The organism is Nonomuraea sp. WAC 01424 (assembly GCF_003947315.1).
GTDB lineage: Bacteria > Actinomycetota > Actinomycetes > Streptosporangiales > Streptosporangiaceae > Nonomuraea > Nonomuraea spiralis.
In genome coordinates this window covers 57,672-115,342 of the sequence record NZ_QHHZ01000020.1, presented here as the reverse complement: position 1 = coordinate 115,342, position 57,671 = coordinate 57,672, and the positions used below count along the sequence as shown (strand labels likewise).

General features: G+C 72.2%; 39 protein-coding genes (2 of these 39 cut by a window edge). 24 read left to right on the top strand and 15 right to left on the bottom strand.

Translation table 11 applies throughout. The annotated features are described in order from the left end of the window. The 9 genes from DMB42_RS43025 to DMB42_RS42985 all read left to right on the top strand — a co-directional run. Window positions 1–9,743, top strand: partial view of an SDR family NAD(P)-dependent oxidoreductase gene (locus DMB42_RS43025; protein WP_125645260.1) — the end only. 10,264 nt of this gene lie to the left of the window's left edge; the window shows 9,743 of its 20,007 coding nt (coding positions 10,265–20,007); its start codon lies off the left edge, out of view; it ends in the stop codon at window positions 9,741–9,743. 10 nt (window positions 9,744–9,753) lie between these two features. After that, on the top strand, window positions 9,754–10,662 hold the full coding sequence (locus tag DMB42_RS43020; protein ID WP_221762610.1) for an LnmK family bifunctional acyltransferase/decarboxylase: 909 nt from the start codon (window positions 9,754–9,756) through the stop codon (window positions 10,660–10,662). After that, window positions 10,649–10,885, top strand: a complete 237-nt coding sequence (locus DMB42_RS43015) for a phosphopantetheine-binding protein (protein ID WP_125645256.1) — start codon at window positions 10,649–10,651, stop codon at window positions 10,883–10,885. Before DMB42_RS43020 ends, DMB42_RS43015 begins: the two co-directional genes overlap by 14 nt. Further along, window positions 10,882–12,099 carry a hydroxymethylglutaryl-CoA synthase family protein gene (locus DMB42_RS43010; protein ID WP_125645254.1) on the top strand — a complete coding sequence of 406 codons (1,218 nt, stop codon included), beginning with the start codon at window positions 10,882–10,884 and terminating at the stop codon, window positions 12,097–12,099. The genes DMB42_RS43015 and DMB42_RS43010 overlap by 4 nt, the downstream gene beginning before the upstream one ends. Beyond that, the gene (locus tag DMB42_RS43005; protein ID WP_221762609.1) at window positions 12,096–12,335 is read left to right on the top strand and encodes a phosphopantetheine-binding protein; all 240 of its coding nucleotides are present in this window, start codon (window positions 12,096–12,098) and stop codon (window positions 12,333–12,335) included. Before DMB42_RS43010 ends, DMB42_RS43005 begins: the two co-directional genes overlap by 4 nt. Continuing rightward, window positions 12,332–13,585 carry a beta-ketoacyl synthase N-terminal-like domain-containing protein gene (locus DMB42_RS43000; protein ID WP_125645250.1) on the top strand — a complete coding sequence of 418 codons (1,254 nt, stop codon included), beginning with the start codon at window positions 12,332–12,334 and terminating at the stop codon, window positions 13,583–13,585. The genes DMB42_RS43005 and DMB42_RS43000 overlap by 4 nt, the downstream gene beginning before the upstream one ends. Before the next feature lie 67 nt (window positions 13,586–13,652). Further along, window positions 13,653–14,051, top strand: a complete 399-nt coding sequence (locus DMB42_RS42995; RefSeq protein WP_125645248.1) for a DUF3224 domain-containing protein — start codon at window positions 13,653–13,655, stop codon at window positions 14,049–14,051. Between the two features lie 107 nt (window positions 14,052–14,158). Next, window positions 14,159–15,223, top strand: coding sequence for an NAD(P)/FAD-dependent oxidoreductase (locus tag DMB42_RS42990; RefSeq protein ID WP_125645246.1), 1,065 nt, complete (start codon window positions 14,159–14,161; stop codon window positions 15,221–15,223). A 5-nt stretch (window positions 15,224–15,228) separates the two neighbouring features. Beyond that, the gene (locus DMB42_RS42985) at window positions 15,229–15,768 is read left to right on the top strand and encodes a DUF1697 domain-containing protein (RefSeq protein WP_125645244.1); all 540 of its coding nucleotides are present in this window, start codon (window positions 15,229–15,231) and stop codon (window positions 15,766–15,768) included. Here the strand turns inward: DMB42_RS42985 and DMB42_RS42980 are convergent. Continuing rightward, the gene (locus DMB42_RS42980) at window positions 15,765–17,075 is read right to left on the bottom strand and encodes a class I adenylate-forming enzyme family protein (RefSeq protein ID WP_125645242.1); all 1,311 of its coding nucleotides are present in this window, start codon (window positions 17,073–17,075) and stop codon (window positions 15,765–15,767) included. The genes DMB42_RS42985 and DMB42_RS42980 overlap by 4 nt on opposite strands. A gap of 138 nt (window positions 17,076–17,213) precedes the next feature. Between DMB42_RS42980 and DMB42_RS42975 the strand changes: the two genes are divergently transcribed. From DMB42_RS42975 to DMB42_RS42940, 8 genes are all read left to right on the top strand, one after another. Beyond that, a complete protein-coding gene (locus DMB42_RS42975; protein ID WP_185845164.1) occupies window positions 17,214–18,722 on the top strand; it encodes an MFS transporter in 1,509 nt (502 codons plus the stop codon). Between the two features lie 120 nt (window positions 18,723–18,842). Further along, entirely contained in the window at window positions 18,843–20,036 is a 1,194-nt protein-coding gene (locus DMB42_RS42970; protein ID WP_125645238.1) for a cytochrome P450, read from the top strand. Beyond that, window positions 20,033–21,406 (top strand): acyl-CoA carboxylase subunit beta, encoded by a 1,374-nt coding sequence (locus DMB42_RS42965; RefSeq protein ID WP_125645236.1) that lies wholly within the window; start codon window positions 20,033–20,035, stop codon window positions 21,404–21,406. The genes DMB42_RS42970 and DMB42_RS42965 overlap by 4 nt, the downstream gene beginning before the upstream one ends. A gap of 78 nt (window positions 21,407–21,484) precedes the next feature. Further along, complete coding sequence (locus DMB42_RS42960) at window positions 21,485–22,387, top strand: DUF6039 family protein (RefSeq protein WP_125645234.1); 903 nt, start codon at window positions 21,485–21,487, stop codon at window positions 22,385–22,387. Further along, window positions 22,384–24,120 (top strand): amino acid adenylation domain-containing protein, encoded by a 1,737-nt coding sequence (locus DMB42_RS42955; protein ID WP_125645232.1) that lies wholly within the window; start codon window positions 22,384–22,386, stop codon window positions 24,118–24,120. The genes DMB42_RS42960 and DMB42_RS42955 overlap by 4 nt, the downstream gene beginning before the upstream one ends. A 3-nt stretch (window positions 24,121–24,123) precedes the next feature. Next, a complete protein-coding gene (locus tag DMB42_RS42950; protein WP_185845163.1) occupies window positions 24,124–25,071 on the top strand; it encodes a chlorinating enzyme in 948 nt (315 codons plus the stop codon). 150 nt (window positions 25,072–25,221) lie between these two features. After that, entirely contained in the window at window positions 25,222–26,412 is a 1,191-nt protein-coding gene (locus tag DMB42_RS42945) for an alpha/beta fold hydrolase (protein ID WP_125645230.1), read from the top strand. Between the two features lie 207 nt (window positions 26,413–26,619). Further along, complete coding sequence (locus DMB42_RS42940; RefSeq protein WP_221762608.1) at window positions 26,620–27,210, top strand: Crp/Fnr family transcriptional regulator; 591 nt, start codon at window positions 26,620–26,622, stop codon at window positions 27,208–27,210. Window positions 27,211–27,284: 74 nt separating this feature from the next. On the opposite strand, the gene DMB42_RS42935 is transcribed toward DMB42_RS42940, so the two are convergent. From DMB42_RS42935 to DMB42_RS42905, 7 genes are all read right to left on the bottom strand, one after another. Next, window positions 27,285–28,001 (bottom strand): PIG-L deacetylase family protein, encoded by a 717-nt coding sequence (locus DMB42_RS42935; protein WP_125645226.1) that lies wholly within the window; start codon window positions 27,999–28,001, stop codon window positions 27,285–27,287. A gap of 29 nt (window positions 28,002–28,030) precedes the next feature. Beyond that, window positions 28,031–28,747: a DUF899 family protein gene (locus tag DMB42_RS42930; RefSeq protein ID WP_125645224.1), complete on the bottom strand. Its 717-nt coding sequence runs from the start codon at window positions 28,745–28,747 to the stop codon at window positions 28,031–28,033. Window positions 28,748–28,801: 54 nt separating this feature from the next. Next, complete coding sequence (gene rph, locus DMB42_RS42925; protein ID WP_125645223.1) at window positions 28,802–31,414, bottom strand: rifamycin-inactivating phosphotransferase; 2,613 nt, start codon at window positions 31,412–31,414, stop codon at window positions 28,802–28,804. A 155-nt stretch (window positions 31,415–31,569) separates the two neighbouring features. Continuing rightward, window positions 31,570–32,478, bottom strand: a complete 909-nt coding sequence (locus tag DMB42_RS42920) for an SAM-dependent methyltransferase (protein WP_125645221.1) — start codon at window positions 32,476–32,478, stop codon at window positions 31,570–31,572. 204 nt (window positions 32,479–32,682) lie between these two features. Next, window positions 32,683–33,342 carry a cysteine hydrolase family protein gene (locus tag DMB42_RS42915; RefSeq protein WP_260478284.1) on the bottom strand — a complete coding sequence of 220 codons (660 nt, stop codon included), beginning with the start codon at window positions 33,340–33,342 and terminating at the stop codon, window positions 32,683–32,685. Next, window positions 33,339–34,409: an isocitrate/isopropylmalate family dehydrogenase gene (locus DMB42_RS42910; RefSeq protein WP_185845162.1), complete on the bottom strand. Its 1,071-nt coding sequence runs from the start codon at window positions 34,407–34,409 to the stop codon at window positions 33,339–33,341. Before DMB42_RS42910 ends, DMB42_RS42915 begins: the two co-directional genes overlap by 4 nt. A 53-nt stretch (window positions 34,410–34,462) precedes the next feature. After that, window positions 34,463–34,996, bottom strand: coding sequence for an EF-hand domain-containing protein (locus DMB42_RS42905; protein WP_125645217.1), 534 nt, complete (start codon window positions 34,994–34,996; stop codon window positions 34,463–34,465). A 726-nt stretch (window positions 34,997–35,722) separates the two neighbouring features. Here DMB42_RS42905 and DMB42_RS42900 point away from each other — a divergent pair. Beyond that, on the top strand, window positions 35,723–36,415 hold the full coding sequence (locus DMB42_RS42900) for an aspartate/glutamate racemase family protein (RefSeq protein ID WP_125645215.1): 693 nt from the start codon (window positions 35,723–35,725) through the stop codon (window positions 36,413–36,415). Between the two features lie 148 nt (window positions 36,416–36,563). Here the strand turns inward: DMB42_RS42900 and DMB42_RS42895 are convergent, their stop codons facing one another. The 6 genes from DMB42_RS42895 to DMB42_RS42870 all read right to left on the bottom strand — a co-directional run bounded on the left by DMB42_RS42895 (window position 36,564) and on the right by DMB42_RS42870 (window position 43,970). Further along, entirely contained in the window at window positions 36,564–38,606 is a 2,043-nt protein-coding gene (locus tag DMB42_RS42895) for an ATP-binding protein (RefSeq protein WP_185845161.1), read from the bottom strand. Between the two features lie 249 nt (window positions 38,607–38,855). Beyond that, entirely contained in the window at window positions 38,856–40,235 is a 1,380-nt protein-coding gene (gene murF / locus DMB42_RS42890; RefSeq protein WP_125645211.1) for a UDP-N-acetylmuramoyl-tripeptide--D-alanyl-D-alanine ligase, read from the bottom strand. A 37-nt stretch (window positions 40,236–40,272) separates the two neighbouring features. Next, window positions 40,273–41,229: a D-alanine--D-alanine ligase family protein gene (locus DMB42_RS42885; RefSeq protein ID WP_125645209.1), complete on the bottom strand. Its 957-nt coding sequence runs from the start codon at window positions 41,227–41,229 to the stop codon at window positions 40,273–40,275. 125 nt (window positions 41,230–41,354) lie between these two features. After that, complete coding sequence (locus DMB42_RS42880) at window positions 41,355–41,861, bottom strand: hypothetical protein (protein ID WP_125645208.1); 507 nt, start codon at window positions 41,859–41,861, stop codon at window positions 41,355–41,357. Further along, a complete protein-coding gene (locus tag DMB42_RS42875) occupies window positions 41,858–43,288 on the bottom strand; it encodes a HAMP domain-containing sensor histidine kinase (RefSeq protein ID WP_125645206.1) in 1,431 nt (476 codons plus the stop codon). The genes DMB42_RS42880 and DMB42_RS42875 overlap by 4 nt, the downstream gene beginning before the upstream one ends. Before the next feature lie 7 nt (window positions 43,289–43,295). After that, window positions 43,296–43,970, bottom strand: coding sequence for a response regulator transcription factor (locus tag DMB42_RS42870; RefSeq protein WP_185845168.1), 675 nt, complete (start codon window positions 43,968–43,970; stop codon window positions 43,296–43,298). Between the two features lie 186 nt (window positions 43,971–44,156). Here DMB42_RS42870 and vanY-N point away from each other — a divergent pair, with 186 nt between their 5' ends. The 3 genes from vanY-N to DMB42_RS42855 all read left to right on the top strand — a co-directional run bounded on the left by vanY-N (window position 44,157) and on the right by DMB42_RS42855 (window position 46,582). Beyond that, window positions 44,157–44,729, top strand: a complete 573-nt coding sequence (gene vanY-N / locus DMB42_RS42865; protein WP_125645202.1) for a D,D-peptidase/D,D-carboxypeptidase VanY-N — start codon at window positions 44,157–44,159, stop codon at window positions 44,727–44,729. Window positions 44,730–44,806: 77 nt separating this feature from the next. After that, window positions 44,807–45,901, top strand: a complete 1,095-nt coding sequence (locus DMB42_RS42860; protein WP_125645377.1) for a prephenate dehydrogenase — start codon at window positions 44,807–44,809, stop codon at window positions 45,899–45,901. A 27-nt stretch (window positions 45,902–45,928) separates the two neighbouring features. Then, complete coding sequence (locus tag DMB42_RS42855) at window positions 45,929–46,582, top strand: response regulator transcription factor (protein ID WP_125645200.1); 654 nt, start codon at window positions 45,929–45,931, stop codon at window positions 46,580–46,582. A 102-nt stretch (window positions 46,583–46,684) separates the two neighbouring features. Here the strand turns inward: DMB42_RS42855 and DMB42_RS42850 are convergent, their stop codons facing one another. Continuing rightward, window positions 46,685–47,890: a cell wall metabolism sensor histidine kinase WalK gene (locus DMB42_RS42850; RefSeq protein WP_221762607.1), complete on the bottom strand. Its 1,206-nt coding sequence runs from the start codon at window positions 47,888–47,890 to the stop codon at window positions 46,685–46,687. Between the two features lie 206 nt (window positions 47,891–48,096). On the opposite strand from DMB42_RS42850, the gene DMB42_RS42845 reads away from it, so the two are divergent. The 3 genes in view from DMB42_RS42845 to DMB42_RS42835 are tightly spaced (each overlapping or abutting the next) and all read left to right on the top strand, a layout consistent with a single transcriptional unit that may run on beyond the window. Further along, window positions 48,097–50,040, top strand: coding sequence for an ABC transporter ATP-binding protein (locus DMB42_RS42845; RefSeq protein ID WP_125645197.1), 1,944 nt, complete (start codon window positions 48,097–48,099; stop codon window positions 50,038–50,040). Next, window positions 50,037–56,231, top strand: coding sequence for a non-ribosomal peptide synthetase (locus tag DMB42_RS42840; protein WP_125645195.1), 6,195 nt, complete (start codon window positions 50,037–50,039; stop codon window positions 56,229–56,231). The genes DMB42_RS42845 and DMB42_RS42840 overlap by 4 nt, the downstream gene beginning before the upstream one ends. Further along, window positions 56,228–57,671 carry the 5' end (the start) of a non-ribosomal peptide synthetase gene (locus DMB42_RS42835; protein WP_125645193.1) on the top strand. 3,008 nt of this gene lie beyond the right edge of the window, so 1,444 of the gene's 4,452 nt are visible here — the first part of the coding sequence; its start codon is at window positions 56,228–56,230; its stop codon lies beyond the right edge, outside the window. Before DMB42_RS42840 ends, DMB42_RS42835 begins: the two co-directional genes overlap by 4 nt.

The window sequence follows — 57,671 nt, the reverse complement described above, 5'->3', positions numbered from 1 at the left end:
ACGACGTCGTGCTGGCCACGAACGTGCTGCACGCCACCGCCGACGTCGGCCGGACGCTGCGCAACGCCGCGGCGCTGCTGCGTCCCGGCGGGCGGCTGCTGGTCAACGAGGTGACGCGGGCGGCCGACTTCCTGACCCTCACGTTCGGGCTGACGCCGGGCTGGTGGCGCTTCGCCGACGAGGAGCGGCGCCTCCCGCACAGCCCGCTGCTCGGTGCGGTCCAGTGGCAGCAGGCGTTCAGGGACGCCGGGCTCACCCCCGCCCGTACGCTGGGCATCCCCGGCACGCCCGTCGCCGAGCTCGACCAGTGCGTCCTGGTGGGCGAGACGGCCTCCGCCGGCGGCGCCCGCGACTACGTCAAGCGGGTGTTCGCCGAGGTGCTCAAGTACGGCACCGCCGACCTGGACGAACGCGCCACGTTCGAGACCTTCGGCATCGACTCGCTGGTGAGCCAGAACGTCATCCACCGCTTCGAGCAGGACCTCGGCCCGCTGCCGTCGACCCTCCTCTTCGAGAACCTGACGATCGAGGAACTGGGCGCGTACCTGGAGAACGAGCACGGCGACCGCCTGCGCGCGGCCCTCGGGCACGAGCCCGCGCGGGAGGAGCCCGCACGGGTCGCGCCGCGGCGCGAACCCGCCTCGCAGGCCCTCGACATCGCCGTGGTCGCGGTGACCGGCCGCTACCCGGCCTCCCCCGACCTGGACGCCTTCTGGCGCAACCTCGCGAACGGCACGAACTGCATCACCGAGGCCGACCGCTTCGACCTGGACGCCCTGTACGACCCCAAACGCGGACGCAAGCAGCGCACCTACAGCAAGTGGGGCGGCTTCATCGAGGGGGTGGAGGAGTTCGACGCGCCGTTCTTCGGCATCCTGCCGCGCGACGCCGAGATCACCGACCCGCAGGAACGCCTGTTCCTGGAGACCGCCTGGACCCTGCTCGAAGACGCCGGCTACCTGAGCGAGCACACCAGGCAGCCGCGCACCGGCGTCTTCGTCGGCACCATGTACGGCTCCTACGGCCGGATGGCGGCCGCCGAGGGCTGGCCGCACGGCCGGTACGCCGGTGCGCACTCGGCGTACTGGTCGATCGCCAACCGGGTGTCGTACTTCTTCGACCTGCGCGGGCCGAGCCTGGCCGTCGACTCGGCCTGCTCGTCCTCGCTGACCGCGGTCCAGCTCGCCTGCGAGAGCCTGCGGCGCGGCGAATGCTCGCAGGCCATCGCGGGCGGTGTGAACCTGATCCTGCATCCCGCCCACTTCGTCGCGCTCTGCTCGCTGAACATGCTCGCCGCCGACGGCGCCTGCAAGGTGTTCGACGAGGCGGCGGACGGGTTCGTACCGGGTGAGGGCGTCGGGGCGGTGCTGCTCAAGCCCCTGGCCGACGCCGAGGCGGACAGCGACCGGATCTACGGCGTCATCAAGGGAGCCTTCGCCAACGCCGGGGGGAAGACCGCGGGCTACACCGTCCCGAACCCGGGCGCGCAGGCCGACCTGGTGTCGGAGGCCGTACGGCGGGCCGGCCTGGACCCGCGGACCGTCTCCTACGTCGAGGCGCACGGCACGGGCACCGCACTCGGCGACCCCATCGAGATCGCCAGCCTGACCCGAGCATTCGGTCCCGCCCCTGGCTCCGGACCTGGGGACGGGGTGGAGCGGCTGGTCGGGTCCGTCAAGGCCAACATCGGGCACCTGGAGGGCGCGGCGGGCATCGCCGGTCTGACGAAGGTGCTGCTGCAGTTCCAGCACGGGCAGGTGGCCCCCTGCGCGAACCTGGACACCCCCAACTCGAAGATCGACTTCGCCGCGTCGCCCTTCCGGCCGCCGGAGCGGCTGACCGACTGGCGGCGTCCGGTCCTGGGCGACGAGACGTTCCCGCGCCGGGCGGGGGTCAGCTCGTTCGGCGCGGGTGGGGCGAACGTGCACGTCGTCCTGGAGGAGTACGTGCCCTCCGCCGGGCCGCCGCCGGAGCCCGCCGACGAGGGGGAGCACGTGATCCTGCTCTCGGCGCGTACCCGCGACCAGCTCCGTACGATGGCGGGCCGGGTCGCCGACCTCGCGGCGAGCGGCCGGGCCGGGCTGGCGGACCTCGCCTACACCACCCAGGTCGGACGAGCCGAGCTCCCCGAACGCCTGGCCGTCCACGCCACCACCCTGAACGACCTCACCACCACCCTTCGCACCTTCGCCACCAACGGCAACGCCGAGAACGCCCTCACCACCCTTCCCAAGCCCCCCTCGGAGGACGGAGTTCACGGCGTACGACGGGCGGCCACGCCTGACGCGGGCCCGGCGGCGGACGGCGTACGAGAGCCTGCGCCGGATGGCGTGCGGGAGCTTGCGGTGAGGTGGGTCGCGGGCGACCGGGTGGACTGGGCGACCAGATGGCCAGCCCCCCACCCGCGCCGCGTCACCCTGCCCCCTTACCCCTTCGACCGCCGCCGCTACTGGCTCCCCTCCGACCAGCCACCCCCAACCACCACGCCGTCCTCGGTGGCGGCCCCGGGTGCCGGGCCGGTGGCCGAGGTTGTCGCCGGGCCGGGTGCGGTGCCGGATCCTCTGAGTGAGTCGCCGGGCCGGGAAGACGCGGATGCGCGGTGCACCTACCTGCGTCCCGCCTGGACGCCGGCCCCCCTCCCCGAGGGAACACGGGAGCCGGACGCCCTCCTGGTGATCACCGAGGACGACCGGCTGGCCGAGGCGCTGGGAGGCGTCCGGGTCCGGCCCGGCGACGCGCTCCCCGCCGACGTCCGAGCCGGGGATGGGGAGAAGGGCAGCGGGTCGGCCGGGCGTGTCGCTCGGCCGGAGGCCGGGCGGGCGCGCGTTCCCGACGCGATCGTGATCGCGCCGTCGGACCCGTTCCCCGGGACGGCCGCGTTCGAGGTGTTGCTCGGGACGGCCACGGCCGTTCTGCGTGAAGGGGGGCCGTTGCGGGTGGTGGTGTCGGCCCCGACCGGCGAACCGCACCACACTGCCCTGGCCGCCGCGCTGCGAACGCTGGCCCTGGAGCACACCGGGTTCAGCGGCGTGTGCGTCACCGGGGCCGATCCGGCGCAGGTCGCGGCCGAGCTGCGGGCCCCCGCCGCCGGGACCGCACCCGAGCAGCGGGTCTCCGAGGTCGCCTACCGCGACGGCACCCGCCTGCTGAAGGGCATGGAGCCGTACGAGCCGCCCCCGGCCGGGCTGGACGTCCGGCAGGACGGCACGTACCTGATCACGGGGGGCGCGGGCGCCATCGGGCTGGCCTTCGCCCGCTTCCTCGCCGCGCGCGGCGTGGCGCGGCTGGTCCTGACGGGACGCTCCGACCCGGGCGACGACATCGCCCGCCGGATCGCCGGGCTGCCCGCCGTGTACGCGCGCGCCGACGTCTGCTCGGCCGACGACCTGCGCGACCTGCTCGACCGGTACGGCCCCTTCCACGGCGTCATCCTCGCCGCCGGAATCCACCGGGACGCCCGGGCCGTACGCAAACGTCCGGAGGACACGCGGGCCGTCCTGAGCCCCAAGATCCTCGGCACCGTCCTGCTCGACGAGGCCCTGCGCGGGCAGCCGCTGGACTTCCTGGCGCTGTTCTCGTCCGTGGCGGCCGAGACCGGCAACATCGGGCAGATCGACTACGCCTACGCCAACGCCTTCCTCAACCGGTTCGCCGAGCGGCGCGAGCGGCTCGGGCACGGCCGGACGCTCGCCGTCGGCTGGCCGCTGTGGGAGGAGGGCGGCATGACGGTGGACGACGCCACCCGCCGCCTGTTCGAACGCCGGTGGGGCAGCGTCCCGTTGGGCACCGCCGCCGGTGTCACCGCCTTCACCAGAGGGCTGGCCGGATCAGAGACGAGCTTCGCGGTGGTCGAAGGCCCCGCCGAACGCTCCCAGCCGCCCGCGACCCCCGAATCCGAGGTTATGGAGATGAGCGAGCCCGTGTCCGCGCCGGAGACGACCGGATCCGGCGACGGCGACGATCTGATCGAGGCGGTCCGGGCGGAGCTGCGCCGGGCGGCGGCCGGATTCCTGCTGGTGGGCGAGGAGCACGTGGACCTCGACGCCGAGCTGATGGACATGGGGTTCGACTCCATCTCCATGGCCGAGCTGGTGGACCAGGTCAACGAGCGGTACAAGCTGGACCTGCTGCCGACCGTGCTCTTCGAGGCCACCGACCTGGCCACCTTCTGCGACCACCTGCTCGCCGAGCACCCGTCCGAGATCGCCGCCGCCCACACCCCACCCGCCCCCGCCGAGAAGCCCGTACAGCCTGAGAAGCCCGTGGAGAGGGCCGCAGAGCGGGCCGCCCAGCCGCACCCGGCGCCGGAGACCGTGGCCCCCCTCCCACGGCCCGGCGCCGGGGCCTCCCCACCGGCCCGCGACGGCGTCGCCGTCGTCGGCATGGCCGGCGTCCTGCCCGGCTCCGCCGACCTGGACGACTTCTGGCACCACCTGGCCGAAGGGCACGACCTGACCCGCCTGGTCCCCGAGGACCGGCGCGAGCTGCGCGACGACCCCGAGACGGCGAACGTCCGCGCCGGGTTCCTCGACGACGTGCGCTCCTTCGACGCCGCGCTGTTCGGCATCTCGCCCAAGGAGGCGGCGATGATGGACCCGCAGCAGCGGCTGTTCCTGCAGACCGTCTGGCGGGCCGTCGAGGACGCCGGTTACCGTCCCTCCGACCTGGCCGGCACCCGTACGGGCCTGTTCGCGGGCGTGTCCGCGTGCGACTACGACGACCTGCTGCGCGAGCACGGCGTACCGGTGGAGGCGCACACGGCCAGCGGCGTGGCCGACTGCATCCTGGCCAACCGCGTCTCGCACCTGCTGGACCTGCGCGGCCCGAGCGAGGCGGTCGACACCGCCTGCTCCAGCTCCCTCGTCGCCCTGCACCACGCGGTACGCGCCATCGAGGACGGCGAATGCGAGGCGGCCATCGCCGGCGGCGTCAACCTGACGCTGAGCCCGGGGCTCTACATCGCGTTCGCGAAGTCCGGCATGATCAGCCAGGACGGCGTCTGCAAGACCTTCGACGAGCGCGCCGACGGCTACGGCCGGGGCGAGGGTTGCGGAGCCGTACTGCTCAAGCCGCTGAAGGCGGCGCTGGAGGACGGCGACCAGATCCTCGCCGTGGTCAGGGGCAGCGCGGTCAACCACGGGGGCCGGGCCAGCTCGCTCACCGCGCCCAACCCCGAGGCGCAGGCCCGCGTCCTGTACGACGCCTACCGCAAGGCGGACGTCGATCCGGCCCGCGTGACCTACATCGAGGCGCACGGCACCGGCACCAGGCTCGGCGACCCGATCGAGGTCGAGGGCATGAAGAAGGCGTTCGCCCGCCTGTACGCCGACCGGGGACGGCCCGCACCGGACGCCCCGCACGTCGCCCTCGCCTCCGTGAAGGCCAACATCGGCCACCTGGAGGCGGCGGCCGGCATCGCGGGGCTGCTCAAGGTGCTGCTCTGCATGCGCCACGGCGCGTTGCCGCCGACGATCAACTACGAGCGCCCCAACCCGTACGTGCGGCTGGAGGGGACGCCGTTCGCCGTCAACACGCGGCTCACGCCGTGGGACGCGGCGGACCGGGTGGCGGGGGTCAGCTCGTTCGGTTTCGGGGGCACGAACGCGCACGTCGTGCTGGAGGCGTACCGGCAGGACAACCCGGCGGAGACGGCGGGGGAGCCGCGGTTGCTGGTCCTGTCGGCATCCGGCCGGGAGGCCCTGGAGGAGTACGCGGCGAGCCTCGCCCGGCACCTCCGGGCACATCCGGAGATCGGCCTCGACCGCGTCGCCTGGACGCTCCAGATCGGACGCCGCCACCTGCCCGAACGGCTCGCCGTGGTCGTACGGGACCGTGAGCAGGCGATCCGCGCGCTGAGCGGCGAGCCGGACGGGACCGTGCACAGGGGCACCGCCCGCAAGGACGCCCCCGCGCCGTGGGGGACCGCGCCGGAGGACGTCGCGCAGGCGTGGGTGTCCGGCAGCGAGGTGGACTGGCCACGGCTGTGGCAGGGCCCGCGCCCGGTACGGGTCTCCCTGCCCGGCCCGCCCTTCGCCCGCGTCGAGCACTGGTTCACAGCCCCCGCCCGGCCCGCCGCTCAGGACGGCGGGGCCGTCCACCGGACCAGCGACGGGAGGGTACGCCTGCGCGCCACCAAGAACGGCAGCACACCGGCCGCCCCCGCCCCCGCCTCCGCCGACCGGACGAAGGCCCCGAAGGCAGCCGAAGCGTCGCCCGCACCCTCCGGAACCTCCGCCGGGGTGGAGGAGATGTTGCGCGAACGGCTCTCCACGATCCTGGACGCCGACCCCGCAGGCGTGGACGTGGACACCCCCTTCGAGGAACTGGGACTCGACTCCATCTTCCGGATGGAACTGGTCAAGGCGATCAACACCGCCTTCTCCCTCGACCTCCAGGCAGCCGAACTGTACGAGTACGACACCGTGGACCGCCTGTCCCGCGCGGTGGAAGCCGCCATCAAAGCCCCCAAGGCCGAGCCCGAGCCCGAGCCCGATCAGGGTCAGGATCAGGATCACGATCGCGTGCGGAACGAGACCCCGGACGGGCTGGAGGAGCAGCTCACAGGGCTGATCGGCTCGATCGCCGACCGCCCGCTCACCCCCGCCCGCAGCTTCGCCGACAACGGCCTCACCTCCTTCGAGATGCTGCGCGTGGTGAGCGTCCTGGAGAAGCAGGTCGGCGCACTGAAGAAGACCCTGCTGTTCGACCACCCCACGCTCCCGGAGCTGGCCGCTCACCTGCGCGACGAGCACGGCGCCGAGTCCGTACGGATCCCGGAGGAACCGGACGGACCGGCCCCGCACGAGCCGCAGGCGCTGGACGGCGAGCCGGCCGTGGTCCTGAAGCGGGACCTGCACCGGCATCCGGACCTGCGCGAGCTGGTCGCCGACATCGACCGCCGCCACGCCAAGGAAGGCGGCCTGGCCGGGCGCGACATCGCGCCGCTGGCCTTCGTCGGCTCGGCCAGGAAGGGATACCTGCACGTCTCCGAGCACGGCGGCAACCTGCTGGCCTGGAGCTACGCGGGCTCCGAGGAGTACTTCCACGAGCTGGTCGAGGAGTACACCCGGTACGCGAGGGCGCACCGCCTGCGGCCGAACTTCCTGTCCCTCCTCCCGGTGCGCGAGGTGGCGGGGGAGCCGTTCAGCGCGACGCCGTTCGGGGCCGTGCAGCGGCTCGACGACCTGGGCTCCTTCACCCTGAAGGGCGGGCGGATGGAACGCCTGCGCTACATGGTGCGGCGCTTCGGCAAGGCGGGCGAGTGCCGGACGGTCGAGTACCGTTCGGGCGACGACCCCGCGATGGACCGCAGGCTGGCCGGGCTGGTGGACGAGTGGTCCGGCCGCAAGCAGATGGTCAACCCGTACGTGTCGGTGGTCCGGCGGGAGATCGAGGAGGGCCGCCTGGACCGCAGGCACCGCGTCTTCGTCACCTACGTGGACGACGAGGTGGCCAACGCCGTCGTCATCACGAAGATCCCGTCGGAGAACGGCTACCTGCTGGACGTCGAGTTCTACCCGAAGGGCATGCCGCTCGGCGGGCTGGAGTTCGCGATCGTGCGCGTCGTCGAGCAGTTGGTGGACGAGGGCTGCACGATGTTCAGCTTCGGCGCGAGCTTCGGGGTGGAGACCGAGGAGTCGGCCAACGCCGCCCCGGACGTGCGGCAGGCGCTGGACGAGCTGCGTTCCGCGGGCATCTTCGGCGAGGGGAACTTCCAGTTCAAGAACAAGTTCCGGCCGGTGAACGTGCCCATCTACCTGTGCCAGCCGGAAGGACGGGACCGCACCCCGGTCTCCGACATCATCCTCATGATCGCCGACCCGGACCTCAGACCCCCCGCCGACCAGCCTCCCGCCGACGAGTCCACCGCCGACCAGGCTCCCGCTGACCAGCCCGCCCACCGGGTCACCACCGACCTGATCACCGACTCCTGGGCCGAGCTGGACGCCCCCTGGATCGCCGACCGGCTGCGGCGGCTGACCGACCGGTCGGCCGCCCAGCCCGACGCCGAGATCGACGGCCTGCCGTTCCCCCACGTGGTCCCGACGGGCTCCGGCCGTTCGGCCGAGGCGCTGCTGTGCCGCTCGTGGCCCGGCCGCCGGGGACGGGTGCCCCACAACGGCCTGTTCCCCACCTGGTACCTGAACCTGACCGACAACGGGTTCAAACCGGTCGAGATCCCCGGCGGCCCGGACATGGACGTCGACGCGCTCCGGGCCGAACTGGAAGGGGACGAACCGGTGTCGTTCGTCTGCGTGGAGGTGAGCAACAACGCGGCCGGCGGCGCGCCCACCTCCCTGGCGAACCTGCGCGCGGTCAAGGAGGTCGCGGCGGCGTACGGCGTGCCGCTGGTGATCGACGGCGCCCGCGTGGTGGACAACGCGGTCGCGATCGCGGACGGCCGGGACGTGTGGGAGGTCGTCCGCGAGATCCTGGAACCGGCCGACAGCGCGACGATCAGCCTGTCCAAGAACTTCGGGGTGCCGTTCGGCGGCCTGCTCGCCACCCGCGACGAGGCCCTGCGCCAACGGGTCGCCGAGCGGCTGGAGACGTGGGGCAGGGACGTCGGCCTGGCCAACCGCCGGATCATCGCGGCCGCGCTGGACGACCGCGAGACGGTGGTCGAGCAGGTACGCGCCCGCGCGGAGGCGGTGGCGGCGCTCCGGCAGGGCCTGGCGGAGTCGGGCGTGCCGCTGGAGGGCCCGGCCGGCGGCCACTGCGTGTTGCTCAAGGACGCCGACCACGTACGGATCTCCCGCGAGACGGGCATCAGGGGTGCTCCGCACTTCGGCCGCGAGGACGTGGTACGGCTGGCGGTCCCGGTCGGCCTCAGCGTCGAGGAGGCCAAGGACGCCGCCGCCCGCCTGGGCGCCCTCCTCGGCGACGACACCCCCGCATCGACCACCCGGACGAAGACGGCCAACCATCGGAAGACCGCGGACAACCCCAACCTGGCGATCCTGCGCGAGCACAACCCCGACGTCGAGCACGAGATCATCACCACCAGGGACGGCGACGTCGAGCTGTTCAGCGCGGGTTCGGGACCGCCGCTGCTGCTCATGCACCCGTTCAACATCGGCGCAGGTGTCTACGCCCGGCAGTTCGAGGGCCTGGCACACCGCTACCGGGTGACGACCGTGCACCATCCGGGTGTGGGCGCGACCACGGCCGCCGCCGACCTGTCCCTCGACGGCCTGGCCAGGCTCTGCCACGACGTGGCGGGCGGCCCGGCGCACGTGGCCGGGGCGGCGTTCGGCGGCCTGGTGGCCCTGGCGTACGCGCTGGCCCATCCGGACGACACCGAGTCGCTGATCCTGATCGGCGGCTCCTGCCGCATCGGCAACCGCGTCGGCGACATCGACAAGCTGGAGGTGGTGGCCACCCAGGACTTCGACCGGGTCATCGAGGGCAGCGGCTCGAAGCGGCTGCGCAAGCGGCGGGCCGCCCTGATGCGGCTGCTGCTGCGCGCGGAGAGCATGGCCCCGCAGGTCGGCCTGCGCTACCTGGACGTGTTCGCCGAGCGTCCCGATCTCGGCGATCGGCTGGCGGAGATCCGGGCGCGCACCCTGATCGTCCAGGGCCGGTACGACACCGTCATCCCGGCCAAGACCGCGCACCTGCTGCACGCCCTGATCCCCGACTCCCGTTACGAGGAGGTCCCCGACGCAGGCCACTTCCCGCAGCTCACCAGCCCCGACGAGGTCAACCGGCTCATCTGCGAGTTCCATGATGAACAGAATTGACGAAAGCACCGTGACCAGGACCGAGCTGGTCAAACCCGGCATGTGCGGGCCCAACTCGCTGTTCATGGGCGAGGTCGGCGACTGGACCTGGGACACGGTCAGCGCGCTGTGCGGCACGAACGCCTTCGACGCGCGCAACGCGGCCGGCGATCCCACGTACCTGTCGTTCTACTACTTCCACGTCCGGGGCAGCCGGGACCTGCACGTGAACGCGCTGACGTTCGGCGACGAGCTGGAGGTCACCTCCAGGCTGTTCGGCTTCGGCAGCGAGTCCGTGCTGGCCCTGCACCGGATCGGCCGCGACGGCGGCCGGGCGGGCGAGCTCGACCCGGACCGTTTCTACGCCTTCGACGACCCCGGCTGCATCTACGTGGAGACCTTCAACCGGTGGATCTCCAGGAGCGCCCCGGGCAGCAACGAGGGCCTGGTCAAGTCGTCGCCGGTGGACTTCAGGCACGAGCATCTGCCGGAGTTGCCCGGCGCGTACTCACCGAGGCGGGTCTACGGCCACGCGCGGAGCACCGGCACCTTCCTGGCCCGCAAGCCGGACGATCCGATCACGTTCACCGCCGACTACCCGGTGGAGCCGTCCAGGGACCTCAACGGCGTGGGCCTGCTCTACTTCGCCTCCTACTTCTCGATCGCCGACTGGGTGCTGCTGCGCTTCTGGCGGCACCGGGGGTTCAGCGTCGCCGACTTCCTCGGCCGCGTCGTGCTCGACCAGCGGCTCTGCTACCTGGGCAACGCGAACGCCGACTCGGTGCTGCGCGTGAGCCTGGAGTGCTGGCCGGCGCCGGAGAACGAGAACGAGAACGAGAACGAGGAGATCGTCAACCTCGTCATGGAGGACCGGGGCCGCACGATCGCGGTCAGCACCCTGCGCGTGCTGAGGAGGGGAGAGACCGATGGCGACACGTGAGCACGTCGAAGGCGTCGTGCACAAGGCGATCGACGAGATCCTGCCCGGCGTCGAGATCGACGGCCGGGCGCACCTGAAGGACCTGGGCGCGGACTCCGTGGACCGGGTCGAGATCATCATGGCCGTGCTCGACCGGCTCGGCGTCCGCGAGCCGCTGTCCTCCTTCGGCGGCGTGCCCAGCGTCGACGCCCTGGTCGACTTCCTGTGGGAGCGTGTGAGGTGAACGTCGGAATCGAGGCACTCAACGTCTACTGCGGCCTGGCCCAGATCCCGGTGCCGGTGCTGTTCGAAGGGCGCGGGCTCGACGCCGAGCGCCTGGGCAACCTGATGATGACGAACCGTTCGGTCGGCCTGCCGTTCGAGGACCCGGTGACGAACGCCGTCAACGCCGCCCGGCCGATCGCCGGCGACGACCGCATCGAGATCCTGATCACCTCCACCGAGTCCGGCCTGGACTACAGCAAGTCGGTGGCCTCCTACGTGCACGAATACCTCGGCCTGCCCAGGAGCTGCCGGGTGGTGGAGGTCAAGCAGGCGTGCTACGCGGCGTCGGCCGCCGTCCAGCTCGCCGCCGCGTACGTCGCCTCGGGGGTGTCGCCCGGCGCGAAGGCGCTGGTGATCGCGACGGACGTGGCGCTGGTGGACGAACGGGCCGCCTACGCCGAGCCGGCGATGGGCGCCGGGGCCGCCGCCGTGCTGATCGGCGACCGGCCGCGTGTCCTGGACCTCGACCTGGGGGCGTTCGGCAACCACAGCTACGAGACGATGGACTCGGCGCGGCCGGGGCCGACGTTCGACGTCGCCGACTCCGACCGCTCGCTGTTCGCCTACCTCGACTGCCTCACGAGCTGCCTGGCCGGCTACCGGTCCAGGGTCGAGGACGCCGACTTCGCCACCACCTTCGACCACCTGGCCATGCACACCCCGTTCGCCGGGATGGTCAAGGCCGCGCACCGCAAGCTGATGCGCGAGTCGGGCGGCGGCACGGCCTCGGTCGAGCAGGACTTCGAACGGCGGGTGCTGCCGTCGCTGGCCTACCCGCGACAGGTGGGCAACCTGTGCTCAGGCTCGGTCTACCTGGCGCTGGCCAGCCTGATCGACAACGCCGCCCTGGACGGCCCGGCCCGGGTCGGCCTCTACTCCTACGGCTCGGGCTGCTCCTCGGAGTTCTTCAGCGGCCTGGTGGACGAGGAGTCGGCGCGCACGCTGGCCGCGATGCGGATCGGCGAGCACCTGGACGGCCGCTGCGAACTCGGCTTCGACGAGTACGCCGCACTGCTGCCGGACACCCTCACCTGCCTCGTGCCGGAGCGGGACCGGCAGGTCGACGTGGGCGCGTACGAGCACCTGCTCGGCCGGGCCCGCGTCGACCGCGATCTCCTGGTGAACACCGGGACCAAGGACTACCACCGAACCTACGAATGGCTGGCACGATGACCGACACGGAGATTTTCGAGACCGTCAAGCAGAACGTCCTGAAGGTGCTGCCGGACCTGCGGCCCGGCGACGTGACGACCGAGGGCACCTTGACCGACCTGGGAGCCAACAGCGTCGACCGGGCCGACGTGGTCACCATGAGCATGGAGGACCTCGGGCTGACCGTGCCGGTGTCGGAGTTCCAGGAGGTGCACGACATCCGGTCCCTGGTGAACCTGCTGGCGAGGCATGCATGAAGGTCGTCGTCACCGGCATGGGCATCGTCTGCTCGATCGCCTCCACCGTGCCGTCGTTCACCAGGGCGCTGCGTGCGGGCCGGTGCGGGATCGGGCAGGTGGCCGACCCCGGCGACGGCGGCCCGAGGCTGGCCGCCCCGGTCAGGGGCTTCCGCTTCAAGGAGGCGGTGGCGGCGCGCCGGCGCCTGCCCGAGGAGACCGTGCGCACCGCGCTGCGCGCCGCCGGCCGCTCGCCCCAGCCGCTCCAGATGGACCTGGTCGCCGCCATGCAGGCGTACGAGCAGGCGGGGCTGCACGAGGCGCGGGCCGACCCGGAGCGGATGGGCCTGGTCGTGGCCGGGCACAACCTCAGCTCCGGCTACGCCCACGACCTGCACCCCAAGTACGAGGACAACCCCGCCCACCTGCCGGCCAGGTTCGCCCTGCACTTCATGGACACCGACCGCGTGGGCACGCTGAGCCAGGTGTTCGGCATCAGGGGCGAGGGCTACACCGTGGGCGGCGCCTCGGCCAGCGGGAACGTGGGCATCATCAACGCCAGCCGACTGGTGGAGGCGGGCGCCGTGGACGTCTGCCTGGTGGTGGGCGCCATGACCGACCTGTCGCCGATGGAGAAGCGCGGCCTGGCCACGCTGGGCGCGGTCGCGGGCGTCGAGGAGCCGCGGCGGGCCAGGTGCCGGCCGTTCGACGAGGACCACGAGGGGTTCGTGCCCGGCCAGGGCGCCGGCTGCGTCGTGCTGGAGAGTGCGCGCTCGGCCGCCGCCCGCGGCGCGCGGGCCCTGGCCGAGCTGTGCGGCTACGACCTGAAGCTGGACGCCAACAGCCTGCCCGACCCGCGCGAGGAGGGCGAGGCCAAGGTGATGGTCAACGCCATGGCCAACGCGGGCGTGGGGCCGCGCGACATCGACTATGTCAACGCCCACGCCACGGCCACCCCGAGCGGCGACGTCGCCGAACTGGCCGCGCTGCGCAGGGCGCTGGGCGACAGCTTCGGCCGGCCGTGGGTCAACTCCACCAAGGGCCTGGTCGGCCACTGCATGTGCGCGGCCGGCGTGGTGGAGGCGATCGCCACCGTGGTGCAGATGCGCCGCGGGTTCGTCCATCCCAACCTCAACCTGCGCCATCCGATCAACCAGGACTGCCGGCTGGCGCCCGGCAGGCTCCGCGCCGCCGACATCCGCTACGCGCTGTCCAACAGCTTCGGGTTCGGCGGGTTCAACACATGCATAGTCCTCGGGCGCGAGCGTTGAGCTCAGACCGACGCATAGCACTCAAGGTCAGGGGTAGCGAAAAAGATGACAAAAAAAGGGAGCTGACATGACCACCCAAGGTAAGGGCTCGTACCAGATCACCGGATGGGACGAGAAGCCCTACGAGGAGAAGAAGGGCCAGCCCAAGCTCAGTCAGGCCCACGTCACCAACGCCTGGAGCGGCGACATCGAAGGCGAGGGACGGGCCGAGTACCTGATGGCCTACGCCAGCGACACCGAGGCCAGCTTCGTCGGCCTGCAGAAGGTCGTCGGGAGCGTACGCGGCAAGAAGGGCTCCTTCGTGCTGCAGGCGAACGGCACCTTCGACGGCGGCGTGGCCAAGGCCGACTGGTTCGTCGTGCCGAACTCCGGCACCGATGAGCTGAAGGGGCTGACCGGCAAGGGCGGGTACGTCTCCAAGACCGACGGCTCGGCGGAGGTCACCCTGAACTTCACCCTCGGGTAGACGCCGCACGCGACGAGTACGCGGGGCCGGGCGCCCCGCGTACTCGCATGTCAGGATCTGCTCAGTGTTGAGCAGACCGGCCCGCGGCCGCGCGGAACGATGGCCGCATGGACACTGAAGTGATCGTCGTCGGTGGCGGCCAGAGCGGGCTCGTCGCGGGCTACTACCTGAAGCAGGCCGGCATCCCCTTCGTCATCCTCGACGAGGAACCCCGCCTCGGCGAGGCGTGGCGGCAGCGCTGGGACTCCCTGGAGCTGTTCACGATCGCCGAGTACTGTGCCCTGCCCGGCCTGCGCTTCCCCGGCGGGAAGAACCGCTTCCCGACCAAGGAGGAGATGGCCGACTACGTCGAGGCGTACGGCGAGGAGTTCGAGCTGCCGGTCAGGCTCGGCACCCGCGTCACCTCCCTGGAGCCGATCGAGGGCGGCTACCGGCTGGAGACCACGAAGGGCACGTACGAGGCGCCCCAGGTGATCATCGCGACCGGCGCCTACCGGGTGCCGAAGCTGCCCGGGCTCGCGGACGGGCTGGACCCCGAGGTCTTCCAGGTGCACACCGGCCGCTACCGCAACCCGTCCCAGGTGCCGCCGGGCGGGACGGTCGTCGTGGTCGGCGCTGCCAACTCCGGCGCGCAGATCGCCCCCGAGCTGGCCCACGGCCGCCGTGTGCTGCTGTCGCAGGGCTCGCCGCTGCCGCACTTCGGCCGCCGCTTCCTGGGCAAGGGCCTGCACTGGTGGGGCGACAAGTTCGGGCTGATCGCCAAGCCGCTGATGGGCGAGCGCGACCGCCTGCACAAGAAGACGATCCTGGTCGGGCCGAGCCTGAAGAAGCTGGCCAAGCGGCACGGCTTCGAGCTGGTGGGCCGTACGGTCGGGGCCGAGGGCCGGACGATGCGCTTCGAGGACGGCCGCTCGGCCGACGTCGACGCCGTGGTCTGGGCGACCGGCTTCCGCTACGACTACTCCTGGGTGCACGCGCCCGTCGCGGACGACGGCGGCGGCATCGTGCAGGACCGCGGCGTGACCGCCGCCCCCGGCCTCTACGTCCTCGGCATGCAGTGCCAGCATTCCTACGGTTCGGCGCTCATCTGGTGGGTAAAGGACGACGCGGCCTATCTGGTCGAGTGCATCAGGCAGTTCCGTCCCCAGGCGGTGGCGAGCAGGAGGGGTTGAGCGACATGTCCAGGCAGGTGGCGCTGCTGCGCGGCGTGAACGTCGGCGGCCGGAACATGGTGAGCATGGCCGAGCTCCGCGAGCTGCTGAAGGGCCTCGGCTTCGAGGACGTCAGGACACACCTGCAGAGCGGCAACGTCGTCTACACCAGCGGGAAGAGCCCCGGCGAGGCGGCCGCCGAGATCGAGGCCGCGCTCGCCCGCGACCTGGGCGTCCAGGTGCCCGTCCTGGCCAGGACGGGCGCCGAGCTGGGCGCGATACTCAAGGCCGACCCGCTCGGCGACGTCGCCCACGACGGCGCCTTCTACCTGGTCACGTTCCTGTCCGGCGAGCCGGACGGCAAGCCGATCAAGGCGCTCGACCCCGAGGTCTTCAAACCGGACGTCTTCCGGCACGTGGGCAAGGAGATCTACGTGTGGTGCCCCAACGGGGTGCGCAACACCAAGTTGTCGTACTCCTTCTGGGAGAAGAAGCTCGGGGTCACCGCCACCGCGCGCAACTGGAAGACCGTCACCAAACTCCACGAACTGGCCGCCGAAGGCTAACCCGCCAGCAGGCGCTTGAGTGTCTTGCCGATCGGGCCGCGCGGCAGCGCGTCGGTGACGACGTACCGCGTGGGCCGTTCGGCCGGGTCCAGCCGGTCGGCGGCGAAGGCGCGCAGGTCGTCCTCGGCCACGGGGGAGCGCAGCACGACGGCCGCGGTGACACCCTCCGGCCCCCCGTACGCGGCGGCCTCGACCACCTCCGGATGCCGGTGCAGCGCGTGCTCGACCCGCAGCGAGGAGATCCGCCGCCCGCCGGAGACGATGACGTCGGCGGCGCGGTCGAGCAGGCGCAGCCGGCCCTCCGCGTCCAGCTCGCCCAGGTCGCCCATGTGGGTCCAGCCGTCGCGGAAGGTGCGCTCGTTCGCGGCGGCGTCGGTCAGGTAGCGGCGGGGCGGGGCGGCCGAGCGCAGGCAGATCTCGCCCGCCTCGGTGATCCGTACGTCGGTGCCCGCGCTCGGCCGGCCCAGCAGCCCCTCATCAGCCTCGGTGGGCGGCGTCTCCACCGGGCGGTGCACGAACGCGGGAGCCGACTCGGTCGAGCCGTAGCCGATGACGATCCGTACGCCCGGCAGGGCCTCCATGAGCCGGGCCACCGTGGCCATCGGCACCGGCGCCGAGCCCAGCATGAGCGCCCGCAGGCCGGACAGGTCGTACCGCTCGTGCCACCCGTACGCCACCATCCGCGTCGCGGTGGACGGCGGGACGATCGCCATCGGCACCCGCAGCTTCTCCAGCATGCGGGCCACGTTCTCGGGCCCGAGATCGGTCAGCACGTGCGTGGTGGCCGGGGCGGTCATCGCCGTCATCAGCGCGCTGTGCCCGGCGTTCGTGCCCAGCGGGACGGCCGCCAGCACCCCGGACACGCCGGTGAACAGCTTCCCGCGGCCCTCGTGGCCGTAGGTGAGGTTCGCGGCGGGGACCGCCACGGCCTTGGGGCGGCCGGTCGTGCCCGAGGTGTAGAGGATCTCGGCCACGTCGTCGTCCCGCGCGGCCGGCTGGTCGCCGACCGGGCCGGGCAGCACCTGGGTCGCCTCGCACTCGGCCAGGCGGGCGCGTACCTCGGCCTCCGGCAGCGCGGGCGGCAGGCCGAGCACGGTGCCGCCGGCCAGGTGCACGGCCAGGGCGGCCACGGCGTGCTCGATCCAGTCGTCGTGCCGCAGCGCCGTCCTGGCCGGGGCCAGCCGGGCGGCCAGCTCCTCCGACCGGGCGGTCCAGTCCGCCACGCGCAGCTCGCGCTCGCCGTCCACGACGAGCGCCACGTGATCGCCCGAGCGGCCGCTGACCAGTTCTGCCGGGTTCGTCGTCATGCGGCCGATGGTAGGAAGCCGCGCGCTTCCCGGATGCTCAGTGTTGAGCAGACCCGCGGGTCGCTTTCGTGTGGGCTGGAGTCGGCATGGGTCCGCGAAGCAGTGGGACGGCTGCCAAGAACAAAGGGAGGCGATGACATGAACCAAACCGGTGACGTGAACCGAACCGGTTCGAGTACGCGCGGCCAGCTGTTCGCCACCATCGGCGCACTCCTGGCCCTGGCCCTGGCCTCGATCGACGTCTCGGTCGTCGGGGCGGCGATGCCCCGGATCGCCGCCGATCTGCACGGCCTGTCGCTGTACGCGTGGGTGGGGGTCTCCTACGCGGTCGCGGCCGCCGTCGTGGTGCCGATCGCCGGCAAGCTCGGCGACATGTTCGGCCGCAAACCGGTGTTGCTCGTCGGCCTGGCGGGCTTCCTGGTCGCGTCGTGGTTGTGCGGCGCGGCCCAGACGATGCCCCAGCTCGTCGGCGCGCGGGGGCTGGCCGGGCTGTTCGGCGGCGTGCTGATGGCCAACGTCTTCACGCTGCTCGCCGACGTCTACACGCCCGAGCGCCGTACGCAGATGCAGGGTGTCTTCTTCGGCTTCTCCGGCCTCAGCATGGTGATCGGGCCGCCGCTCGGCGGGCTCATCACCGACAACTGGAGCTGGCGCTGGGTCTTCTACGTCAACGTGCCGATCGGCCTGCTCGCGATCGCCGCCGTGCTGATCGGCGTCCCGTTCGTGCGCAGCGGCGCGAGCTGGCGCGACATCGACTTCGCCGGCGTCGTCACGCTCGTGGCCGGGCTCGTCCCGATCCTGATCGGGCTCACGCTCACCGGTGACGGGCACGCCTGGACCTCGCCCGAGGTGCTCGCGCTGCTGGTCGGCGGCGCCGTGCTGCTCGTCGTGTTCTACTTCGTGGAGACGCGGACGGCCAAGAACCCGCTGGTGCCGTTCGCGTTGTTCCGGAGCAACCAGGTCTCCGTCATGGCCGTGGTGGCCTTCTTCTCCGCGTTCGCCATGATGGGCACGGCCTTCTACGTGCCGCTGCTCTACCAGGGCGTGCTCGGCGTGAGCGCGACCCACTCCGGCACGCTGCTGATCCCGATGATGCTCGGCCTGATGCTCATGGCCCCGATCGCCGGCAAGGCCATGACGGCCATGCCGCGCTACCGGATCCTCGGCGTGTTCGCCATGGCCGCCATCGTCGCCGGGCTGCTGATCCTGTCGTCCGTCGGGCCGGACAGCGGCCAGGGCCTGCCGATCGTCGCCATGGTGCTCATCGGCGTCGGCATCGGCATCTCCTTCCCGATGGCCACCGCCGTCGTGCAGAGCGCGATCCCGATGGAGCAGGTGGGCGTCGGCACCAGCCAGATCCAGTTCTGGCGCATGATCGCGGGACCGGTCTCGCTGGCGATCCTCGGCTCGATCATGTCGGGCCGCCTCGGGGCCGCCGGTCAGGGCGGCGAGGGCGTGTCCCCGCAGGCGCTCGCCGACGCGCTGGGCGACCTGTTCCTCGCCTGCGCCGTCGCGGTGGGCATCGGCCTGGTGGCCAGCCTGTTCCTGAAGGAGGTCCCGCTGCGCGACATGTCCATGGGCAAGTCGAAGGCGGGCAAGGCCGACCAGCAGGGCGCGCGGAACCAGGGGCGTACCGCAAGGGCGTGACCCCGTTCCACGGGTGGCGGGGCCGTACGCGGCCCCGCCATCGCCGTGCCCGCCCTACCCCTCGCCGCGCCTGCTCACAGTTGAGCAGACGTGCGCGGGCGCGCGGGCGAGGCTGCTGGCATGGACTCCTACCCCATCCCCAGGACGTGCCCGCTGGATCCGCCGTCCGAGTACCGGGAGCTGCAGGCGGGGCGGCCCATCACGCGCGTGCGGCTGGACTTCGACCGGAGCGAGGTCTGGCTGGTGACGCGGTACGAGGACGCCCGCGCCGTGCTCGGCGACGCCCGGTTCAGCTCCGACTTCGCCACCCCCGGCTTCCCGGCCCGGCTCACCTCGCAACCTCCCGGGCCGGGCACCTTCATCAGGATGGACCCGCCCGACCACTCGCGGCTGCGCCGCCTGCTGCTGCCGGAGTTCAACCGCCGGCGGGTCGAGGCGCTGCGCCCGGCCATCCGGCGCATCGCCGGGACGCTCGTCGAGGACATGGCCGCCCAGGGGCCGCCGGCGGACCTGGTCGAGGCGCTGGCCCTGCCGCTGCCGTCGCAGGTCATCACCGAGCTGCTCGGGGTGCCGTACGAGGACCGCGACTACTTCCACGAGACCACCAAGGTCATCGGCGACCGCAACGTGGAACCCGAGCAGCGCATGAAGGTCCGCCAGGACCTGCGCGACTACCTGGAACGGCTGGTGGCCGAGCGCGAACGGCAGCCCGCGGACGACCTGCTCAGCCGTCTCGGCGCGCACCGGGAGGCGGCCAAGGTCACCCGCGAGGAGGTCGTCGGCATCGCGACGCTGCTGATGGTGGCCGGCTACGAGACCATCGCCAACCAGATCGGCGTCGGCACCGTGGCGCTGCTGGAGAACCCCGACCGCCTGGCCGAGCTGCGCGAACGGCCCGAGGCGCTGCCCGCCGCCATCGAGGAGGTCATCCGCCACCAGACCGTCATCGACTACGGCGCCCGCCGCGCCGCCACCGCCGACGTCGAGGTCGGCGGCCGGCTCATCAGGCAGGGCGAGGGCGTGGTCGTGGTGCTGGCCGCGGCCAACCGCGACGAAGAAGTCTGGGCCGACCCCGACCGGCTCGACTTCGGCCGGTTCGGCGACCTCGCCGGACGGCAGGAGCACCTGTCCTTCGGCTTCGGCATCCACCAGTGCATGGGCCAGCTCCTGGCCCGCGCCCAGCTGGAGATCGCCTGGTCCGTCCTGTTCGACCGGCTTCCCGGGCTGCGCCTGGCGGTGCCGCTCGACGAGGTGCCCTTCCGCTCCGACATGTTCGTGTACGGCGTCCACGCGCTCCCGGTGACCTGGGGATGAACCGTGACCCGCGGGACCGGTTCCGCGTGCTCTTCGACCCCGGAACCGTACGGCCGCGGCCGGGCGACGACGGCTGCGGCGTGCTGGCCGCCCGGGGCGACATCGGCGGCGGCCCGGCCGTCGCCTACGCGACCGACCCCGACCGCATGGGCGGCGCGATGGGCGCCGAGGGCTGCGCCGGCATCGTCGGGGCCATCGACCTCGGGGTACGCGAGCGGGTGCCCGTCGTCGGCCTCTGGCACTCCGGCGGCGCGCGGCTGGGCGAGGGCGTCACCGCGTTGGACGGCGTCGGCCAGGTGTTCGCCGCGATGGTCCGGGCCTCAGGCGCCGTCCCGCAGATCTCCGTCGTGCTCGGTCCCGCCGCCGGCGGCGCGGCCTACGGCCCGGCGCTGACCGACGTGGTGATCATGAGCGAGCACGGGCGCGTCTTCGTCACCGGCCCGGACGTCGTACGCAAGGTCACCGGCGAGGACGTCGACATGGAACGCCTGGGCGGCCCCGATCCACACAGCAGGCGCAGCGGCCTGGCCCATCTGACCGCCCCGGACGACGAGGGCGCCATCGGCTCCGCCCGCCGGATCACGACCCTGCTCGGCGACCAGGGCGAGCCGTGTCCCGGCCTGGCCGCCGCCGACCCCGGGCTCGGTGACCTGCTGCCCGAACGCGCCAAGCGCGCGTACGACGTGCACCCCATCCTCGCCCGGCTGCTCGACGGCCCCGGCGAGGAACTGCACCCGAAATGGGCGCCCAACCTCGTCACCACGCTCGGCCGGCTGACCGGCAGGACGGTCGGCGTCATCGCCAACAACCCCCTGCGCAAGGGCGGCTGCCTCGACGCGGCCGCCGCCGAGAAGGCCGCCCGGTTCGTACGCATGTGTGACTCGCTCGGCGTGCCGCTCGTCGTGCTCGTGGACGTGCCCGGCTACCTGCCCGGCGTCCGGCAGGAGTGGGACGGCGTGGTCCGGCGTGGCGCCAAGCTGCTGCACGCCTTCGCCGAGGCCGTCGTGCCCCGGGTGACGCTGGTGCTGCGCAAGTCCTACGGCGGCGCGTACGTCGCCATGAACTCCCGCGCCCTGGGCGCCTCGGCGGTGTTCGCCTGGCCCACCGCCGAGGTGGCCGTCATGGGCGCCGAGGCGGCCGTGGACATCCTGCACCGCAGGAAGCTGCGCGACGGCCCGGAGGACGGGCTCGAGGAGCTGCGCCGCCGGCTCGTCGCCGAGCACGAGCGGGAGGCCGGCGGCGTCGGCAAGGCCGTGGAGATCGGCGTCGTGGACGAGGTGATCGAGCCCGCCGGCACCCGGCGGCGGCTCGCCGAGGCCCTGCTCAAGGCCGCGCCGCTGCGCGGCGACCACACCAACATCCCGCTGTGAAGCCCCTGCTCACTTTTGAGCAGGCAGCACGGCGGCCCTCTCATTAGCGTGACGGACAAGTCCGACAGACGGAGTGGAATGATGACCAACCCGAATCCCGTCATCCCGCCCGCCGAGCACCAGACCTCGGTGCCCGCGGCGGATCTGATCAACTCGGCCACGGCCGGCGTGATCGTCGAGCGGACCGCACAGGTCAGGAACGGCTCCCACGCCAAAGGGCGCAAGTTCGCCCGGATGATGGCGGAGATGGTGACCGCCAAGCAGGTCGGGGTCGCCAGCGTCTTCCTGTACGAGGAGACGTTCGGGACCAAGGACCGGCTGCACTGGCTGATCCACCTCAGCTCGCTGCACGCGTACGAGCAGATGGTGCACATGGGCACCTCCGACGGCGAGTACCGCGACAACACCGCCGACAGCGGCTGGGACGAGATCTTCGTCGACGGCAGCATGACCGAGACCGTGCTGCTGCCGCAGTTCTGGGGCATGTACGGCACCAAGGTCGACGGCGAACGCGAGAAGCAGTCCACGGTCTACCAGCAGCAGGGCGAGATCACCGGGCTGCCCGGCGCCCGCGAGCAGGTGCCGCAGCCCTACGAGCAGCTCGTCCACTCGGGCAACTGCGGCCTGCTGCTGCACCGCACGGCCCAGCTCGACTACGACTTCCGGTCCGAGGGGCGCACGTTCGCCCGCGAGGCCGCCGAGTCCATCAACGAGAACCTGCCCGGCGAGGCGACCGTCTTCGTCTACGAGGAGGCCTTCGGCGCGGCCGACCGCATCCACTGGCTCATCCACATGAAGTCGCTGAGCACCTACTACAAGGTCCTGGCGCTGCACGTGAAGGACGAGAAGGTGCGGGACCTGTACTTCCAGGAACGCATCGCGCCCGAGCGCGGCGGCGGCACCTGGGCCAGGATGTTCGTGCCCGGCAGCATGACCGACACCGGCCTCACCCCGCACCACTGGGGGATGTACGCGACATGACCGGCCGCTGCCTGCACGAGATCTTCGCCGATCGGGCCGCGAAGGCGCCCGACCGGATCGCCGTGACCTGCGGCGCCGAGGAGATCTCCTACGGTGACCTGGACGCCCGGTCCGACCGGCTCGCCTGCCTGCTCCAGGCCGCGGGCACCGGTCCCGGCGTACTGGTGGGGCTCTGCGCGGAACGCGGCATCGACCTGCCGGCAGGGCTGCTGGCGATACTCAAGGCGGGTGGCGCGTACGTGCCGATCGACCCGGCATACCCGGCGGAGCGGATCGCGTACCTGCTGGACGACAGCGGCGTGGGCACGGTCGTCACCACGTCGGACGTGGCCGGCCGGCTCGGCGGCGTGCTGCCGGACCGGATCGTGCTCGCCGACGCCGAGCCGCCCGAGGGCCGCCCGGTCGCCACGGCCCGCGACGAGGACCTGGCCTACGTCATCTACACCTCGGGCTCGACCGGCGCGCCCAAGGGCGTGCTGGTCGAGCACCGCAACGTCGTACGCCTCCTGGAGCGGACCGAGCACTGGTTCGGCTTCGGCGACGACGACGTCTGGACACTCTTCCACTCCGTCAGCTTCGACTTCTCGGTGTGGGAGATCTGGGGGGCGCTGCTGTACGGCGGCCGGCTGGTGATCGTGCCGGCCGAAGTGGCCAGGTCGCCGGAGGCGCTGCGCCGCCTGCTGGTGGCGGAGGGCGTCACCGTGCTCAACCAGACGCCCTCCGCCTTCCGGCACCTGGTGGCGGCCGACGCCCGGCAGGAGCGGCCCACGCCGTACCGGCTGCGGCAGGTCGTCTTCGGTGGCGAGCGCCTCGACGTCGACCTGCTCGGGCCGTGGATCGCCCGCTACGGCGACGACCGCCCGCACCTCGTCAACATGTACGGCATCACCGAGACCACCGTCCACGTGACCTACCGCCGCGTCCGCAAGGCCGACCTCGACCACCCGGAGCTGAGCCCGATCGGCGTGCCCGTCCCGGACCTCCGGCTCGACGTGCTCGACGAGCGCGGACGCCCGGCCACCACCGGCAACCTGCACGTCTCCGGCCCCGGGCTCGCCCGCGGCTACCTCGACCGGCCCGAGCTGACCGCCGAGCGCTTCGCGGTCCTGCCGGACGGCGGCCGCCGCTACGACTCCGGCGACGTCGTCACCCGCCTGCCCGGCGGCGAGTACGCCTACATCGGGCGGTCCGACGACCAGGTCAAGGTGCGCGGATTCCGCCTGGAGCCCAGGGAGATCGAGTTGTGCCTCCTGGGCCATCCGCGGGTCGCCCACGCGGTGGTGACCCACCGCGACTACGGAGAGGGCGACGTACGGCTGCTGGCCTTCGTCGTACCGGACGGCGGACCCGGGCCGGACCTGACCGAACAGCTCACCGAGCGGGCCGCGAGCCGGCTGCCGGCGCACGCCCGCCCGTCCACCTACCACATCGTGTCGGAGATCCCCATGACGCCGCAGGGAAAGGCGGACCGCGCCGCTCTGGCCAGGTCCGCGCAGGCATCGTCGGCCGCCAAGGTCGTGCAGCGCATCGCCGAGGACGTGCTCGAACGCGACGAGGTGCCACCCCGGGTGGACCTGTTCGACCTGGGCGCCACCTCGCTGGCGATGACCCGCATCATCGCCCAGGTGAACGAACGCTTCGGCCTGGAGCTGACCGGACGCGAACTGGAGGAGGAGGCGTCGGTCGCCTGCCTGGCCTCCTGCGTCGAGGAACGACTGACCGTGAGGGGATAGACCATGCACGAGACCACGGTGCGCGGCGCGCACGCGATGACCCCCGAGGAGCTGAAGACCTTCCACACCCAGGGGTACTTCGGGCCGTTCAAGGTGTACGAGATCGACGAGATGCGCCAGAACTGGCGGCGCGAACGTATGCGGCTCATGGACCGCGGCAACGCCGTCTACCAGGACGAGGCCGCCTCCTCGGGCAACACCAACATCTCCAACTACGACCGGCACCTGGACTCCGGCTTCCTGGCCGACCACATCAGCCGTCCGCAGATCGTGGACCGCGTGGCCAGCGTGCTCGGCCCGGACGTGCTCTGCTGGCGCACCGAGTTCTTCCCCAAGTACCCCGGCGACGAGGGCACCGACTGGCACCAGGCCGACACGTTCGCCAACGCCTCGGGCAAACCGCAGATCGTCTGGCCGCAGGCGGAGGAGTTCGGCGGCACCATCACCGTGTGGACCGCCTTCACCGAGGCGAACGAGGAGACCGGCTGCCTGCAGTTCATCCCCGGCACGCACGAGACGATGTTCTACGACGAGACCAAGCGCATGCACTACGACCCCAACAAGATCAACCAGGAGGACAAGGACGGCGTGCGGCGCGGCTTCTTCGGCTACGACTACCGCGACCTCCAGATCGACCCCGACTGGAAGCCCGACGAGTCGCAGGCCGCCTCCATGGTCATGCGGCCGGGCGAGGCCATCCTGTTCTGGTCGACGCTCATGCACGCCTCGCTGCCGCACAAGGGCCTCACCGACGAGATGCGCCTGGGGTTCGCGGCTCGGTACGTACCGACCAAGGTGGACGTCTACCCCGACACCGACGAGATCGAGGAGTACGGCGGCCGCGTCAGCCTCGACCGGTACGGCGCGGTCCTGGTGTCCGGCCGGAACGACAACGCGCGCAACCGCCTGGCCACCGCCACCACCACCGGCCACCCCTTCACCACCCGCTGACCGCCATGACCGCTCACCACAGGCTGACCCGCACGACCACTCACCCGGGCCGGCCTTCATGACCACTCGCCACGGGCGGCGCGACCGGCCGCGCACGACGGGCCGCGGCGTCGCGACCTCTCACAACCCACGGAATACGGTGATCATCTCGTGGCCGCCGAACTGAGACGTCTGACCCGGGCCGTACAGGACGCGCGGCCGCTGGTGGACGTCCTGCGACATCCGGTGCGCCTGGCCGGCCCGCCCGGCCTCGCCTCCCTCTTGGGCCGTGTGACCCGACGGCTGGGCGCACCGGACTTCGCCCTGGACGACCGAAACTCGCTCGACACCTTCGAACGCCTGGTCAGCGACCACCTCGCACTCCGCGACGGCATGGGGGAGGACCTGCCGCCGGCCGTCATCGACGAGGTCGTGGACGGCGCGGCGCAGGACGGCTTCGAGGGCCTGTGCGTACGCGACGAGGTCGAACCCGCGGGCGGCGGGCCGCCGCTGCCCGCGTACACGGCCGGCGACCCGGCGTCCCCGGCCGTCGTGATCGTGTCCGCCTGCGGCATGCCGGCCCGCCTGTGCGAACAGTGGATCCGCTTCCTGTCCCGCACCCACCACGTCATCACCTGGGAGACCCGCGACCTGTTCGCCCTGGAGACACCCCGGGGCCCTGACCCCGGCACCCGAGCCGACGATCCGGCCCCCGCCCCCGGCGCCCGAGCCGGTGGACTTCCGGACGCGGCGGTGATGGCGCAGGCCGGCGACCTTTTCGCGGTCATGGACCACTTCGGCGTGCGGCGCGCGCATCTGATGGGCCTGTGCGGCGGAGCCGTCGTCGGCCTGGCCGCGGCGCACCTCGACCCCGGCCGCGTGGACTCCCTCAGCCTCTGGCACGGCGACTTCGCCGCCATGGCGGGCGCCGACCGTACCCATCACCAGCAGAACCTGGCCGCACTGATGGAGATGGGCGCGACCGCCCCCGACCGGGCCGCCGCCGTCCACCCCGTGCTCTGCCAGACGATGCTCTCCTCGGTGCCTCCGGACCTGGCGCACCTGGTGGTCTACCCCTACGCGACCCCCGGCCTCCTGCACCGCTACTGCCGCCTGAATGGCGAGATCATGAGCACCGACGTGAGCCCCTGGCTGCCGGGCCTCGACCGCCCCGTCCTCGTCGTCACCAGCCAGGACGACGAGACCGCGCACCCGGCGGGCTCCAAGGCGGTGGCCGGAGCCCTGCCCGACTCCATCCTGCACGTCAGGGCGCACGGCGACCACATCTCGCTCTTCAAGGGCGACGACCCGGAGTTGATGAATATGGCCCGCGACTTTATTGACTCCGCAGTGGTCCGATAAATCCGAAACACCGCCTCCCTGGCGATTCTCGGTCAACTCAGAGAATCGTGGTGCGCCATGTTAATCAGTCGATTGATGGGTAGGGGCAAAGGTGCCGTGACATAAAATGTGAGGGGCGGGCTAATGAAGTCATCCGACGGCGCGCGATTAAGAGCCGGGCTCCGCACCTTCATTTCGCACGACACGTCGGGAGCCTGCTCGATCCGCGTGCCGAGGCGCGCCAACATCTACAACTGCGGGCAGCGCGACAGCAACATCTACGTGATCGAGAGCGGTCAGATCAAGACCCAGATGTACGCCCGGTGCGGCAAGGAGTGCCTACTGTCGATCTTCACCGCGGGCGACATCTTCGGCGAGTCCTCGCTGCTCGGAGCCGAACGCAGCGAAACGGCGACCGCCATGCGGACCACCTGGGTCCGCCGTATCCCGGCCGCCCGCTTCCGCGCCGCGATGGTCGAGAACGAGCTCATGGACGGGTTCATCGACTATCTCGCGCTGCGCCTGCGGGAACAGCAGGAAGTGATCGCCACAATGGTCACGATGGACAGCGAACAGCGCCTCGCCTCCGTCCTCCTACGTTTATCCAGGAAAATCGGTAAACGCCGCGCGCCTAATGTGCGCGCCATCGAGGAACGCATCACCCAGGAAGAACTCTCCGGCATGGTCGGCACCACCCGCTCCCGGGTCGGCTTCTTCCTCAAACGATTCAAGGACGCCGGCCTGGTCCTGCCCACCTCCGACCCGTTCCTCGTCGTGGACGAGGAACGCCTTGCCGAATACGTCGACGAGGTCACCTGACGGGCCCCGCCCGCCCTCCGCAGCGACCCGCCCGGGCGCGGCGACGTCATCCGACCTCGCCGCGCCCGCGGACCTCAACAGGCGATCAGTTCGAACGGAACCGCCGGACGCCCGCCGAACCGCTGTCCGGCGGCGTTCAAGAACCCCTCCAGCGGCACCCGCGCCCCACCCGGCGGCACCCCCAGCCCCGCCAGGTACGCCGCGTGCGCCTCGACCGAGGCCAGCGCCGCGTCCACGTACCCGGTCACGTCCACCGCGTGCGTCGGCTGGACGGAACCGGCGATCGCCACGTACTTGACCCCGCCCCAGGGCTCGGCTCCGGCGTCGGGCAGGATCCACCGGTTGCCCGCGTCGAGGACCGCGTCCAGCACGGCCCGCCCGGTGACGCGGTGGTCGGGGCTGTTCCACTTCCCCGTGAAGGTGAAGTCGTGATGGTTGAACGTGATCACCAGCTCGGGCCGGTGCCGCCGGAGCGCGGCCACGAGATCGTGCCGGAGCCGCGGCGAGTGCTCGATCCCGCCGTCCGGATGATCGAGGAACTCGACCGGCGAGACGCCGACGACGGCGGCACTGGCGTGCTGCTCCTCCTCCCGCACCTTCCGCGCCTGATCCGGCGGCATCGAGTCGATCCCCGCCTCGCCGCGGGTGAGCACGAGATAGCCGACCTTCTTGCCGGCCCCGGTCCAGGCGGCCACGGCTCCGGCGCTGCCGAACTCCATGTCGTCGGGATGGGCGACGACGGCCAGGGCTCTCGTCCAGTCATCGGGCATGGGCTGTAAGTCGTCCGTCATGCCCTACCCCCTGACATGCACGGAGATCGCTAAACCTCTTCGGCGGGGCCGATTCCCTGGTCGGCGTCCGGCCCGTACAGCCTCGCGATGTCCTCGGAGGAGGGCCACCGGCTGTAGGCGGGCGACCGCGGCCAGCCCTCGGGGGAGTCCTGCCACTCCTCCTGCCGCCCGTACGGCAGCAGGTCGATCAGCGCGAAGGTGTGGCTGAGCTGCTCGGTGCCCCGGGCCTCGGTGTGCCAGGTGCGGTACACGGTGTCGCCGTCCCGCAGGAACACGTTCACGGCGAAGGCGGCCTCGGGCGGCGCGCCGACGTCGGCGCCGAACGGGCTGTCCGCCGTCGAGTACCAGGTCATCCTGTTCCCGACCCGCCGCCGGTAGGCGAGGGCCTCGTCGATCGGGCCCTGGGTGACGACGACGAACCGGGCGTCGTAGGCGTCCAGGAAGTCCGGCCGGGTGAACTGCGAGGTGAACCCGGTGCAGCCTGCGCACTGCCACTCCTTGCCCGGGAACCACATGTGGTTGTAGACGATCAACTGCCGCCTGCCCTCGAAGACGTCCGCCAGCCGGACCGGACCGTCCTCGCCCCGCAGGGTGTAGTCGGGCATCCACACCATGGGCAGCCGGCGTCGCTGGGCGGCGATGGCGTCGAGCTCCCGCGTGGCGGCCTTCTCCCTGGCACGCAGTTCGTCGAGCTGCCGCTGCCAGGTGCCGGCGTCGACGACGGGCGGTAGGGCGTGTGCGCTCACGGCAGGACCCACCGGGAATCCGCCCGCGCGGGGCCCTGCCGGAGGCGCGGCGGCTCAGGTGAGGAGTTCGACGTACCCGTCGGTGCCGTGCACGCGGATACGCTGCCCGTCCTGGATCAGGCGGGTGGCATGCTCCACCCCGACGACGGCCGGCAGGCCGTACTCACGGGCGATCACCGCCCCGTGCGTCATGAGGCCGCCCACCTCCGTCACCAGCCCGGCGACGGCGACGAACAAGGGGGTCCAGCTCGGGTCGGTGTACGCGGTGACCAGGATGTCACCCGGCTCCAGGTCGGCCCGCGCCATGTCCATGACCACCCGGGCACGGCCCTCGATCGTCCCGGCCGAGACCGGGAGGCCGGTGAGCGCGCCGGGCGGGGTGTCGTCCCGCCGGTAGTCGCCGGTGACGGCCTCGCCGTCGGACGTCAGGACCCGGGGCGGCGTGAGCGCCTCGTACGACCGGTACGCCTCCCGCCTGCCGCGCACGAGCTCGGCGTCGGCCTCGCCGGTGCGGACGACCTCCCGCAGCTCCTCCAGCCTGAGGAAGTAGATGTCGTCGACCTCGCCCAGGACGCCGGACCGGACGAGGCGATCGGCCTCCCGCAGCAACGCCTGCTTGTAGACGAAGTAGCGGCTGACCATGCCGTACTTGGGGTATTCGCGGTATCCGGCGAAGGCGCGGACGCGGTCGATCATCCGCTTGGTCTCCTCGGCCTTCCGCTCCCCGCCGGGCAGGGCGCGCAACCGCGTCAGCAGGTCCTCCTCCTTCCGCAGCGACTCCTGGCGTCCCTGTTCGAAGCGCTGCTCGCCGGCGCCCGGCGCGAAGTTCCTGACATTGCCGAGGACTGCGGGCAGGAGCGTGGCGGGACGCTCGCTCCAGCGGGTCCTGGTGATGTCGATCTCGCCCGCGCAGCGCATGCCGTACGTGTCGAGGTAACCGCGGATGGCGTCACGCGCCGCCGGTCCGCCGGGCAGCCCGGCGAGCTCGTCGAGGAAGCCGTCACCCTCCCGGCCCTCGTCCGCGACGCGCCGCAGGAACGCCACGACGTCCGCGTACGGCCGGATCGTGTCCGCGACGTCGAGCAACGCGAGCCCCATCTCCGAGGTGACGTTGTGCGGGACGGACTGCGTGAGCACGTCGGCCACGTTCTTCTCGCCCAGCCAGGTCTCGATGTGATCGTTGATCCACCAGGCCGCCTCCATCCCCGCCATGATCACCTGGAGGGTCCGCGGCTCGAACAGGACCCGCTTCAGCTCCACGATGTCGGACACGACGAAGTCGAGCAGCGCCGTACCGTCCAGGCCCTGGATCTCGCGCCGCAGGGTCGCGAGGGACGCCTGACCGCGTTCGATCAACTCCGTGACGACGGCCGGATCGGTCTCGATCGGCGCGGCCGGGCTCCCGCCGGGTACGGCGGCCGGACCGTCGTCCGGCAACGAGGGGACGAAGTCGCCGCGGTCGAGCACGGTCTGCAGCGCGTCCCGGATGAGCGGGTCGGACCTGCCCAGCGTCCCGACGAGCTGCGCGCGACCCGACGGCGTCGCCAGGACGGGGGCCACGTCGACGAACAGCCGGCCGCCCGCCTCGTGCATCGGCCGCGGCGTCGTCAGCTGCCACAGGGAGAGCCCGAGCGGCTTCATCGCGTCGGTCATCATCTGCTGGTGCCCGACCGAGACGTAGACGTGGTTGTCGTCGTCATCGGTGACGGGCACGGGGAACAGGGTGGTGATCGGCCTGCTCTGGACGATGTGGAAGTCGTCGCCGACCAGGCACCATTCGATGTCCTGGGGCCGCCCGAAGTACGCTTCGATCCGCCGGCCCAGCCGCGCCAGGCGCACGACCTGCGCGTCCGTCAGAGCCGGCCGCTTCTGCCGCTCCGGCTCGACCGGCTCCTCCCGCGTGCCGCCGCCCGGCGCGGCCAGGACGGAGTGCGGCTTGGTGGCGATCGTCGAGGTGCTGACCCGGTCGTCGCGGACCGTGTAGACGTCCCCGGCGGCCAGGCGCGCGACCAGCGCCTCGCCGAGCCCCCAGCCCGCCTCCACGGTGGTGATCTTCCGGTTGGAGGTCACCGGGTCCGCGGTGAAGAGCATCCCGGCCGCGTCCGGGAACACCATCCGCTGGACGACGACCGCCATCCGTACCTTCCGGTCGTCGAAGCCGTTGCGGCGCCGGTAGGTCACCGCCCGCTCGGTGAACAGCGAGGCCCAGCACAGCCGTACGTGCCGCAGGATCGCCTCCAGGCCCGTGACGTTCAGGTAGGAATCCTGCTGACCGGCGAAGGACGCGGTCGGCAGGTCCTCGGCCGTCGCGCTGGAACGCACCGCGTAGGCGGCGTGCTCCCCGAGCCGGGCGAGCGATTCGCCGATCGCCGCCACCAACTCGCCGGGCACCTCGACGCTCTCGATGACACGACGGACGTCGGCGCTGATCGTGCCGATCGCGGCGCGGTCGTCCGGTTCGACCCGCGCCAGCAGGTCGAGCCGGGCGTCGATCGACGGCGCCGCGGCCACGACCTGGCGGAAGGCGTCCGTCGTGACGCAGAAGCCGTCCGGCACGCGGACGCCGTCGATCCGCGACAACTCGCCCAGGTGCACGCCCTTGCCGCCGACGTCGGCGATGTTCGTCGAGTCGATCTGCTGGAATCCCATGACGTGGCGCAATTCCATCGCTCCCTCGTTCGTCGGACCGGTTCGCAACGGGCAAGTATGGGGCACATTTCGATGCCTCATGAGGGACGCATGTCTGATATAAGGTGAAAATGGAGGGGAGTGGTACGTGCCCCCTCCCACACCACCCGGCAGTTCCGAACTCCCAGTTCCTGTCAGGGTTTGGCGGCGAACACCCAGCGGTTGGTGGCCAGGGCGTCGTCGGGCTCGGGGCGCGGGCCCCGGCCGTGACAGCGGGCGAAGTCGTAGGGCGTGCGGACCGTGACATGCCAGCGCAGTTTCCCCAGCAGGCCGATGGAGTCGGGACGCGGCCGCCTGTCGAACAACGCCAGCAGATCGACGCCGATCTGCTCCCTGGCCGCCGCGTAGACGGGATTGGCACGGGATTGGAACGTTCCCAACCCGAGCTTGACCTCGTAGGCCAGGACGCTTCCTGCGGCGCTCAGGTCGTCGATCGTCCGGAGCAACCGCAGCTCGACCTCCGGCGGCAGGTAGAGCAGAAGCCCCTCCGCCAGCCAGGCGGTCGGCGCGGTCGGGTCGAAGCCCGAGGCCATCAGCGGCCCGGCCCAGTCGTGGCCCACGTCGGCCGCGACCACCCGGCGCCGCGGCGCCGGGGCCATCGGGACCGGGGCGCAGGGATCGCCGGCGAGCGCGCCGAGCACCTGATCCTTGAACGCCAGCACGCCCCCGCGATCGACCTCGTGCACGACCTGCCCGGCGGGCCAGGGCAGGCGGTAGGCCCGCGTGTCGAGCCCCGCGCCGAGCAGGACCACCTGCCGGACGCCGGTCGCCGCCGCGTGCAGCAGGAAGTCGTCGAGCACCCGGGTACGCAGCCCGAAGTACCGTCCCAACCGGCCCCACAGCGGGTCGGCGTCGCCGCCGGGCACCTCCCACGGACGGGTCGGCCAGGCGACCGACGCCGCGGCGGCACGTACGAAGTGCTCGGCGTAGGGGTCGGCGGCCAGCGAGTCGGGCCGGTGGGTCTCGATCGCCCTCGCGGCGGCGACCATCAGGGCCGTCACACCGACCCCACTTTCGACACCGAGGTCCCGAGTCTGCGTCATCTGCTCTCCTGTCCGCTCACTTCTGCAGCCTTACAGCGGGCGACACGCCGGACGGTTCGAAGGACCGTCCGAGGGGTCGTCCGCAGGGTTGTTTCGAGGGGAGTTCGCAGGGCCGTTCCGAAGGCCCGCCTGCAGGGTCGTTCTAGAAGGCCGCCCGCGGGGCCGTTTGGACAGCCGTTCGCGGGGGCTTTGCGTGAGGATGACTCACGGGGTGGCGGCGCCTTCGCCGGCTGTGGTCTCGGCGGGTACGCGGGCCTGTTCCGGCACCCACGAGGCGGGGGCGTCGTGGGTGGTGAGGTGGGCGCCGTAGAGGGCGGCCATGAAACGCAGGATCTCGCCGTCGGGCAGGTGACGGCTGGTGGTGCAGTCGGTCAGCACCGTGATGTGGAACCCCTTCTGGAACGCGGTGCGGGCGGTCGAGTCGAGACAGACGTCGGTGTACAGACCGGCGAGCACCAGGCGGTCGATGCCGCGCCCGCGCAGGTGCCACTCGAACCCCTCGCTGAGGAAGGCGTCGAAGCAGGCCCGCTTGGTGAAGACGGCCTCTCCCGGCGCGGGCGCGACCCCGTGGAACTGGGCGCCCCACGTGCCCTCCAGGCACTTGGACGGCTTGCCCAGCGCGAGGTCGCGCCGCCGCCAGCTCACCCCCTGATGGACGTCGTCACCGGTGAACCGGACGAAGACCACCTCGATGCCGCCCGCCCGCGCCGCCTCGACGGCTCGGACGGTGTTCGCCACGACGGTGTCGAGGGTCGCCAGGTCGCCCTGGTAGCGGGCACGGGCGGTCGGGCCGACGCAGAAGTCGTTCTGGAGATCCACGACGACCAGGGCGGCGCGGTCCTGCGGGTGTTGCACGTCGGTCACGAGTCCGCCATCAGGACCGGTCTGCTCTCCGGCTCCAGCACGTCGAGCAGGGCGTCGACCACGGTGGTGGTGGAATGGGCCCCGCCGGCGTCAGGGGTGGCGACGCCGTGGCGGCCGAGCGCCCTCAGGCCGCGCTCGACCATCAGCGCCGCCCCCGCGCACCCCGCGTGCCGTTCCGCCATGACCGCCGCGGCCCGGATGGTCGCCACCGGGTTGACCTTGTCGGCCCCCGCCAGGTCGTCGGCGGAGCCGTGGACCGTCTGGTACTCGATCAGGCCGTTGGCGTCGGGGTGCAGGTAGACGTTCTCGGTGCAGCGGTTCTCCTGCCGCTCGGAGCCGAAGCGGTCGAGCAGGACCACGTGCATGATGTCGGCCCACTCGTTGCCCGCGATGATCACCGTACGCGGGCGGGGGCCGCGTTCGATGAGGTTACGGTTGACCGTGTCCGGCTGGTACAGGCCGATGTGCACGCCGTGGCGCGCGGCGCTCTCGGACACCCACTCCTCAAGGGCCCCGTCGAGCAGGTGGAACTTGTAGGCCATGACGATCTCGTCGATCCGGCCGTCGGGCCACTCCTGCCGCGCCCGCCGCAGGGCGAGGGTGATGACCTTCTCGGTGATCTCCCTGCTGAACGCCATCGTACGGACGAGCGCACCCGGCACGTGGGTGTTCTCGCCCGTGTAGAAGCCCTGGGCCTGATCCCTGACCAGCAGCAACGAGCCTTCGGGGGTGGGGATGGCGTCGACCTTCGCCGCCTGCAGCCGCCGGCGGACCAGGTAGAGCGACTGGGCGTTGATCGCCGTGCGGAAGACGGCCGGGACGCCCGCGACGGCCAGCGTGCGGCAGAACCGCGTGTAGTGGTCGGCGTCGTCCTGGGTGATCTCGCGGACGCTCTCGGCCTCGGCGTCGGTCTTCAACGACACGTAGGAGTGGTAGGTGCGGTCCGACCGGATGAGGTCAACGGTCGTGCCGTAGGCGCCGGAGATCCCGGCCAGCACTCGCTCGAAGACGGCCGCGAGCTCGGGGCCGGTGCCCCGGCCGACGGCGAGTCCGATGGCTGGTTCCACTGCTGCTGCTCCCATGACGTAGAAAGGCGGACGCGACGGCTGCTGCGGGGCCGTCAGTTGTCGGGTTCCTCGACCAGGAGGTCGCCCACGATCTCCGCCTTCTCGGGGCTGTAGTACTCCTTGATGCCCTCGGCCCAGACCGGGACCTTGACCTGGTCGTCGGGGGTGGGGCCGAACGCGTCGAAGAGGGTGTCGACGTTGCGCCGCTTGAAGCCGATGGCGGTCATGAGCGCCATGAAGTCGGTGCGGTGGATGAGGCCGTCGCCGTCGGGGTCGCCCAGCTCGGCCAGCGCCTCGGCGAAGTCCTCGAGCGCGTCGTCGAACCGCTCGGGGGACAGGACGCAGGCGCAGTACTCCTCGAAGGTGATGCGGCCGTCGTTGTTGGAGTCGAGCTCCGAGGCAAGGGTCGTCCAGTAACGACGGAAAGCGTCTCTGATCGCGCCTTTGGCGGCTTCGGTGGAACGCGGGGAGGCGGCTACGACGCGGTTGGCCATGAGGTCGAAGTCGTCGGCCTCAAGATAACCCGCGCCTCTGACGTCGAACAGGGTGAAGATGAGCTTTACTCGATCAAGGGCCGCGTCGTTCATGCCTGTCGCCTTTCTGCGGTGGTTACGGGTGCAGACTATATGCCTGGCGGATGGCCCGAGGACGGGCGAGTCTTTGTCTGCCAGGAAACATGGAGCCAGCTAACTGGCTTAATCCGACCGAAATCCACGGTAACCCGACAAAGCTTAAGAAGCGCGTGCTTGTTGTCGGCTTCGCGGTAGAAGGACGCCTTGCGGCCGGGGATATTTCATGACATATGAGGATTTGTGCATCAGGTCTCTCGGGGGTCGGCTTCCGTGTATCTCTATGGTTACTTCTTTGTAACTCGGCACGATGGCCGGACAGATCGTTCCGGCGCCCCGGGGGCGTGAAGGGGGCGTGCGCGGGGGGCGTGTGGGGATGCCGTTGTCACAGCTCCGCCTGGGACAGGGAGCCGTGGCCGGTGATCGCGGCCGGTCCTTCGTCCGCCGGGCGGGCGGCCGCCGGTGTGTTCGCCGCCGGGCGTGCCGGGGCGCGTCCCGCGCATCGAACCCCGGCTTCTGGTTGCGCCGGCTCGTCCCCGACGGTATGGCGGGTCCGCCGAGCCGCCGAGCCGCCGAGCCGTCCGGCCGTCCGGCCGGCCGGTCGGCCCGCGACGGGTGCGGCGGGTGGATCGGGCGCTGGGCGGGTGCAAAATGCTCGGGAAGTCGGACGAATGGACAGTTTTTGGACTGCGAAGTGAGCAAGGGGTCCGTCTAGCCTGCCGGGACGGTAACGGACGGAGAACCATGCGTACTATCGGATTGATCGGCGGGTTGAGCTGGGAATCGACCGTCATCTACTACCAGATCATCAACCAGCGCGTACGTGAGCGCCTCGGCGGCAGCCACTCCGCCAACAGCCTGATCTGGTCGGTCGACTACACGATCGTCGAAGACCTCATCTTCGCCGGCCGGTGGAAAGAGGTGGGTGAGATGCTCGCGGAGGCGGGCGTCCGGCTGGAGGCCATGGGGGCCGAGATGCTGCTCATCTGCAGCAACACCTTCAGCCGGGTGAACGACGAGGTGGAGCTGGCGACGCACGTCCCCGTGCTGCACATCGCCGACGCCGTGGGGGCCGAGGTCGGCGCGCGGGGCATGCGCAAGGTGGGCCTGCTCGGCACCCGTTTCACCATGGAGGAGCCCTTCTACCGGGACCGGCTGGCCGGGCACGGCTTCGAGGTGCTCGTACCGGAGCGCGCGGAGCGCGAGCTGGTCCACCGGGTGATCTTCGAGGAGCTGATACGTGGGGTGCTGCGGCCCTCGTCCAGGGACGCCTACGTACGGACGATCGCCGGTCTGGCCGACCGGGGCGCCGAGGCCGTCATACTCGGCTGCACCGAGATCGAGCTGCTGATCAGCGACAAGGACACCGCGATCCCGCTGCTGCCGAGCGCCCGGCTGCACGCGGAGGCGGCGGCCGGTTTCGCCCTGACCGGCTGACCGGCTGACCGGGCTGACCCGGTTGATCGGCTGACCGGTCGCCCGCGTTCAGGCCGAGTCGCCCGCGTTCAGGCCGGGTCGACCGTGTTCAGGCCGGGTCGACCGTGTTCAGGCCGGGTCGACCGTGTTCAGGCCGGGTCGATCGCGTTCAGGTCGAACCGTGCAGTTCGCGGCGCCACAACTCCTCGCACAGGCGGCCGATGCCCGCGAGCAGGTGACGGCGGTAGGTGGTGAAGGACAGGCCGAGGCGTTCGGCGGCGGCCTCCTGGGTGGGGGCGCCGCGCAGGTAGGTGACGTCGAGGGCGCGGTGCAGCTTGCCGGCCCGCGGGTCCCGGCCCAGGTCGCGAATGCCCTCTTCGAGCAGTTCGCGCAGGGCTCTGACGGGGTCGGCCCGGCCGGCGAGCAGCCTGGTGCGGGTGAGCGGGTTGGCCGCCAGCTCCCGGTGTTTCGACAGGTGGCGCAGGGCCTTGCGGACGGCGTCGGTGAACTCCGGCTCCGACATCACCGCCAGCTCCGGCTCGGGCCTGGCCGGAACCTCGTGCGTGCCGGCCGGCAGCAGCCGCTCCAGCCAGACCTGCGCCGGTACGGCCCGCCAGTCGTGGGCGAGCAGGACGTACTCGACGTCCCCCTCGCGCGCGTGGTCGCCGAGGTCGTGCATGTTGTAGTACCCGGAGTGCCCGTTCATGGGGTCGTCGCCGCGGACGGCCATGAACGACCAGGCCATGCGTTCCGAGCGCAGGCACCAGCCCACGGCCCGCCATCGGATGAGGTCCGTCACCGGCGAGGCGCCCCGGTCGCGCCTGCGCACCCAGCTCCGGTTGACGGCCAGGTGCTCGCCGGGCCGCAGCGGCGCGGTGGCGCGGGCGGTGTCCCAGGCGGCGGCGACGACCGGGTCCGCCCGCGCGTCCGCCTTCGAGAGATCGTCCACGCAGAGCCAGGCGCTGGCGCCGGCCAGCTCGCCGGTCGCGGTGCGCCGGTAGAGGCGGAACGCCTGCGGTTGCCCGGCCGTCCAGTGGGAGACGGCCGACACCGTCGCGGGATCCCACTCGGCGGCCAGGCGCAGCAGGTCGTCGGCGTCCTCGGGGTGCAGGACGGTCTCGTACACCTCGTCCTCGCCGTGCCAGAAGTGCGGCTCGGGGGTCCTGCCCTCGCCGCGGTGCAGGTAGAACAGCGAGCCGACGGCTCCGAGCACGTCCGCGTCGTCGGCGGCGCGGATCTGCTGGGTGAGGCGGTCCTTGATGAGCCGGTGCATGCGGGCGTAGCCCTGCGGGTCGCGCCAGCGCAGGTCGGCCTCGAGGATCTCGCGTACGACGTCGTGCGGATAGAGCCCGAGCGGGCTCGACTCGACGAACGGCAGCCGCCGCAGCCAGGAGAACAGCTCGGCCGCGTCCTCGTCGGGCAGGACCGTGCGCAGCACGTCCTGCGTGGTCATGTACGTGTGCGCGCAGACCTCCAGCGCGAGCCGGTGCGCGGGACCGGGCACCTCGCCGACGAGCTGGTCGAGCAGGGTCGCGACCACGTCGTGGGTGGGCGCCCAGCGGGAGCCGGCGGCGCTGTCCCTGACCGCCACCGCGGCCCCGAGCGACAGGGCGAGCGGGTGCCCGCCGGCGAAGGCGAGCAGCGGGTCGAGCAGGTCGCCGGCCACGCCGCGGGAGTCCAGGAGCGCGGCGGCGTCCTCGGGCTCCAGCTCGCCCAGCGCGATGACCTGGAGGAGGTCGGCCCAGCCGGGATCGGCCTGCCACACCATGTCCGGGGGCACCCGTCCGGTCACCACGACCAGCGCGCCGACCGGCAGTCCCGGCAGGAACCGCTCGCGCAGCCAGCCCTCCAGGCCCTGGAGGCGTTCGAAGGTGTCGACCAGCAGCACGGCGCGCTCGTCGGCGAGCATCGGCCCGGTCTCGGCCAGGAAGGCCGCGGGGGAGGGGTCGAGCAGCCGCCCGTCCAGCGTCATCACGTTGCGGCCGGCCTCGGCGGCCCGCTGGGCGTAGCGTCTCAGCAGCGCCGACTTGCCGATGCCGCCGGGACCGTGCACGAACAGCACCCTGCCGCCGCTGTGCAGCGCCTCGTCGAAGGCCGCGAGTTCCGCCTTCCGCCCGACGAAGGCGCGCTGCCTGGCCGCCTGGAGACGCCCTTCCAAGCGTCCGGCGGGTTGTCCCTCCTCACCGACCTCGCAGATCACTGCGGATCTCATACCAGGCAGCCCAGAGGCCATTCCGGTAACCCCGACCCGGAACCAATGGTAGGTGGCATACTGATGACTCTAGCGCCGGAAAGTCGCGAGATTCCCTGTGTCATGCTGCAAATCGCAATAAATCAGAGAAACGTGGTATCGGCGCACGTCGCGATAGAAGATCACCGTATGCGGCGTTAACCCGTACGGGGATTCCCGCGCCATTGCAACGGCATATATCAACCGTCAATACAGGGTCAAGCTGTCCGATCAAGAACCGGCCAGCGCAATCGCACAAGCACTCAGGCCGTATTCACTGGACGCCTTCACGAACACCAGATCACCAGGCTCGATCAACCCGGTGGCCAGCCTGACGGCCTCGGCCACGTCGTCCGCCGTGTGCACGCTCACGCCCAGGCCGGCGTCCCCCGCCGCGGCGGCCGCGGCGGGCGGGTCGTCGTCGCCGACCGCGATCAGCACGTCGATGCCCAGCTCGGCCACCAGCCGCCCCACCTGCGCGTGCCGGTCCCGCGAGGCGTCCGCCTGCTGTCCCATCCCGCCGAGCACGGCGACGGTACGGCGGTCGCCGGCCAGCGCCCTGAACGCGCGTAACCCGGCCCGCATGGACTCCGGGTTGGCGTTGTAGGCGTCGTTGATCACGGTGACGCCGTCCGGCCGGTCGAACACCTCGAAGCGGCCCGAGGAGCGCGGCCTGGCCGCCGTGAGCCTGGCGGCGATCCGCTCGGCGGACAACCCCAGCGCGTACGCGGCTGCGGCGGCGGCCAGCGCGTTGGCGACCTGGTGCTCGCCGATGAGGCCCAGCTCGACCCGGGCGCGTCCGGAGGGCGTCACCAGGTCGAAGGCGGGCCTGGCCAGCTCGCCCATCGACGCGTTCTCGGCCCGTACGTGGGCGTCGGCCGCCGTGCCGTACAACACGATCCGGGCCCGGGTGCGCTCGGCCATGCCCAGGACGTACGGATCGTCGGCGTTGAGCAGCGCGTACCCGTCGGGGGTCAGCGCCTCGACCAGTTCGCCCTTGGCGGCGGCCACGTCGGCCAGCCCGCCGCCCATCCGCGAGATGTGCGCGGCGCCGACGTTGAGCACCAGGCTCAGGTGCGGCGGCGCGATCCCCGTCAGGTACGTCAGGTCGCCCTTCCGGCCCGCGCCCATCTCCAGCACCAGGTAGCGGGTCGCCGGATCGGCGCGCAGCACGGTGAGCGGCAGCCCCAGCTCGTTGTTGAACGAGCGGTCGGTCGCGATCGTCGGGGCGTCCGGTTCGAGGATCTGGGCCAGCAGGTCCTTGGTCGTGGTCTTGCCGACGGAACCGGTCAGCGCGATCACGGTCGGGTCGAGCCGGGCGAGCACGTGCCCGGCCAGCAGGCCCAGCGCCCGCTGCACGTCCTCGACCACCAGCGCGGGCACGCCCACGGGACGGGTGGCCAGCACGGCCTTGGCGCCGTCGGCCACGGCTCCGGCCGCGTAGTCGTGGCCGTCCACGCGGGCGCCCGCGGTGGCGGCGAACAGGCCGCCCGGCCTCACCTCGCGGGAGTCCACCGCCGCGGGCGCGGTCACCAGCGCCTCGGGGTCGGTCACGTCGTGCAGGCCGGCGTCGACGACACGCGCGATCTCGGCCAGCGTCATGGGGATCATGGAGTACTCCTGGTCGGCGCCGGGTCGCAGGGGCGGCTCATGCGCCGTTTCTGGCCAGCGCCAGGTCGATGAGCCGGCCCAGCAGGTCCGGGTACGGGACGCCGCCCGCCCCCCAGGCCCTGGCATAGACGGAACGAGGGGTGAAACCGGGCATGGTGTTGATCTCCAGCACGTACAGGCGGCCGGTCTCCTCCTGGTAGAGGAAGTCCACGCGGGACAGGCCGTAGCCGCCGATCGCCCGGTAGGCGCGCAACGACAGCTCGCGCACCTCGTCGGCGACCCGCTCGGGCAGCGCCACCGGGATCGTGGCGATCTCGGCCCGGCTGAGGTACTTGGTCTCGTAGTCGAGCCAGTCGCCGCTCACCAGCAGCTCTCCCACCACCGACGCCTCCGGTTCGTCGTGGTCGCCGAGCACGCCGCAGATCAGCTCGCGGGCCCGCACACCCTGCTCGACGAGCACCACCCGGTCGTAGGTGAGGGCCAGCTCGACGCCCGCGCGCAGCTCCTCGGCGGAGGTGACGCGGGAGATGCCGATGGAGGAGCCCATGTTGGCCGGTTTGACGTACATCGGCCAGTCCAGCGACTTCACCAGGCTCCACGGGTCGGTCGTGCCGCGCCAGTCGTGCTCGGTGAACCAGACGTGCGGGGTGACGGGGACGTCCTCGGCCAGGAACGAGCGCCGCATCGCGACCTTGTCCATCGCCACGGCCGAGGCCAGCACCCCGCAACCCACGTACGGCAGGCCGAGCACCTCCAGGTGCCCCTGGATGACGCCGTCCTCGCCGTACGGGCCGTGCATCACGGGGAAGACCACGTCGGCCATGTCGGCGGACAGGTCGAGCGGCCACCTGCCCTGCCGGTCGACGACGACGAGGAACGGCGCGTACCGGTCCTTCGGCAGGGCGTCGAGCACCGCCTGCGCCGACTGCAACGACACCTCGTGCTCGGGGGACGGCCCGCCGGCCAGCACGGCCACGCGCAGCCGTTCTGTCATGATCGCGATCAGCCCTTCCTGTCCTGGAGTTCGCCGGCGGCGCCGGTACGGCCGCCTCGATGGACCCGATGAGTCTGAATGCTCGGCCTGATCGGTTCCCAGCCCATTCGCTGTCCACTTTCTGGTCATCCCGGCTCTCCCGGACGGCCCATGCTCCGGCACTGCCGGGGGCCGACCTGCTGGCCGCCGCCGGCGACGGTGACCCTGACAGGGCCTTCGAACGTCGGGACGGAGGCCGTGCACACGATCTGCTCGACGGCCAGCGTGGACAGTTCGCCGGCCGGGGTCGCCAGGGTCACCACCAACTGACCGGCCGGGTCGGAGGACACCGAGAACGGGCCCGCCTCGGGCGGCACGTCGGTGGTGAGCCCGTGCGCCCGCTCCCTGTCGGTGGCCCCGGCCGCCAGCAGCATGAGCCGGTCCGCCTGCGACAGCCGGCCGCCGAGCCGCGTCACCGCGCTGACCCGGCCGTTCTTCACCAGGAAGAGGGTGACCGTCGAGGTCGGCACGACGGCCCCCTTCGGAGGGGCGCCGCCGGTGATGACGCCGCTCGGCCGTACGCCGCAGCCGGTCAGGACGGCGAGCGGCACGAGGCCCGCGGCGAGCAGGCGGCGGGCGAGCGCGGCCCTCACGCGGAGTCCCCGTCCGGCTCCTGGGCCACGCGGGGCAGGCGCAACGTGAACCTGGCGCCGCCGTCCGGGGCGTTGGCGACGGTGAGGTCGCCCCGGTGCAGGCGGGCGTTCTCCCGCGCGATGGCCAGGCCGAGGCCGCTGCCCTCGGACCTGGCCCTGGCCGCGCTGGCCTTGTAGAACCGGTCGAACACGTGCGGCAAAACCGCCTCCTCCAGGCCGGGGCCGTGGTCGCGGACCTCAAGCTCGATCCATCGCGGGCCGGCGGAAAGCCGTACGGACACCGGCGGCTCGCCGTGCCGCAGGGCGTTGCCGACCAGGTTGGCGAGGATGACGTCCATGCGGCGCGGGTCCAGCCGTGCCGTCACCTCGGGCGGCAGCTCGGTCTGGACCGAGTCCGACCAGCCCCGGGCCCGCAGGGTCGCGTGGACCAGCTCGGCGACGTCGACCTCGTTCAGCGCGAGGGCCGCGACGCCGGAGTCGAACCGGCTGATCTCGATGAGGTCGTTCACCAGGCCGGTCAGGGCGAGCGTCTCCTGGCTGACCAGCCGGGCGGCCCGTCCGGCGGGCTCGGGCAGGCGCGTCGAGTCCTCGTCGAGGACGTCGGCGACCGCGGTGAGCGCGGCCAGCGGGGTGCGCAGCTCGTGGGAGACGTCGGCCACGAACCGCCGGGCGTCGGCCTCCATCTCGCGCAGCTGCCTGACGTGCCGTTCCAGCTCGGCGGCGGTGTTGTTGAACGTGCGTGCCAGCTCGGCCAGCTCGTCGGAGCCGGTGACCGCGATCCTGGTACGCAGCTCGCCCTCGCCCAGCAGGCGGGCCGCCCGGCCGAGCTCGCGTACCGGACGCAGCACGCCACGGGTGGCCAGCAGCGCGAGGACGACCGCGAACGCCAGGGCCGCCCCGCCGATCAGCCAGGCGGACGCGGCGAGCCCGTCGACGCTGCGCTCTTCGTCGAGCAGGCTGCGCGCGGTGTAGACCTCGATGCCGGACAGGCGCGTCGGCCGGTCCCCCTCCACGATCAGCAGCGGCGTGCCGATGATCAGGATGGGCGCGTTCTTCCAGATCACGCGCTGCCAGGCGACCTCGCCGTCGGCCACGGCCCGCCGCACCTGCCGGGGGACCAGCGCGAGGTCCAGGCCGCCCGGTGAGCGCGCCGCGCCGAAGACGGCGACCGCGGAGCTGTTCCTGTCGGTCACGGTCCGGGCGATCTCGCCGAGCTCGGCCGGGTCCGGCGTCGCGCTCCGCAACGGGAAGACCGCGTCCAGGCGGTTCGTCATCGCCTGCACCGCGGTGTCCTGGGTCGCCTGGAGGATGGCGTTGCGGGCCTGGACGTAGATCCCGCCGGCCACCGCCGCCGCGGTGACGACGGACAGCAGCGCGAACGCGAACAGCAGCCGGGCCCGCAGTCCCAGAGTCGGCCGAGACGTCACCGGCGGCTCACACCGGCCCGAACCGGTACCCGAACCCGCGTACCGTCTGCACGTAGACGGGCGCGGTCGAGTCGTCCTCGATCTTCGCGCGCAACCGCTGCACGCAGGCGTCCACGAGCCGCGAGTCGCCGAAGTATCCGTGTTCCCACACCGACTCCAGCAGTTGCTGGCGGCTGTGCACCCGGCCCGGCGTGCCGGAGAGCTCAAGCAGCAGGCGCAGCTCGGTCGGGGCGAGGTTGACCGGCTCGCCGCGGTTGGCGACCACCAGTCCGGCCCGGTCGATGGTCAGGTCCCCGTACCGCTCCAGCTCCGCCTGGTCGCGGCCGATCCGCCGGAGCACCGCGCGGATGCGGGCGTCGAGCACCCTGGGCTGCACCGGTTTGACCACGTAGTCGTCGGCGCCCGCCTCCAAGCCGGCCACGACGTCCATGTCGTCGCCGCGCGCGGTCAGCATGATGATCGGCACCTCACCGATGACCCGGATGCGACGGCAGACCTCGAACCCGTCCATGCCGGGCAACATCAGGTCGAGCACGACGACGTCGGGCAGGTCCATACGGATCAGGTCGAGCCCCAGCTCGCCGGACTCCGCCGTGCGCACCCGGTGGCCGTGCCGGGTCAGGGCCAGGTCGAGGCCCTCCCGTACGGCCGGGTCGTCCTCGATCAACAACACTCGCGACACGCCGCCGAGTTTCACCGCACGCTCCATAGGTCACCGCTGGTCAGATCCACTGTCGGCCCGCTGTGTCCGCGCACTGTCCGCGCCGTGTCATGGTCGTGTCACGGTTGCGGCCGACGGTGTTCGCCGTCGACAAACCATGACATGCGGGGGACGACGCGCGCACATTCGGCGCCAATCGTTGTCGGCATGAACGGACCACGGACCATCCCACCACGGCCCAGGGACCGGCTGTACGCCGCGCTCACGCTGGTGCTCGCCGTGCTCCTGCTGCCCGCGGCGTTCGTACGCGGTCCCGGCCGCGCCAGGGAACGGGCCTGCCGCTGGGCGTTATGGATGCGGTTCCCCGCCGAGGACCTGAGAGGGCTCGACGCGGGCGCCAGGGCGGCCTTCGAGGCGGCGCGGACCGAGGCGCTCTGGGGGCACGGCCAGCTCCTCGGCCTCACCTCGGGGTACCGCGACGCCGTCGTCCAGCAGCGCATGTTCGACGAGGAGGTGCGCCGCACCGGCTCCCCGGCCACGGCACGGATGCTCGTGCTGCCGCCGGCGGAGTCCAGCCACGTCAGGGGCATCGCGCTGGACGTCCGCCCGCACGAGGGGGCGCGCTGGCTGGAGGAGCACGGCGCCCGCTACGACCTCTACCGCATGTACGACAACGAGTGGTGGCACTTCGAGTACCGCCCCGACGCCTGCGGCACACCGCCACCACGACGCCCCCACCCCGGCATCGGCTACATCCTGGAAAACGGCGGCCAGATGTGACCCGGGGGCCGGCCCCGGTGCCCAACTCCCGCGCCTGGACATCGCCTCGCGGGCGGGCGTAGGAAAGAGCGGTGACCATGGAGACGGCGCTCGTCGTCGGCACCGGACTGATCGGCACCTCGGTCGCGCTGGCCCTCCGCGAGAAGGGGGTCGCGGTCCATCTCTCCGACGTCGACGCGCATGCCGTACGGCTGGCGCGGGAGCTCGGCGCGGGTCAGGAGTGGACCGGCCAGGCCGTGGACCTGGCGTTGATCGCCGTACCGCCGCACGTCGTGGGGGAGCGGCTGGCCGAGTTGCAGCGGCGGGGGGCCGCGCGGGCGTACACCGACGTGGCCAGCGTCAAGGTCGATCCGATCGCCGACGCGCGGCGGATCGGCACCGACCTGACCTCCTACGTCCCCGGCCACCCGCTCGCCGGACGGGAGCGGTCCGGCCCGGCCGCCGCCCGCGCCGACCTGTTCCTGGGCCGTCCATGGGCGCTGTGCCCCGGCCCCGAGACGGACGCGGACGCCGTACGGCGGGCACGCGAGCTGGTCGCGATGTGCGGGGCGAACGCCGTCACCATGGGCGCGGGCGAGCACGACGCCGCGGTGGCGCTGGTGTCGCACGCCCCGCACGTGGCGGCCTCGGCGGTGGCGGCCAGCCTGGAGGGCGGCGACGGCGTCGCGCTGGACCTGGCGGGGCAGGGGCTGCGCGACGTGACGCGCATCGCCGCCGGCGACCCGCTGTTGTGGCGGATGATCCTCGCCGGGAACGCCCTCCAGGTGGCCGGGGTGCTCGACGGGATCGCGGCCGACCTCGCCGCGGCGGCCTCGGCGCTGCGGACCGGCGACCTGGACGACGTGACGGACCTGCTGCGGCGCGGCGTGGACGGCCACGGCCGCATCCCCGGCAAGCACGGCGGGCCGGCCCGCGACTACGCCGTGGTCCAGGTGGTGCTGCGGGACCGGCCGGGGGAGCTGGCCCGGCTGTTCAACGCGGCGGGGCTGGCCGAGGTCAACGTCGAGGACGTCCGGCTGGAGCACTCGACGGGCCTGCCGGTCGGCGTGGCCGAGATGTCCGTACGCCCGGAGGACACCGACCGGCTCGCCGAGGCGCTGCGTTTCCACGGCTGGCACGTACCGCCCGTTCCCGATGGGCCGCGCCGGACGCTGGGTATGGTGACGAACTGACCGGTCCCCGATCGAGACGGCGGAACGATGCGCGTGCTGGTGGTGGAGGACCAGGTCGAGCTGGCCGAATCGGTGGCACGGGTGTTGCGCCGCGAGGGTATGGCGGTCGACGTCAGCCACGACGGCGACGACGCGCACGAGCGCATCTCGGTGCTCGACTACGACGTCGCCGTGCTCGACCGGGACATTCCCGGCGTCCACGGCGACGACCTCTGCGCCGAGATCGCCACGGGCGGGCGCAGGACGCGGGTGCTGATGCTGACCGCGTCGGGGACGACCGCCGACCGGGTGGCCGGCCTGAGCATGGGCGCCGACGACTACCTGCCGAAGCCGTTCGCGTACGCCGAGCTGGTGGCGCGCATCCGCGCTCTGGGCAGGCGCGCGCATCCGCCGGCGCCGCCGATCCTGCTCCACGACGATCTGCGGCTCGACCCGGCGCAGCGCGTCGCGACCAGGTGCGGCATGCGGTTGCCGCTGACCACCAAGGAGCTGGCGGTCCTGGAACATCTGCTGGCCGCGCGCGGCGAGGTGGTGTCGGCCGAGGAGCTGCTCGAACGGGTCTGGGACGAGCGGGCCGACCCGTTCACCACGACCGTGAAGGCGACGATCAACCGGCTGCGCTCGAAGCTCGGGCAGCCGCCGGTGATCGAGACCGTCCCGCGCGAGGGCTACCGCATCTGAGCCGCCGTGGTCACACGACGGTCACACGTTCTCTGACCTCGGCGTCACCGCGTCCCCCGTAGAACGGTGTCGTGCACGGAAAACCACGGCCGCCGGGGCCGTCTACCGGAGCCCCGCGAGCGGGAAGTGGATCTCTATGGCGAGGCCGCCCTGCGGTCGCGCGTCCGCGGTGAGCCGGGCGTCGTGGGCGACGGCGATGGCGCGGACGATGGAGAGTCCGAGGCCGTGATGGTCGTCGACGCGGGTGCGGTCGAGCCGCTGGAAGGGCTCGAAGAGGCGGTAGACCTGCTCGGGCGGGATCGCCGGACCGGTGTTCGCGATGGAGACGACGGCCCGGTCGCCCTCGGCGCGGGTGGAGATGTCCACCCGGCCGCCGGGCACGTTGTAGCGCACGGCGTTGTCCACCAGGTTGGCGATGAGCCGTTCGACCAGTGCCGGGTCGCCCGCCGTCGGGGCGTGCGCGATCGCGGCCACCAAGCGGGGAGACGGGCGACCGGCCGCGGGAGGTCTCCCGTGACCCCCGGGACCGGGCGCCGCATCGGTGCAGTGGCTGTTCCCGTCAGCTCTGGACCCGTTCCCCTCGCCGGCCCCGGGGTTGTCCCCGTCAACCCTGGGGCCGGCCTCCTCCGCGGTGCGCACCACGCGCTCGGCGATCTCGGCCAGGTCCAGCGGGTCGCGGTGGTCGAGGCCGCCCTCGCTCTCGGCCAGCGTCAGCAACGACTCCAGCAGGCGTCCCTGCTGTTCGCTGAGGTCGAGCAGCCGCGCCATCGTCGATCGCATGGATGAGACGTCGCGGTCCTCGTCCAGCAGGCTCTCCTCCAGCAGGGCGTGCTCAAGGGTGAGCGGGGTGCGCAGCTCGTGGGCCGCGTTGGCGACGAAGCGCTTCCGCGCGTCGAAGGCGCTGTGCAGCCGTTCCAGCAGGCCGTCGACCGTGTCGGCGAGGTTGCGCAGCTCGTCGCGGGGGCCGGGGAGGGCGAGCCGCTCGTGGACGTTGCGGGCGGAGATCCGCTTGATGGCGCTGTTCATCGTCCGCAGCGGGCGCAACATCCTCCCGGCCACCAGCCAGCCGACCACGAACGAGATGACCGCCATCAGGGCGAGGGCCATCACCGACTTGAGCAGCAGGTTCTCCAGCATGGCCTGGTGCTGGTGGCGCGCGAGGGCACGCAGGTCACCGGTGGGCCCCTCGCCCGCGACGAGCGGCGTGGGCGGCCTGGAGGTGAGGACGAGCAGGTAGGTGATGGCGAGCAGGACCGCGCCGGTGGCGGCGAACAACGCGCCGTAGACGAGCGTGAGACGCGATCTCACGGTACGGAAGACCGCCAGGTGTCGGAGGGAACGGACCATCGTCCCCCATCGTAGGGGCCCGGACCGGCCGGACGGCGGCGGGCGGGCGGCTCGGGCGTACGCGTCCAAGTGCGAGAAATGCGCGCTTGGACTCACTCGTGGACACCGACACCAATCAGCACGATTGAGAACGCTGACTTCGCGTGTCGTGTGAGAGGAGCGCCCGCATGGCCATGGTGTCGCCCTTCGGGGGGATGTTGAAAGGCGACGAGGACGATGGTCCCGGGCCGTCCAAGCTCCGCCCCGGGACGCTGCGCAGGGTGCTCGGCTACTTCCGCCCGCACATCGGCAAGGTGGTGCTCTTCGTCCTCGTCGCCGGGCTGGAGTCGCTCATCGTCGTCGTGACGCCCCTGCTGCTGAAGGAGCTCGTCGACGCCGGCGTGCTCAAGAACGACCTCGGGGTCGTGACCCTGCTGGCCTGCCTGGCCGCCGGGCTCGCCGTGGTGAGCGCGCTGCTGCAGGTGGCGTCGGCCTGGATCTCCGGGAAGATCGGGCAGGGCGTCAGCTACGACCTCCGGGTCCAGGCGCTCGGCCACGTGCAGCGGCTGCCGATCGCGTTCTTCACCCGCGCCCAGACCGGGGTGCTGGTCGGCCGGCTGCAGACGGAACTGGTCATGACGCAGCAGGCGTTCAGCGGGATGCTGATGGCCGCCACCAGCGGCGTCACGGTCCTGCTGGTGCTGGCCGAGCTGTTCTACCTGTCGTGGCTGGTCGCCGTCATGACGATCGTGCTGATCCCGGTGTTCCTCGTGCCCTGGTCCTACATGGGGCGGCGCATGCAGCGCTACACCAGAGGGCTCATGGAGGACAACGCCGGACTGGCCGGGCTGCTCCAGGAACGGTTCAACGTGCAGGGGGCGATGCTCTCCAAGCTCTTCGGCCGCCCGGCCGACGAGCTGGCCGAGTACGACAGGCGCGCCAGCCGGCTGCGCGGGATCGGCGTACGCGTCGTCGTGTTCGGCCGGATGGCCTTCGTCATCTTCGCGCTGATGGCCTCGCTGGCCACGGCGCTCGTCTACGGGGTCGGCGGCGGGCTCGTGCTGGCCGGGGTGTTCCAGCTCGGCACGCTGGTCGCCCTCGCCACCCTGCTCTCGCGGCTGTTCGGGCCGATCACCCAGCTCTCCGGGATGCAGGAGAACGCGCTGACCGTCCTGGTGAGCTTCGACCGGATCTTCGAGCTGCTCGACCTGAAGCCGCTGATCCAGGAACGCCCCGGCGCGGTCGCGCTGGAGCGGGACTCGGTGCCGGACGTCGAGTTCGAGGACGTGTCGTTCCGCTACCCCGCCGCGGACGAGGTCTCGCTGCCGTCGCTGGAGCAGAACGTACGGTCGGGGCGGGATCGCGGGGAGGCGGCGCCGGAGGTCCTGCGCGGCGTGAACCTGCGTGTCCCGGCCGGGACCGTCACCGCGCTCGTCGGCCCGTCGGGCGCGGGGAAGAGCACCCTCACCCACCTGGTCTCCCGCCTGTACGACCCGACCGGGGGAACCGTCCGCGTCGGCGGGCACGACCTGCGGGACCTCACCTTCGAGTCGCTGCGCGACACGGTGGGGGTGGTCAGCCAGGACACCTATCTCTTCCACGACACGATCCGGGAGAACCTGCTCTACGCCCGTCCCACCGCCACCGAGGACGAGCTCATCGAGGCGTGCAAGGGGGCCCAGATCTGGGACCTGATCGAATCCCTGCCCGACGGGCTCGACACCGTCGCGGGCGATCGCGGCTACCGCCTGTCGGGCGGGGAGAAGCAACGGGTGGCCATCGCCCGGCTGCTGCTGAAGGCGCCCTCGGTCGTCGTGCTCGACGAGGCCACCGCCCACCTGGACTCCGAGTCGGAGGCCGCCGTCCAGCGGGCGCTGAAGACCGCGCTGCGCAGCCGTACGTCGCTGGTGATCGCCCACCGGCTGTCCACGATCCGGGAGGCGGACCAGATCCTCGTGATCGACGACGGCGGGGTCCGGGAACGCGGGACGCACGAGGAGCTGCTGGCCCAGTTCGGTCTCTACGCGGAGCTGTACCACACGCAGTTCGCCGAGCCCGGCGGCAACGGGACCCGGCCGGAAACGGGCAACGGGGCCGGCGCCCCGGAGGTGGTTCGTGAAGGGGGACGATGAACTCCGCAGCCCAGGCCGCACCGACGGTGCCGGACCTGTTCGCCCGGCAGGTGGACCGGACGCCCGGCGCGGTGGCCGTGGTCGACGGGGACCGGGTCCTGACGTACCGGCGGCTGGATGAGCTCGCGGGCCGCCTGGCCGGGCGGCTGATCGCCCGTGGTGTCCGAGGCGGCGATCGTGTCGCGGTCATGATGGACCGTTCGGCGGACCTGGTGGTGGCGCTGCTCGCCGTATGGAAGGCGGGGGCGGCGTACGTGCCGGTGGAGGTCGCCTATCCGGCGGCGCGGGTGGCGTTCATGGTGGCGGACTCGGGGGCGTCCCTGATGGTGTGCTCGGTCGCGGCGCGCGACGGCGTACCGGAGGGGGGCGAGCCGGTCGTCGTCACGGACGAGTACGCGGGCGGCGCGGCGGCGGTCGAGACGCGCCCCGGGGATCTGGCGTACGTGATGTACACCTCCGGCTCGACGGGCACCCCGAAGGGCGTGGCCGTCCCGCACCGGAGCGTCGCGGAGCTGGTGGGCGGTTCCGGCTGGGGGGTGGAAGCCGGCGACGCGGTCCTCATGCACGCGCCGTACGCCTTCGACGCCTCCCTGTACGAGATCTGGGTGCCGCTGGCGTCGGGCGCCCGGGTGGTGATCGCCGCGCCGGGCCCGGTGGACGCCCGGCGCCTGCGCGAGGCGGTCGCGGCCGGGGTGACGCGGGCGCACCTGACCGCGGGCAGCTTCCGCGCGGTCGCGGAGGAGTCGCCCGAGTCGTTCGCGGGGCTGCGCGAGGTGCTGACCGGCGGCGACGTGGTGCCCGCGCACGCCGTGGACAAGGTACGGGCGGCCTGCCCCGGAGCACGGATCCGGCACCTGTACGGCCCGACGGAGACGACGCTGTGCGCGACGTGGCACCTGATCGAGCCGGGCGACGCGGCGGCGCCGGTGTTGCCGATCGGCCGGCCGCTCCCCGGCCGCCGGGCCCAGGTGCTCGACGCGTCGCTGCGGCCCGTGGCGCCGGGCGCGGTCGGTGACCTGTACCTGTCCGGCGCCGGCCTCGCGGACGGCTACCTGGACCGGGCGGGGCTGACGGCCGAACGGTTCGTGGCGGATCCGTCCGCGCCCGGGAGGAGGATGTACCGGACCGGCGACCTGGCCAGGTGGACCGCCGAGGGCGAGCTGCTGTTCGCGGGCCGGGCCGACGACCAGGTGAAGATCCGCGGGTTCCGGATCGAGCCGGGCGAGATCGAGGCCGCGCTGACCGCCCAGCCGGACGTGCACGAGGCCGTGGTGGCGGCGGTCGACGGACGCCTGATCGGTTACGTGGTGGCGGACGCGGACCCCCTGCTCGTCCGCGAACGTCTCGCGGCGGCGCTGCCGGAGCACCTGGTCCCGGCCGTGGTGATCGCGCTGGACGCGCTGCCGCTGACCGGCAACGGCAAGGTGGACCGGACGGCGCTGCCGGCGCCCGCCTTCGCGGCGACCTCCACGGGCCGCGAGCCCGCCACCGAGGCCGAGCGCGTCCTGTGCGGCCTGTACGCCGAGCTGCTCGGCCGGGACCGGATCGGGGCCGACGACGGCTTCTTCGAGCTGGGCGGTGACTCGATCGTCGCGATGCGGCTGGCGGCGCGCGCGGCCAAGGCCGGGCTGCTGGTGACGCCGTCCCAGATCTTCACGGAGCGGACCCCGGCGGGGCTCGCGGCCGTGGCGGGGGCCGTTCCGGCCGGTGGGCGCGCCGGCCGTGCGCTGATCATCCTCGGCGCGCAGGACGAGGCGGAGCTGGCGGACGCCGTCCCGGGGGTGCCGGAGGTCTGGCCGCTGGCGCCGCTCCAGGAGGGGCTGCTCTTCCAGTCGACCCTGGACGACGACGGGCTCGACATCTACCAGGCGCAATGGATCCTGGAGCTGCACGGGCCGCTGGACGTGGCCCGGTTGCGGGCCGCGTGGGAGGCGGTCTTCGCCCGGCACCCCGAGCTTCGGGTGAGCTTCCATCGACGCGCGTCGGGGGAGCCCTTCCAGGCCGTCGCCGGGCACGTCGCCCTGCCGTGGCGGCAGGTGGACCTGACGGACGCCGGCGATGTCGACGCGGCCGTCGAGGCCCTGGCCGCACGGGAGCAGCGGACGCGGTTCGACCTGGCCAGGGCGCCGCTGTTCCGGCTGGTCCTCGCCCGGTACGGCGCGGACCGGCACCGCCTGCTGGTCGTCCACCACCACATCCTGACCGACGGCTGGTCGGTGGCGGTCATCCTGAACGAGGTGGCGGAGGCGTACGAGGCCGGCGGGCGGCTGCCGGAGCGTACGGAACCGGCCTCCTACCGCGACTACCTGGCCTGGCTGGACCGGCAGGACAAGGACGCGGCATGTACGGCCTGGCGGGCGGAGCTGTCCGGCCTCGACGAGCCCGCACTGATCGCGACCGCCGCCGCCGGGACGGGCTACGAGTACCGCGTCGCCTTCCTGACGCCGGACCTGTACACCAGGCTGAGGACGCTGGCCCGCGACCACGGCCTGACGCTGAACACGATCGCGCAGGGCGCGTGGGCGATGGTGCTGGCGCGGCTCGCCCGGCGCACCGACGTGGTGTTCGGCACCACGGTAGCCTGCCGCCCCGCCGAGCTCCCGGACGTGGAGTCGATGCCGGGGCTGATGATGAACACGGTCCCGGTCCGGGTGCCGCTGCACGGCGGGCAGTCGATGCTGGACCTGCTCACCGGCCTCCAGCGGCGGCAGGCGGCCCTGATGCCGCATCAGCACCTGGGGCTGCCGGAGATCCAGAAGGCGGCCGGGCCGGGCGCGGCGTTCGACACGCTGCTGGTGTTCGAGAACTATCCGCGGGACTTCGCCGGGCGGTTCGCCTATCTCGGCACGGTCGAGGGCACCCACTACCCGCTGACCCTCGGCGTCATCCCTGGAGATCGTTTCCGGATCCAGCTCGTCCACCGGCGGGGGCAGGTCGAGGAGGGTGTCGCCGAGTCGATCCTGGGATGGTTCGTCGGCGCCCTCGGCACGCTGGCCGACGATCCGTACGCGCTGGTGGGACGGGCCGGCGTCGGCCACAGTCCCGTACGCGGCCCGGACCCGGCCCTGGCGTCGGGGGAGTCGTTGCCGGTGCTGGTACGCCGGGTCGTGGACGAGCGGGCGGACCACGTCGCGGTGGCCGACGACGACGGCGAGCTGTCGTACGGCGGGTTGTGGCAGCGGGCGGCGGCGCTGGCCGCCCTGCTGAGGGCCCGCGGGGTCGGGCCCGAATGCCGGGTGGGCGTGCTGGCGGACCGGTCGGCCTGGTGGGTCGTCGGGATGCTCGGGGTGTCCCTGGCCGGTGGCGCCTTCGTGCCGGTGGATCCGGCGTACCCGGCCGAGCGCGTGAGGTGGATCCTGCGGGACGCCGATCCCGTGCTGGTGTTGTGCGTCGCGAGGACACGCGGCGCGGTGCCCGGGGAGTTCGCGGATCGGGCGGTGGTGGTCGACGAGGTGGAGCTCGCCGGGGCCGCGGACGCGGAGTCGCCGCACGTGGGTCCGGGTGACGCGGCGTACGTGATCTACACGTCCGGGTCCACCGGGACTCCGAAGGGGGTCGTCGTACCGCACGCGGGGCTGGGGAATCTGGCGGCGGCGCAGATCGACCGGTTCGGCGTGTCGCCGTCGTCGCGGGTGCTGCAGTTCGCGGCGCTGGGCTTCGACGCCATGGTGTCGGAGGTGTTGATGGCGTTGTTGTCGGGGGCCAGGCTCCTGATGGCGCCGGAGCGGGACCTGCCGCCGCGGGTGTCGCTGAGCGAGGCGCTGGAACGCTGGGACGTCACGCACGTGACCGTTCCGCCGTCGGTGCTGGCCACGGCCGACACGCTGCCGGACGGGCTGGAGACCGTGGTGGTGGCGGGGGAGACCTGTCCGCCGGGCCTGGCCGATCGCTGGTCGGCGGGACGGCGGCTGGTCAACGCGTACGGGCCGACCGAGGCCACGGTGTGCGCGACGATGAGCACGCCCTTGGCGCCCGGCCGGGACGCGGTCCCGATCGGGACGCCGATCGCCGGGGGTCGTGGTCACGTGCTGGACGCGTTCCTGCGGCCGTTGCCGCCGGGGATCACCGGCGAGCTGTACGTGGCCGGGATCGGGCTGGCCCGCGGCTACCTCGGTCGTCCGGCGTTGACGGCCGACCGGTTCGTGGCCGATCCGTTCGTCCCGGGTGAGCGGATGTACCGGACGGGGGATCTGGCGTACTGGACGGACCGGGGTGAGCTGGTGTTCGCCGGGCGGGCCGACGACCAGGTCAAGATCCGCGGGTTCCGGGTCGAGCCCGGCGAGGTCGAGGCCGCCCTGTCCGCCCATCCGGGGGTGGCCCAGGCAGCCGTGGCCGTCCGCGGGGACCGCCTGCTGGCGTACGTGTCGCCGGGCGACCTCGATCCGGAGGCGGTGCGGGCGCATCTCGTGTCCCGGCTGCCCCGGCACCTGGTGCCCGCGGCGGTGGTCGCGCTGGAGGCGTTGCCCACCACCCCGAACGGCAAGATCGACCGGGGCGCGCTGCCCGATCCCGACTTCGGCGGCCGGGTCTCCGGCCGGGAGCCGGTGACGGAGGCCGAGCGGGTGTTGTGCGAACTGTTCGCCGAGGTGCTCGGCCTGGAACGGGTCGGCGCGGACGACGGCTTCTTCGAGCTGGGCGGCGATTCGATCAGTTCGATGCAACTGGCGGCACGGGCCCGCCGCGCCGGGATGGCCTTCACCACGCGGGACGTGTTCGAGGAGCGCACACCGGAACGACTCGCGCGGCGCGCGGCGGACCCGTCGTCGCCGGAACATGATCACGCTGCGGCCGACGGCGTGGGCGAGGTCGCCTGGACGCCGGTGATGCGGTTGCTGGGGGACGGGGTCGTGGGGGCGGGGTTCGCGCAGTGGGTCGTGGTGGGGGCGCCCTCCGACCTGACGGAGAAGGTGCTGGTCGCCGGGGTGGCGGCGTTGGTGGACACGCACGACATGTTGCGGTTGCGGGTGGAGTCGGGGCGGCTGGTCGTGGGCGGACGGGGCTCGGTGGATGCGGCCCGGCTGGTCAGGCGTGTGGACGGTGGGCCGTTGGAAGAGGTGGTGGAGAGCGCGGTGGGGCGGCTGGATCCGGCGGCCGGTGTGGTGGTTCAGGTGGTGTGGGTGGATGCCGGGCCGGGTCGGGTGGGGCGGTTGGTGGTGGTCGCGCATCATCTGGCCGTCGACGGGGTGTCGTGGCGGGTGCTGGTGCCGGATCTGCGGGCGGCGTGTGAGGGGGAGCTGGAGCCGGTCGGGGTGTCGTTCCGGCGGTGGGCGGGGCTGCTGGGGGAGTGGGCGGTCTCGGCCGAACGGGTCAAGGAGCTGGCGGGCTGGAAGGCGGTCGTCGGCGAGGAGGACCAGCCGATCGGCCGGGGGCCGAGCGCCGGGGAGGTGCGGCGGCGGTCGTGGGTGGTGTCGGGGGCTGAGGCGTCGGTGCTGGTGGGGCGGGCTCCGGTGGTGTTCTTCTGCGGGGTTCAGGATGTTCTGCTGGCCGGGCTGGCGGGCTCGGTGGCGCGGTGGCGCGGCGCGGACGTGGTGCTGGTGGACGTGGAAGGCCACGGCCGCGATCCGGTCGGCGGGCCGGATGTGTCGCGGACGGTGGGCTGGTTCACCAGCGTGCATCCGGTGCGATTGGAGCTCGGCGGGATCGATTGGGCCGACGTGCTGGCGGGCGGTTCGGCCGCGGGTGGGTTGTTGAAGGCGGTCAAGGAGCAGTCGCGGGCGGTGCCCGGTGACGGGCTCGGTTACGGGCTCCTGCGGTATCTCAACGAGGAGACCGGGCCGGTGCTGGCGGCGTTGCCGTCGCCGCAGGTCGGGTTCAACTATCTGGGCCGGTTCGTGACCGGTGACCCGGGTGAGGTGCGGCCGTGGCAGTGGGCGGGCGGCATCGGCGGGTCGATGGACCCGGGCATGAGCCTGCCGCACGCGCTGGACGCCGACGCGCTGGTACGGGACACGCCGGACGGCCCGGAGCTGACGCTCATGTTGAGCTGGCCGGCGGACCTGCTGGCGGAAGCCGAGGTCGAACGGCTGGGCCAGGGGTGGCTGGACACGTTGTCCGGGCTGGCCCGCCAGGCGGGCGACCCCGAAGCGGGGGGACACACCGCGTCCGACTTCGGCCTCCTCGACCTGGACCAGGACGAGGTCGAGGGCTTCGAGGCCATAGCGGCGGAACTCAATGGAGGCCAGGCATCGTGAACACTCCGACGACGTCCCCCGGATCGGCACTCGCGGAAGTCTGGCCGCTGTCACCGATGCAGGAGGGCATGCTCTATCACGCCTCCTTCGACGACGAGGCCCCCGACATCTACGTCATCCAGCAGTCGCAGCTCATCGACGGGCCGCTGGATCCGGCGCGGTTCCGTACGTCCTGGGAGAGGCTGCTCGACCGGCACGCGGCGCTGCGGGCGTGTTTCCACCGGCGGAAGTCCGGCGAGACGGTCCAGCTCATCCCCCGGGAAGTACGGCTCCCGTGGGCCGAACACGACCTGTCCGACCTGGCCGAGGAGGACGCGCCGGCCGAGGTGGGCGTGATCGCGGAGAAGGACCGCGCCACGCGGTTCGACCTGGCGAAGCCGCCGCTGCTGCGGCTGACGCTGATCCGGCTCGGCCCGGAGAGACACTGTCTCGTGACGACGAGCCACCACCTGCTCATGGACGGGTGGTCGCGGGCGATCCTCGAATCGGAGCTCCTTGAGCTCTACGCGGCGGGCGGCGGCGTCCCGGGGCTGCGGCCCGCGGGCTCGTACCGGAGCTTCCTGGCCTGGCTGGGCCGGCAGGACAAGGAGGCCGCCAGGACCGCATGGCGTACGGAGCTGGCCGGGGCCGACGGATCGGCGCTCGGGCTCCCCGACAGGCCCGGCGGGGCTCCGGGGTTGCCGGGACGGGAGGTGATCCGCCATTCGCCGGCCTTCACGTCCGCTCTGGTGGAGTTCGCCCGCCGTCACGGGCTGACGCTGAACACGGTGGTGCAGGGCGCGTGGGCACTGGTGCTGGCCCGGCTGGCGCGCCGGACGGACGTGGTCTTCGGGGCGACTGTCTCGGGACGCCCGGCGGAGTTGCCCGGCGTGGAGCAACTCGTGGGGCTGCTCATCAACACCGTCCCGGTACGCGTACGCCTGGACGGCGGCCGGTCGGTCCTGGAGATGCTGACCGAGCTCCAGGAACGGCAGTCCGCGCTGATCCCGCACCAGCATCTCGGCCTGCCGGAGATCCAGAAGCTCGGCGGGGCGGGTCTCGACACGATCGTGGTGTTCGAGAACTACGTCGACCCGGCGGCGGGATCGCAGCCTCGCGGCGGCCTCGGCCTGACCCTGAAGGAGTTCCACCAGGCGTCCCCGTACGCGATCACCCTGGGGGTCATGCCGGGCGAGAGCCTTGAGACCGACGTCCAGTACCGGCCGGAGCTGTTCCACGTCGCCAAGGAGGCGCTGCACGGGCTCGCCCGCGTCCTGGAACGGATGGTCGCCGAGCCGGACGCGACGGCAGGCCGCCTGGACGTGGTGGGCGACGCCGCGCGCGAGCTGGTGGTCGAACGGTGGAACCGGACGGGCGACCCGGTGGACGCGCCGTCGGCCGTGGAGCTGTTCCGCCGCCAGGTGGAGCGCGCGCCGGACGCGACGGCGATGACGGCCGGAG

Coding starts and splice junctions, on each gene's coding strand:
- DMB42_RS43015 (WP_125645256.1), top strand. CDS start 10,649: ATGGCGACACGTGAGCACGTCGAAGGCGTCGTGCACAAGGCGATCGAC.
- DMB42_RS43005 (WP_221762609.1), top strand. CDS start 12,096: ATGACCGACACGGAGATTTTCGAGACCGTCAAGCAGAACGTCCTGAAG.
- DMB42_RS43000 (WP_125645250.1), top strand. CDS start 12,332: ATGAAGGTCGTCGTCACCGGCATGGGCATCGTCTGCTCGATCGCCTCC.
- DMB42_RS42995 (WP_125645248.1), top strand. CDS start 13,653: ATGACCACCCAAGGTAAGGGCTCGTACCAGATCACCGGATGGGACGAG.
- DMB42_RS42990 (WP_125645246.1), top strand. CDS start 14,159: ATGGACACTGAAGTGATCGTCGTCGGTGGCGGCCAGAGCGGGCTCGTC.
- DMB42_RS42985 (WP_125645244.1), top strand. CDS start 15,229: ATGTCCAGGCAGGTGGCGCTGCTGCGCGGCGTGAACGTCGGCGGCCGG.
- DMB42_RS42980 (WP_125645242.1), bottom strand. CDS start 17,075: ATGACGACGAACCCGGCAGAACTGGTCAGCGGCCGCTCGGGCGATCAC.
- DMB42_RS42975 (WP_185845164.1), top strand. CDS start 17,214: ATGAACCAAACCGGTGACGTGAACCGAACCGGTTCGAGTACGCGCGGC.
- DMB42_RS42970 (WP_125645238.1), top strand. CDS start 18,843: ATGGACTCCTACCCCATCCCCAGGACGTGCCCGCTGGATCCGCCGTCC.
- DMB42_RS42965 (WP_125645236.1), top strand. CDS start 20,033: ATGAACCGTGACCCGCGGGACCGGTTCCGCGTGCTCTTCGACCCCGGA.
- DMB42_RS42960 (WP_125645234.1), top strand. CDS start 21,485: ATGATGACCAACCCGAATCCCGTCATCCCGCCCGCCGAGCACCAGACC.
- DMB42_RS42955 (WP_125645232.1), top strand. CDS start 22,384: ATGACCGGCCGCTGCCTGCACGAGATCTTCGCCGATCGGGCCGCGAAG.
- DMB42_RS42950 (WP_185845163.1), top strand. CDS start 24,124: ATGCACGAGACCACGGTGCGCGGCGCGCACGCGATGACCCCCGAGGAG.
- DMB42_RS42935 (WP_125645226.1), bottom strand. CDS start 28,001: ATGACGGACGACTTACAGCCCATGCCCGATGACTGGACGAGAGCCCTG.
- rph (WP_125645223.1), bottom strand. CDS start 31,414: ATGGAATTGCGCCACGTCATGGGATTCCAGCAGATCGACTCGACGAAC.
- DMB42_RS42920 (WP_125645221.1), bottom strand. CDS start 32,478: ATGACGCAGACTCGGGACCTCGGTGTCGAAAGTGGGGTCGGTGTGACG.
- DMB42_RS42905 (WP_125645217.1), bottom strand. CDS start 34,996: ATGAACGACGCGGCCCTTGATCGAGTAAAGCTCATCTTCACCCTGTTC.
- DMB42_RS42900 (WP_125645215.1), top strand. CDS start 35,723: ATGCGTACTATCGGATTGATCGGCGGGTTGAGCTGGGAATCGACCGTC.
- DMB42_RS42895 (WP_185845161.1), bottom strand. CDS start 38,606: ATGAGATCCGCAGTGATCTGCGAGGTCGGTGAGGAGGGACAACCCGCC.
- murF (WP_125645211.1), bottom strand. CDS start 40,235: ATGATCCCCATGACGCTGGCCGAGATCGCGCGTGTCGTCGACGCCGGC.
- DMB42_RS42885 (WP_125645209.1), bottom strand. CDS start 41,229: ATGACAGAACGGCTGCGCGTGGCCGTGCTGGCCGGCGGGCCGTCCCCC.
- vanY-N (WP_125645202.1), top strand. CDS start 44,157: ATGAACGGACCACGGACCATCCCACCACGGCCCAGGGACCGGCTGTAC.
- DMB42_RS42860 (WP_125645377.1), top strand. CDS start 44,807: ATGGAGACGGCGCTCGTCGTCGGCACCGGACTGATCGGCACCTCGGTC.
- DMB42_RS42855 (WP_125645200.1), top strand. CDS start 45,929: ATGCGCGTGCTGGTGGTGGAGGACCAGGTCGAGCTGGCCGAATCGGTG.
- DMB42_RS42845 (WP_125645197.1), top strand. CDS start 48,097: ATGGCCATGGTGTCGCCCTTCGGGGGGATGTTGAAAGGCGACGAGGAC.
- DMB42_RS42840 (WP_125645195.1), top strand. CDS start 50,037: ATGAACTCCGCAGCCCAGGCCGCACCGACGGTGCCGGACCTGTTCGCC.